This window comes from Cupriavidus sp. SIMBA_020, assembly GCF_046535395.1.
Lineage (GTDB): Bacteria > Pseudomonadota > Gammaproteobacteria > Burkholderiales > Burkholderiaceae > Cupriavidus > Cupriavidus campinensis.
In genome coordinates this window covers 114435-170913 of record NZ_JAWRWU010000010.1, presented here as the reverse complement: position 1 = coordinate 170913, position 56479 = coordinate 114435, and the positions used below count along the sequence as shown (strand labels likewise).

Here is a 56479-nt window from a genome sequence, read left to right as displayed (position 1 = left end):
ACTGGGTGGTGTGCGCCGCGCCGTCCTACCTGGCGGGCCGCGCGGCGCCGGCGACACTGGGCGACCTGACCGCGCACGCCATCGTGTGCGCCTCCCCGATCGGCCAGAAACTCAAGGCCTCCGGCACGCGCGGCGAGGACAGCGCCCGGGAGCAGGTGGTGCTCGCCCCGACACTAAGTTCCGAGAACTTCGCGTTTCTCAAGGACGCCGTGGTCGGCGGGCTCGGTATTGGCATTTTTCCGATGTACGCCATCGGTGACGAACTGTCGCAGGGCACCCTCGTGCCGCTGCTGGACGGGTACCGCATCAGCGTCTTCGGCAGCAAGCTGTACCTGCTGACCATGCCGAACCGCTACCAGACCATGGCCACGCGCTACCTGCTGACCTTCCTGAAGACCGAACTCCAGGCGATCTGGCCCCGCATGCGCGACGCCAGAGCCTATATTGAAAAGACCTAGAACAACCGGCGCGTGCTGGCGCAGGAGGCAGGCAATCATGGCAATCGCAAACACCCTGGCTGGCCGGCTCAGCCGCATGAACAGCCAGTTCGAAATCATCCGTCACCCCTACAGCCTGAGCAGCATGGCCACTGCGCAGGCCGCCCATGTACCCGGCAACCGACTGGCCAAAACCGTCCTGCTCGAGGATCAGGCCGGCTATGTGGCCGCCGTGATTCCTTCGAACCACCATCTCCGCCTTTCGGAAATCTGCGAGCAAACCGGCCGCGACCTGGTACTGGCCCACGAAGACGAGATCCGCGAGGTTTTCAAGGATTGCGACCTCGGCGCCATCCCGCCGGTGGCCATGTCCTACGGCATGCCGACCTATGTGGACGAATGCCTGATGGAAGAACCCGAAATCTGGTTCGAAGCGGGCGACCACGAGGAACTGGTGCACATGCAGCGCGACCAGTTCATGGCGCTGATGTCGGATGCACAACGGGGCAGGTTCTCGCATCGGATGATGTGAGGGGGTTGGGAACCGGCGTAGCCGCAGGGGGTCGCGCCGGGTCCTGTTCCTCCGGCGTCAGGGAACCCGAATTTGCCAGTTGCAGCCGGCCGGAAATCTCCCCCCCCAGATTCACCGGGAATGGCGCGAACACCGCGCGCATCCGCGAGTGGATATAGGACTGGATGACCTCGACAAGCCGGCACCACAATCGCCGTTCTCCGAAAATCTGTATCGAATGTGCTCAGCGCCGCCAGCTTACGGCGCCGGGAGCAACTCGCCCCCCTCACTGTCATCCTTCAACTCCACCCCCGACCGCCCCAGCGCCACCGCCCCACGCATCAAAAACACCAGCCGGTCTGCCGCTGTTTCGTACAGCAGCCCTTCCGGTCTCACGTTGGAGATGCAGTTCCGCTGCGCATCGGTCCGCCCGGGCTTCGGGTCGTAGGTCAGATAAATCCCAAGGCTGTCCGGCGAGCTGAGGCCGGGCCGTTCGCCGATCAGCATCACGATCTGGCGGGCGCCTAGGAGATCTCCGATTTCGTCGCCGAGGGCCACGCGGGACTGGCGGGCCACCACGACCGGGCCGATGTGCCAGTCGGCCAGCCGGGCCAGCACGGCGCGCAGCAGTGGCACGGCGTGGCGTTGGGCGGCCAGCGCGGAGAGGCCGTCGGCGATCACGAACACGGCGTCAGGGGTCTGGGCGGGCCGCGCGCGGGCCAGCGCTTCGTGGCTTTCGGCGTCCAGCCGGCGCCCGAGGTCGGGGCGGCGCAGATACTGGTCGCGGTCCGGCGCGGCGCTGTGCACGTGCCGTGCGGCTAGTCCGGCTTCCTGCAAGGCAATGTCGATGGCCGTGACGTCGAGCGGCAGGTGCACCGCGTCGCGCGCCTGCGCGTGAGCGAGGCCGAAGGCGAGCACGTCCCCTGTCTTCTGCGCATGGCCGGCACGGCCCAGCGCCACGCGCGCCCGCGTGTACTGGCGCAGCTGGGTCCAGGGGTCAATGTCGGCGGGCGGCTTCGGCATGATCGGCTCCAATTTAGGCTACAGCGTGCGCGCCAGATCCAGCAACGGCGCGCGCGCGGCCGGCTCCAGCACGCGGCCGGCATCGTCGAGGATGCCCATCCGTTGCAGCCATGCCTCGAACTCGGGGGCAGGGCGCAGGCCGAGCACCTCGCGCAGGTACAGCGCATCGTGGAACGACGTGCTCTGGTAATTGAGCATGATGTCGTCCGCGCCCGGCACGCCCATGATGAAGTTGATGCCAGCCACGCCAAACAGCGTCAGCAGCGTGTCCATGTCGTCCTGGTCGGCCTCGGCGTGGTTGGTGTAGCAGACGTCGCAACCCATCGGCACGCCCAGCAGTTTTCCGCAAAAATGGTCCTCCAGCCCGGCGCGGATGATCTGCTTGCCGTCGTACAGATACTCGGGGCCGATAAAGCCGACCACGGTGTTCACCAGCAGCGGCTCGAACGCGCGCGCCACGGCGTAGGCGCGCGCCTCCATGGTCTGCTGGTCCACGCCATGGTGTGCGTTGGCGGACAGCGCGCTGCCCTGGCCGGTCTCGAAGTACATCACGTTGTTACCCACGGTGCCGCGCTGCAGCGCCAGCGCCGCCTGGCGGGCTTCGTCGAGCAGGGCCAGCGAGATGCCGAATGCCTCGTTGGCGCGCTGGCTGCCGGCCACCGACTGGAACACGAGGTCCACCGGCGCGCCCAGTTCCATCGCCCGCAGTGTATTGGTCACGTGGGTCAGCACGCAGGACTGGGTCGGCACGTCGTAGCGCGTGCGGGCGTCGTCGATCAGCCGCAGCAGCTTGACGATGGCGGCGAGGTTGTCGCCAGCCGGGTTCACGCCGATGGTGGCGTCGCCGCAGCCGTAGAGCAGGCCATCGATGATGGAGGCGGCGATGCCGCGCGGGTCGTCGGTCGGATGATTGGGCTGCAGGCGCACGGCCAGCCTGCCTGGCAGGCCGATGGTGCTGCGCAGCCGCGTGACCACGCGGCACTTGCGCGCTACGGCGATCAGGTCCTGGTTGCGCATGAGCTTGCTGACCGCCGCCGCCATCTCGGGCGTGATGCCCGGCGCCACGCGGCGCAGCGTGGCCTCGTCGGTCTCGTGGCGCAGCAGCCAGTCCCGGAAGCCGCCCACGGTCAGGGCGCCGATCTCCGCGAAGGCGGCGGCATCGTGGCGATCGACGATCAACCGCGTGACCTCGTCGTCCTCATAAGGAATCAGCGCTTCGGAGAGGAACTGCGCCAGCGGCACGTCCGCCAGCGCCACGCGCGCGGCCATGCGCTCCTCCTCATCCCCGGCGGCGATGCCAGCCAGCGCGTCGCCCGAGCGCGCCGGGCTGGCCCGCGCCAGCAGCGTGCGCAAGTCGGCAAAGACATGCCGGCGCGTGCCGACGGTGTGGGTGAAGGGCATGGCGTCAGATCTCCGGGAGGAAAGCGTGCGCAACGTGACATCAATATACGCGAGCTGGCACGCAAGTTTCACGCCCGATGTGACTTGCTATTGGCGCGCCGCGCGCCGACAATCGATGCGCCCAACCCCTCAACCCAACGCAAACGCGACAGCCGAGACATGCCGCAGGTGGAACAAGACCGCACGCCAGGCCGCCCCCAGACCGGAGACGGCACGCCCAACCCCGATCCGCTCCACCCCGCCCGGCGCCTGACGCCGGCCAGCTGGTTCAGTGTCACGGCGGCGTCATATGCGCTGACCGGCGGCGCGCTGCTGCTGGTGATGCAAGCCAACCTCGTTGCGGCACTGCTGTCCGGGCTGCTGCTGTATTCACTGGTCGAAGTGCTCGCCCCGCGCCTCACGCGCCATTCCCGGCGGGACGCGCTGGCGGTGCTGATCCTCTCCGCCATCATCCTCTTCGCCCTGAGCGGCGGCATCTGGGCGCTCGTGCGCTTTGTCAGCGGCGATGGCAATACGCTCGAACGGCTGATGGATCACGCCGCCGACATCCTCGACCGCTCGCGCAACCAGTTGCCGGGCTGGCTCAGCGACTACCTGCCACGCGGCGTCGATGAACTCGCGTCCACGCTGATTTCCACCTTGCGCGAACATGCGCAGATGGCCCAGCGCCTCGGCGCGGACATCCTGCGCACGCTGCTCCATATCCTGATCGGCTTCGTCATCGGCGCGATGGTGGCGCTGTACCGGGCTATCTCGCGCCCCAATCGCCGTCCGTTGGCCAGCGCACTGATCGCCCGCGCGACCACGCTGCAAGTGGCGTTCTCGCAGTTCATCTTCGCTCAGATCCAGATCTCGCTGATCAACACCATCCTGACGGCGATCTACCTGCTGGTGGTGCTGCCGCTGTTCGGCCAGCACCTGCCGCTCTCGAAGACGCTGGTGGCCATCACCTTCATTGCGGGGCTGCTGCCGGTGCTCGGCAATCTGATCTCGAACACGGCGATCTTCGTGGCGTCGCTGTCGGTGTCGCTGCCGATTGCCGTGGTGTCACTGGTCTACCTGGTGGTGATCCACAAGCTCGAATATTTCCTAAACGCGCGGATCATCGGCGCGCGTATACAGGCGGCCGCTTGGGAGCTGCTGACGGTGATGCTGGTGATGGAGACGCTCTACGGTATACCCGGCGTGATTGCGGGGCCGATTTTCTATGCCTACGTGAAGCGCGAACTGTCCACGGCGGCGCTGGTGTAAGCCGCTTGTTAACTCGTTGAATGCATTGGCATTCAATGCGCAGCAACGGGTACGCTCCCGTTGCTGCGCGATGGCAGCGCGCCTGATCAGCCCTCGTTCGCGGCCTCGCGCGGCAGGAACTGGTTGCCTTCGGCAAGCGGCGCGTAGCGGTACGTGGCCGGCGTGCGGCTCAGCTTGACCGGCGCGCCGAGGCCCTTGTAGCCGCCGGGCATCTCCACCACCATCTCGCGGTGCGCGGTGTGCGGATGCTGGAGGGCATCCGGCACGGACAGCACCGGCGCGCACGGCACCCCGGCCGCCGCCAGGGCATCGGCCAGCGCCTTGCCGTCATGCGTGCCCATGCGGGCTTCCAGTTCCACTTTCAGAGAATTCCGATTGACAGAGCGTGCGCCGGCGGTGGCGTAGCGTTCGTCATCGGCCAGCACGGGCATGCCAAGGTGCTCGCACAGGATGCGGAACTGGCGATCGTTGCCCACGGCCAGGAAGATCGGGGCCGTGGCCGTGGCCACCGTGTCGTACGGGTAGATATTGGGATGGGCGTTGCCGGTGCGTGTGGGCGTCTTGCCGCTCATGAACCAGTTGGCCGCGTGCGGATGCAGCAGCGAGAGCCCCGAGTCGTACAGCGCTGCCTCGACGAACTGGCCGCGCCCGCTGCGCGCGCGCTCCTGCAGCGCCAGCAGCACGCCCAGCGCCGCATTCAGGCCGGTGACCATGTCCACCACCGGCAGGCCGGCGCGCAGCGGGTCGCCATCGGCCTCGCCGTTGATGCTCATGATGCCGGCCATGGCCTGGATGGCGGCGTCGTAGCCGGGCAGGCCGCCCAGCGGGCCATCGGCGCCAAACCCGGACACGCGGCAGTGCACCAGGCGCGGAAAGCGTTGCGACAGCACGTCGTAGCCCAGCCCCCATTTCTCGAGCGTGCCGGTCTTGAAGTTCTCGACCATCACATCGGCCTCGGCCAGCAGCGACAGCAGCACCTCGCGGTCTGCATCGGCGGTGAGGTCCAGCCGCATCACCCGCTTGTTGCGGTTCAGGCCGAAGTAGTACGACGCCACGCCGTCGCGGAACGGCGGGCCCCAGGTGCGCGTGTCGTCGCCCTGCGGGGGCTCGATCTTGAGCACGTCGGCGCCGTGGTCGCCCAGGATCTGGCCGCAGAACGGCCCGCCCAGGATGCGCGACAAGTCAACCACGCGGATGCCGGCCAGCGCGCCGGGAGTGGGGGGCGTCGTCATGATGGTGTCTACCTCGCTATCGTATTTTTTGGATGGCTTGCACGCGTCAGTCGAGCTGCGCACCCGACTTTTGTACCACGGCGCGCCACTTGGTGACTTCCGTCTTCACAAAGCCGCCAAGCTGCTCGGGCGAGGTGGACGGCGCGAACTCCAGCCCCTGCGCCACCAGCGTCTGGCGGACTTCGGGCTGCTTGAGCGCGTCGGCAAAGGCGACGTTGAGCTTGCGGATCACCTCCGGCGGCGTGCCGGCAGGCGCCACCACGCCGAAGAACACCGATACGTCGAAGCCGGGCACGCCCTGCTCGGCCACGGTCGGCACGTCAGGCAGCGCCTGCGAGCGGCCGCGCGTGGTCACGCCCAGCGCGCGCACCTTGCCGCTCTTGATGAACGGCAGCGCGGTCAGCACGTCCGTGAACGTCATGCTGACCTGTCCGCCCAGCAGGTCATTGAGCGCCGGGCCGGTGCCCTTGTACGGAATATGCTGGAAGTCCGTGCCGGCGAGGTTGTTGAACAGCACCCCGGCCAGGTGCGACGACGCGCCATTGCCCGAAGACGCATAGGTCAGCTTGCCCGGATGGGCCTTGCCGTAGGCAATCAGCTCCTGCACGTTCCTGGCGGGCACGTTCGCGTTCACCACCAGCACGTTCGGCAGATGGCCGATCTGGATCACCGGCGCGAAGCTCTTCACCGGGTCGTAGTTGATCTTCCGATACAGGCTCACATTGATCGCCAGCGGCGCCGAGGTGCCGAACATCAGCGTGTAGCCGTCCGGCTCGGCGCGCGCCACCGCCTCCGCGCCAATATTGCCGCCGGCGCCGGCGCGGTTCTCCACCACCACGGGCTGGCCCAGGCTGCTCTTGAGCGCGGCGGCCAGCGTGCGGGCCATCGCATCGGTGGGGCCGCCCGGCGGGTAGGTCACCACCATCATGATTGGCTTGGTCGGAAAGTCCTTCTGGGCGAAGGCAGGCGCGGCGGCAAGGCCGAGCGTGGCGGCGGCGAGCGCCGTGAAGGCCGCCAGGGCCGCGCGGCGGTGCCAATGAAGCTGGGGGGGCATGGTGTTGTCTCCGGATGAGGCTTTTCTTGTCTATTTGGAACAAATCAGAACACGTCAGAACACGTCAGAACACGTTGATTTCGTCGAGTTGGCCGGCGGGGCGCATGGCACCGTCCTCGGGTGGCGCGACGGTCTCGGCCAGCCATGCCGGCTCGGCGCCGCCGGCCAGCGGGTCCTGCGGCAGCACGCGGTGCACGAGCACCAGCTGCGCCAGCCGCATGCGGCGGACCGAGCCAATCCGGCCCGCTTCCCACGCCATCGCCACGGCGCTGGTCACGTGGTACAGCGCGGAGGCGGCCTGCCGGGCCAGCACGTCGCCCTCGGCACCGGCCTCGGCGGCGCGGGCGGCCAGCGCGGCGGCGCGGGCGATGGCCTGCTCGAAGGTGGCGCGCGCCGTGGCATGCATCGGCGTATCGGCCAGCAGGCCGGCCAGATGCGCCTGGAGCACGGGCAGCGAGCCCTCGCGGCGGATGGCGCGCAGCACATCCAGCGCGACGATGTTGCTCGTGCCCTCCCAGATCGACCCCAGGTGCGCATCGCGCACGAGGCGCGGGTCGCTCCATTCCTCGATATAGCCACAGCCGCCGCGGATCTCCATGGCGTCGCCGGTGACCTTGCGCGCGTCACGGCAGGCGCGGAATTTGATCAGCGGCGTCAGCACGCGCATCAGCGGGTAGGCATCGGCCTCGCCGGCGTCGGCGCGGCGCAGCGCCTCGGCGGTCTGGAACACCATGGTGCGGGCCTGCTCGGTGGGCAGCGTGAGCTTGAGCAGCTGGCGGCGCATCAGCGGCATGTCCACCAGCCGCTTGCCGAACGCGCGCCGTTCCCGGGCGATGAACTGCCCCTCGGTGAGCGCGCGGCGCATCAGCCCGGCCGCCCGCACGCCGTTGGAGAGCCGCGAGTTGTTGATCATGTCCGCCATCTGCACGAAACCCCGGCCCGGCTCGCCCACCAGCCACGCGTGCGCGCCTTCGAGCCGGATCTCGCCGCTGGCCATCGAACGCGTGCCGAGCTTGTCCTTGAGACGGATGATCCGATAGTGGTTGGCGCTGCCATCGGCCAGCGTGCGCGGCAGCAGGAACAGCGAGACACCCTTGATGCCCGGTGTGGCCGTGCCGTCCGGCTCCTCCATGCGGGCCAGCACCATGGCCAGCGCGGCGTCGGGGTTGGAGCAGAACCACTTGTCGCCTACCAGCCGCCAGCCGCCCTCCACGCTGTCGTCCCGAATCGCACGCGTGGCGGTGGCCGCCACGTCGGAGCCGGCGCCCTGCTCGGTCATGAACATCGCACCCTGGTACAGGTCGTCGAAAACCTGCGTGGTCAGGTTGGGCAGGTAGCGTTCCACCAGCGCCGGGTCGCCAAACTTGCGCAGCGTGCGGGTCAGCGAGTCCGTCATCGACAACGGGCAGCACAGTCCGAACTCGGCCTGGACGAAGAGGTAAGTCAGTGCGTACTTCGCCGCAGGCGGCATAGGCTTGTCCCAGCCGAGCACGCCGCCGCGATGAGAGGCCGCCGCGAGGCCGAAGTCCGCGAACGCCACTTTCTCCAGTTCTATATAGGCAGGGTGCTTGTGGATCGCCTGGGCATCGAGGCCTGTGCGGGTACGATGAGAAAGCGTCGGAGGTGCGTGATCCGCCACATTGGCGAGTTCATCGAGCACGCCCCCTGCCAGCGCGCCCATGCGCTCGAGGTGCGGCAGCAGGTGATTGAACAGGTCGGCCGGCAGGTAGAGCGGCAGCAGCGCGCGCAGGTCCGGGTCAGCCGTGAACAGGCTCGTGCCGTGCCGGTCGGGCACCGGATGGGCGATGTCTCGGAACGAATCCTGCGCATCGGTCAAAGAAGCGGATGGAATCCGGGCGGCGCTGGTCGGCATGGCTGTCTCCTTGTTTGGGGTCCATTATTCGAACGCCGACGATTCGTGTCTAATTCTAAAATTGGCTTGATCCATACAAAATTCATATCGCCATGGAATTCCGTCACCTGCGCTATTTCCTCGTGCTGGCCGAGGAACTGCACTTCGGCCGCGCCGCGCGGCGGCTGTCGATCTCCCAGCCGCCGCTTTCGCTCAATATCCAGCAGCTGGAGGCATCGGTGGGGGCGCGGCTGTTCGAGCGCGACAGCCGGGGCGTGCGGCTGACGGCGGCGGGGCGGGCGTTCAGGGAGTCGGCCACGGCGCTGCTGGCGCAGGCGGAGTCGGCACGCCAGCTCGCCCGGGAGATCGAGGCGGGCGCGGTGGGCCGGCTGCGCGTGGGCTTTGTCGGGTCGATGCTGTACCGGGGCCTGCCCCAGCGCCTGCACGAGTTCCAGCACCGCTACCCCGGCATCCAGGTGGCGTTGACGGAACTCAACTCGCAGGAGCAGATCGACGCCCTGCTACACGGCGAACTCGACGCGGGCTTCATCCACACCAGCCGGGTGCCTGATGAACTGGCCACCGAGCTGGCCCATCGCGAGCCCTTTGTCTGCTGCATGCCGGAAGGCCACCCGCTGGCCGCGCGGGCCGAGGTGGCGCTGACCGATCTGCGCGGCGAGCCCTTCGTGCTGTTCTCGCGCAAGGCGTCGCCCGACTACTACAACCGGATCTTCGAGATGTGCGCGGCGCAGGGCTTCTATCCGCAGGTGCGGCACGAGATGCGCCACTGGCTGTCCGTGGTGTCGCTGGTGTCGCAGGGGATGGGCGTGGCTGTGGTGCCGGCGGCACTTGCGCACTCGGGCATGGCGGGGGCGACCTTCCGGCCGCTGGCCGATGCCACGGTGCCGTCCGAGGTCTATTGCGTGTGGAAGCGGGCGCCTGATCATCCGGCACGCGACCATTTCGTCGACACCATCCGGCTGGCCGCGGCGCAGGCCGGCGTTTAGAATCCGGTGCGCAATGTGCGCCAAAGAAAAAGCCACCGGTCCAAGGACCAGTGGCGCTGAAGTACGCGTGGAACGGGGTGTTCAGCGTGTTTGAAGCATAGCGCCACCCCTTCCGGCGGACCAATACCACAAATGCGGTATTCGGCCGAATACCGGGGCGGGGCCCCGGGATCGCACCAGGATTGCGCGGCAATCCGGCACGGCATCGGCGCCGAAATCGCGCGAATGCTATACAATCGAGAACGATTTTTATTTACCTACGCGGGGCGGTGATCCTGCCTGCGCACTGGAAACCTATGCGGTTGTCTGAACTGCCCCGGCGCACGGCCGCCGTTGTGAAATCGGTGGACGATGCCACCCAGAACGATCCCATCGCGCGCCGCCTGCGCGATCTCGGTTTTGTGCCGGGCGAAGCGGTGCAGATCATCGCATTCGGCCCCTTCGGCAAAGACCCGCTGGTGGCGCAGGTCGGCTTCACGCGCTTTGCGCTGCGCCGCGCCGAAGCGGCCCGCATTACCGTGGATGTGGTAAGCGCCACCGTCTCAAGCATCGCCCCGGCGGCCCAGCCCGACGCCCCCGCCGCCCAGCGTATCGCCTGAGGGCGTTGCCCCAGGCCGATCAGGACCCCCTGCCAACATGTCCGTCGCACAACCTCCTTCCGCCCTGCGCATTGCGCTGGTGGGCAATCCCAATTGCGGCAAGACCGCACTGTTCAACCGCCTGACCGGCAGCCGCCAGAAGGTGGCCAACTACGCCGGCGTGACCGTCGAGCGCAAGGAAGGCCATTTCGTCTCGCCGGCCGGCCGCAGCGTACGCATCCTCGACCTGCCGGGCGCGTACAGCCTGCACGCGGCCAGCCTGGACGAGGCGATCACGCGCGAGGTCTGCATGGGCCAGCGCCCCGGCGAGCCGCGTCCGGACCTGATCGTCTCGGTGGTAGATGCCACCAACCTGCGCCTGCACCTGCGCTTCGTGCTGGAACTGCGCCGGCTGGGCGTGCCGATGGTGGTGGTGCTCAATATGAGCGATGCCGCGGCGAAACGCGGCATCCTGATCGACCGCGACGCGCTGTCGCAGGCGCTTGGCGTGCCGGTGGTGCAGACCGTGGCCGTGAAGCGCGATGGCGCCGCGGCGCTGATCGACCTGCTCGACGGCGTGCTGCCGCCGGCCCCGCCCGTGCCGCCGCAGTCCGTGGAGGCGATGTCCGAGCTGGACACGCACGCCGAGGTCAAGCGCCTGCTGGACACCGCCGTGACCATGCCGACGCGCACCGCCCGGCTCGATGACGCACTCGACCGCGTGATCCTGCATCCGGTGGCCGGCCTCGTCATCCTGGCCGTGCTGCTGTTCTTCATGTTCCAGGCCGTGTTCTCGTGGGCGGAGCCGCTCATGGACGGCATCGAGGCCGGCGTGCACCTGGCCGGCGAAGTCGTGGGCGGCTGGCTGCCCGCAGGCCTGCTGCACAGCCTGATCGTCGATGGCCTGATCGCCGGCCTGGGCAGCGTGATCGTGTTCCTGCCGCAGATCCTGATCCTGTTCCTCTTCATTCTCACGCTGGAGGAGTCGGGCTACCTGCCGCGCGCCGCGTTCCTGCTGGACCGCCTGATGATGGGCGCGGGGCTCTCGGGGCGCTCGTTCATCCCGCTGCTGTCGAGCTTCGCCTGCGCGATTCCGGGGATCATGGCCACGCGGACCATCCAGGACCCGCGCGACCGGCTGACCACCATCCTGGTGGCGCCGCTGATGACCTGCTCGGCGCGGCTACCCGTGTATGCGCTGCTGATCGGCGCATTCATCCCCGAACGCACCGTGGCGGGCCTGTTCAACCTGCAGGGCCTGGTGCTTTTCGCGCTGTACGTGGCGGGCATCGTCAGCGCGCTGGTGGTGGCCTATGTGCTCAAGTTCTTCCGCCGTGACCGCACCGACCATCCGCTGCTGATGGAACTGCCGTCGTACCGGATTCCGAATCCGCGCGACATCGCCATTGGCCTGTGGGAGCGTGCCCGGATCTTCCTGTCGCGCGTGGGCAAGGTGATCCTGACGCTGACCGTGTTGCTGTGGTTCCTGGCCACGTTCCCGTCGCCGCCGGAAGGCGCCACGCTGCCTGCCATTGACTACAGCTTCGCCGGCATGCTGGGGCGCGCGCTGGAGCACGTGTTCGCGCCGATCGGCTTCAACTGGCAGATCTGCATCGCGCTGGTACCGGGTCTGGCCGCACGCGAAGTGGCGGTTGGCGCACTCGCCACGGTCTATGCGCTCTCGGGCAGCGATGACGCGGTAGCCGTGCAGCTGGCGCCGATGATTGCCGCGCAGTGGTCGCTGGCCACGGCGCTGTCCCTGCTGGCGTGGTACGTGTTTGCGCCGCAGTGCATTTCCACGCTGGCGGTGATCCGGCGCGAGACCAATTCCTGGGCGGTGATGGCGGCTTCTGCGGCCTACCTGACCGGGCTGGCCTACCTCGCGTCGTTCGTCACATATCGCGCGGCGTTGGCATTTGGTTGAGACGAGGTTGAAACTGGCGGCACCGACTTGGGTCCAACGGCCATGACGCTCTATCACGCCTTCGAAATCCTGGTGGTCGCGCTGATCGTGACGGCTTGCGCGGTCCACGTGACGGGCCGCTACATGCCGCGCACGCGCGAACGCGTGAAGGCGACCCTGGCCGTGCGCCTGGGCGGCGCCGCCGCAACGGGCTGGCGCGGATGGCTGGCGCGGCGCCTGGCGCCGCAGGCGGCGGCGGGTTGCGCCTCCGGATGCGAGACGAACAGCGGCTGCGGCACGTGCGGGTCGAATACGTCATCTGCGGCCTCGGCCCCGCCGGACAACGAGCAGATCATCCGGTTCGTGCGCAAATCCTGACGGCACGGCGAACATCCCGACAAAGAACGGCGGTCCTGGCGACCGCCGTTTTTGCTTTCCAGGCCCGGATCTCTGCACGCAGAAACGGGTACGCTCGCCCTTCCCAGCCCGCCCGATCCACGCAGAAACGGGTACGCCCACACTCATCCCGCATCGGCAACGGGCAAAGAAAAACCCGCCGCGCGGGAAGCGCGGCGGGTTTCGTCGTCCAGCCGATTTACTGCACCACGCCGGCCAGCGTGATCGACACGGGCATCGCCTCGGGCCCAGCCGTGCAGCGCGCGGTAACCGTGAACGGCCCGTTGGCGAGCGGCGTGATCGATGCCGAGTTCGGCGCGATGACCACCTGGTTCAGGATGATATTGCTGCTGGCGGTGGACCACGCCCAGCTGCCGAAGCACGGCGAGATGCCTTCGTCGATGCCGCGATGGAGCAGATGCACCGCGATCGTCGCCCCGATACCCGGCGGCACCACCAGCGGCTGCGGACCGTTATAGACCAGCGCCCAGGTCGGCTGCTCGGTGACGAGCAGGGTGGCGCGCGGCGTGGCGGCCAGCGTCAGGCTGCTGGCGAACTCGGCGAGCACGCTTTGCAGCGGCGACGCACCATTCGGCCGGCTTGTGCTAACCGTGGTCAGGCGCGTGGCGCCATCCGGCAGCACCGCCAGCGACGGCGAGGTCGTGGTGAAGGTCCAGAGCCCGTTGAAGTCCGGCGTGACATCGCTCTCGTCATTGCGCACCACCTTCGACGCATAGACCTGCGGATAGCCGTTCAGCACGTTCAGCGCATTGATCTGGGCGCCGTTCTGCGACAGCACCAACCGGTAGCTGGCCACGCCGGCCTTGGCCACCGACACCAGGAAGGCGCCGGTCAGCACCGAGTTGTCCGGCGCCGTGACCGAGACCGAGACCACCGATTGCGCGACGGTATCGGACGCATTCACTCCGCGCAGCATGCCCACGTTGACCGCGCCGGTGACCTGCACGGCCGCCGTGCTGCTGCTCCAGTTCCAGCCGCTGCCGGCCGTGGAGCGGTCCGCGCCGTCACTGTCGATCAGGGACGCGGTGACGGGCAGCACCTGGCCGTCAGTCATCGACAACACCGGGTACGGCAGCGCCAGGCTGTAGGTACGCGTGCCGGGCGCGACCACCGTGATGATGGCCGAGACCTGCGGCAACGCCGTGGTGGCGTTGCTGGCGCCGGTAACGGTGGCCAGCAGGCTGATGGTGGCGGTGCCGGTACCCACGCCGGTCACCACGCCGCTGCCCGGCACCGTACCGTTGCCCACGGCCGCTACCGAACTGTTCGACGAGGTCCAGACGAAGCTGGTGTTGCCGGTGACGTCGTTGCCGTTGTTGTCTACCACTGACGCGGTCAGCGAAATCGAGCTGCCCACCGAGACCTGGCCGGACGTCTGGCTCATTACCACCGTGTACGACTTGGCAGCCGTCGCGCCATTCCCACCGCTACCGCCGTTGCCGCCGCTACCGCCATTGCCGGTGGTGCCCGTTGGCGTGGTGCCTCCCCCACTGGACCCGCCGCCGCCGCCGCAGGCTGCCATCAGCGCCACCGTGGCCGCGCAGGCGAGCCAGGAAATCCATCGACCTGTCGTCATGGTTTGTCCCCTTCTGTTGTAATGTCCCGTTCCCGTGCTAGGAGACTAGGCGCGATCCGCCAGCCGATGTACTGGCCAGAGGACTGAGCGGCACCCCACATATCGGGATGAGGTCATCCCCGGTCTACGGCAAGCGGTTGACGCCAAGTGCGGAATTCGACTACGCTGACGGCTTACCCTTTTCGCGCACGATGCACGCTACCGCCCTCCTCCTCCGCCACGCCGCCGATGCTCTGCGCATCGATGCCGCCGTGCGCGCGTGCGTGGCGCGGGCTGGCCGGCTGTCGCGCCGCGGCCTGGCCGCATCCCCCTCCTCGCTGCTACTAGACCTACCGACCGGTTGCCGGGCCTAGCGCCCCGTGGCAGTTCGGCAGCCGTCTATCGCCACCGTTTTTCCGTTTTTTCCCCGATTTTTTGATTTTTGCCTGTCGCATCTTCCCGCGAGGAAGGAGAACACCCATGTTGCGCAATCCCGCCGCCAAGTACCGCCCCGCCACCACCGTCAACCTGCCTGACCGCACCTGGCCGTCGCGCCAGATCACGCGCGCCCCGCGCTGGATGAGCACCGACCTGCGCGACGGCAACCAGGCCCTGATCGAGCCAATGAACCCCGCACGCAAGCTGCGCTTCTTCGAGCAACTCGTGAAGGTGGGGCTGAAGGAGATCGAGGTGGCCTTCCCGTCGGCCTCGCAGACCGATTTCGACTTCGTCCGCATGCTGATCGAGGAAGACCGGATTCCGGCCGACGTGAACATCGTGGTGCTGACCCAGTCGCGCGAGGACCTGATCCGGCGCACCGTGGAGTCGGTACGCGGCGCGCGCCAGGCCACCATCCACCTGTACAACCCGATCGCGCCGGCGTGGCGCCGCATCGTCTTCAATGCCTCGCGCGAGGAGATCCGCGAGGTGGCCGTGAGCGGCACGCGCCTGATCCGCGAACTGACCGATGCGATGCCGGAGACCGCCTGGACCTACGAGTATTCGCCCGAGACCTTCAGCCTGGCCGAACTCGATTTCTCGCTCGAGGTTTCCGACGCGGTCTCGGCCGTGTGGAAGCCGTCCGCCGCGCGCCCGATGGTGCTGAACCTGCCGACCACCGTGGAATGCAGCACGCCCAACGTGTTCGCGGACCAGGTGGAATGGATGCATCGCCATCTGGCGCGGCGCGAGCACATCGCGCTGTCCGTGCATCCGCACAATGATCGTGGCACCGCCGTGGCCGCCGCCGAGCTGGCCGTGATGGCCGGCGCGGACCGCGTGGAAGGCTGCCTGTTCGGCAACGGCGAGCGCACCGGCAACGTCGATCTGGTCACGCTGGCGCTGAACCTCTACACCCAGGGCGTGGCGCCGGAACTCGATTTCTCGGATATTGACGAAGTGCGCCAGTGCGTGGAGCACTGCAACCAGCTGCCCGTGCACCCGCGCCATCCGTACGTTGGCGATCTCGTCTTCACGGCGTTTTCCGGCTCGCACCAGGACGCCATCCGCAAGGGCTTCGCCCAGCAGAAGCCGGACGCGATCTGGGAAGTGCCCTACCTGCCGATCGACCCGGCCGACCTCGGCCGCAGCTATGACGCCGTGATCCGCGTGAACAGCCAGTCCGGCAAGGGCGGCATGGCCTACCTCCTCGAGCAGGCGCACGGCATCTTTATGCCGCGCCGGCTGCAGATCGAATTCAGCCGCGCCGTACAGGCGATGACCGATGAAACCGGCCTGGAAGCGAGCGCCGACGACCTCTACGCGCTGTTCCGGCGCGAGTACCTCGACGTGGACGCGCCGCTGCACTATGTCTCGCATCGCATGGTCTCGACGAGCGAGGCCAGCAACGCCAGCGTGGAGATCGAGGTGGAACTGGTACGCGATGGCCAGCCGGTGCGGGCGCGCGGCGCGGGCAACGGCCCGATCGATGCCGTGGTCGACGCCTTCGTACGCGGCCTGGGCCTGCCGGTGCGAGTGATGGACTACCACGAGCACGCCCTGACCGCCGGCGCCGATGCGCGCGCGGCCTGCTATGTGGAAGTGCGCGTCGGCGACTCGCCCACGGGCTTCGGCGCGGGTGTGGATGCGAACATCGTCACGGCGTCCCTGCGCGCGGTAGTGTGCGGCGTGAACCGGCACATCGGGCGCGCCAGCCAGGAAGCGCAGGCCGCCTGAGGCGGAGCGAGGCCAACTGCGCCCCGCCGCCGTGGAGAAAACCGGTGTGCCCCGCCCCCACGGGGCACACCCGGAAAGACGTCCTTGCGGACGCCCACGACATGCGCGATGCATTCACCACGTGCGCACAGCGTACGGGCCGCGCCACGCGGGCGCCACGAATAAATCCGCATGTAAATAGAACGGGAGCGGGCAGACGCCCGGGATCATCGGCTGTCGCGCGGCCGCCACGCGGGGCCGCGCAACTTGCGCTGGGTCAAGATGGGGATGGGAGGCAAAGGCCACACTGGCCGCACAGTTTTTCCTCGCCTGTGCATACCAACATGACCAACTTCTCCCTCACTCGCAAGACACTCTGCACCACCCTGGCCGCGCTGGCGGCCTCCGCCGCGTTCGCGGCCCCAGCCATGGCTGCCGAGGAAGCCCAGGGCAACTGGATGGTCCGCATGCGCGGCACCTTCCTCGACATGTCCAACAAGTCTGATCCAGTGGGCGGCGTGGGCGCGTCGGACCGCATCCACGTCAACAACAAGTGGATTCCGGAAGTCGACATCACGTACTTCATCGTGCCGCACATCGCCGCCGAACTGGTGCTGACGATTCCGCAGAAGCAGGACGTCTCGCTCGATGGCCAGAAGATCGGCACGTTCAAGCACCTGCCGCCCAGCCTGCTGCTCCAGTACCACTTCATCCCGAACGGCACGTTCCGGCCGTACATCGGCGCGGGCGTGAACGCCACGCGCATCTACGGCGCGGACATCGCCGGCAACACGCTGAACCTGGACCGCTGGAGCGTGGGCCCGGCCCTGCAGATCGGCATGGACTACAAGCTCACCAAGAACTGGTTCCTGAACGTGGACGCCAAGAAGGTGTGGATCTCCAGCAACGTGTATGCCGGCGGCGTGAAGGTTTCCACGGTCAAGCTCGATCCGTGGCTGTTCAGCGCCGGCGTGGGTTACCGGTTCTGATGTTGGACGCCCCGCTCCGCCCGGAGCGGGGTGGCAAGCCTCAGCGGAAGGCCGGCTCGTCGAAGCTGCGCAACTTCCGCGAGTGGAGCTCTTCCACGCCGTTCTCCCGCAGGATACGGATCGCCTCGAGGCCGATCGTCATATGCTGGCTCACGCGCTGCCGATAGAACGTATTGGCCATGCCGCGCAGCTTCAACTCCCCATGCAAGGGCTTGTCGGACACGCATAGCAGCGTGCCGTAGGGCACGCGCAGCCGGAAGCCATTGGCGGCGACCGTCGCGCTTTCCATGTCGATGGCGATCGCGCGCGACTGGTTGAAGCGCGCATAGAGCGATTTCGACTTCAACTCCCAGTTGCGGTCATCGGTCGACACCACCGTCCCGGTCCGCATGCGCGTCTTCATCTCGTTGCCGGACAGGCCAGTGATGCGGGCGACGGCTTCCTGCAGCGCCACCTGGATCTCGGCGATCGGCGGCACGGGCACCCATGGCGGCAGGTCGTGGTCGAGCACGTGGTCATCACGCACATAGGCGTGGGCCAGCACGTAGTCGCCAAGCTGCTGCGAGCGGCGCAGGCCGCCGCAGTGGCCCACCATCAGCCAGCAATGCGGACGCAGCACGGCGAGGTGATCGGTCATCGTCTTCGCGTTCGACGGCCCGACGCCGATATTGACCAGCGTGACGCCGAGCTTGTCCTCGCGCACGAGGTGGTAGGCCGGCATCTGCGGCAGCGCGCGCGGGCGGGTGGCGTCGTCGGGTTCGCTGTCGCCAAGGTTCTGGGTCACGTCGCCCGGTTCGATGAAGCGCACGTAGCCGTCGCCGCCATCGCCGGACATCAGCGAGCGGCCCAGCGCCACGAACTCATCGACATAACGCTGATAGTTCGTGAACAGGACAAAGCGCTGGAAGTGCTGCGGCGCCGTGCCGGTGTAGTGGTAGAGCCGCTGCAGGGCCAGGTCCACGCGCTCCGCGGAGAACAGCGAGAGCGGCCAGGCCTCGCCCGGCGTGGGCTCGTAGGTGCCGTTGGCGATGGAGTCGTCGATGCGGCTCAGCTCGGGCAGCACGAAGGAGGCTTCCAGCTCGCGCGCCTGGGTGTAGCTGATGTCGGTGGTCGAGGCTTCGATCACGAACGGCAACGGGATTGGACGGCGCGACAGGCCAACCACCACCGGCACGCGGTGATAGCGCATCAGGCGCTCGATCTGGTCGCGGTAGTAGTCGCACAGCAGGTCCGGCCGCGTGACCGTGGTGCCGTAGACGCCGGGGTAGGCTACCGTACCCCACGAAGGGCGGCTGTCGGTCACCATGGTTTCGAGGTTGACCGAGATGCCGAGGTACGGGTAGCACGCGTGGGCCGCCGATGGGAGGGGCTTGCCCTGCGCGAAGGCGTCGAAACGCGCGCGCACGGCGGCGACCGAGCCGTCGTAGATCTCGCGAATGCGCGCCAGCGCGCTGTCCGCGTCAGAGAACTCGGCCAACTGATCGGCCGGATGGGCGGAAGAGAAGATCGAGGCGTTCATGGCAACCATCATACCGCGCGGCATCGCGCCGTGGCGGCATTCGATCGCGTTGCGTGGGAATACGAACGCTTGTGCGCATTGCACCGTGCATTGTTTGACGCATCCACATCCGCTTCGCTACACTCTGTCGCCATTCGCGCCGCACATCGCAGCTTCGTGGCGCAAACGCCGCTGCGCTCCCCACTTTGGTTGGGGGTACGGCACGCGACATGGTATCTGGCAGGAGGAGCCGTCGATGGAAATCCGTAACCCGTTGCCCGCAGAGATCGAGGCGGCCAGGCGTCTGTTGGCCGCCAACGGTTGGGAGCAACAGGTCGGCAATGCGGAACGCTTCGCGCAACTGATCGCCAATTCCCAACGCGTGGCCGTGGCCGTGGAGAAAGGCGAGGTGATCGGCTTCGCCCGGGCGCTGTGCGACGACATCGCCAACGGCTACATCTCGATGGTGGCCGTGGCGCCGCAGCACCGCCGGCGCGGCATCGGCCGGGCGCTGGTGCGCCAGGTCATGGGCAATGATCCCGACATCGTCTGGGTGTTGCGCGCGGCACGCTCCTCGGAAGCCGCCTTCTTCGGCCAACTCGGCTTTGCCCCGTCGATGGTCGCCATGGAGTGGCGGCGGCGCTGATTTTCCTCACGCCCTGGCCGTTACTCCACCACTGTCACTCCGCCATCGCGCGCCGGAAAGCGTCCGCCGATCCCATCTGGCGGAACAGCTTGCCACCCGGCGCGAAGCGGTCTGCCGTCGACAGGCCGCCCACCACCACCGGTTCGAACCCTGCCTCGCGCACCAGTTGCGCGGCCACGGCCAGTGCGGCTGCGTCGTCGCCGGCCATCGGCACCGCCATCAGCGCGCCCTGGCGATGGCTCTCGCGGGCGAATTCCCCTGCACCGGTGAAGTTGAACACGCGCACGATCCGCGCGCCGGCCAGGTACTTGGCCGTGGTCGCGCCGATGCCGTTGGCTTTCACCTCCTCCACGATCGCACCGTCACGCGGCGAGACCGCATTGGTGGCATCGAGCACGATCTTGCCCTGCCACTTATTCTGCTGGCCCACCTCGGGCACGGCGCCGTAGGGCACGGCCAGTAGCAGCACATCGGCGAAGGCCACCGCCTGCGCCACCGTGCCGGCCTGCGCCAGCGGGCCGAGCGAATCGGTCAGGCTCTTCAGGGACTCCGGGTGGCGCGAGGAGAACATCACGGGGTGCCCGGCCTTGACGAACAGGCCGCCCACGGTGCCGCCGATGCGCCCCGAGCCAATCACGCCGATCTTCGATTTGGCCGCCTGCTGCTGCGCCATCGCCGGTAGCGCGCCTGCCACGGCCACCAGCCCCATCACCCCCAGCACCCTGCGCCGGCCCCGGTGCATGCCTGTCGATTCGTAGCCCATCGCATCGCTCCAGCGGTTCCGATCTAGCCACTCTAGGCGAAATCCACGCCACCGGCGCTGTCATGGGAGTGTCACAGCCGCTGCCTAGACTGGCGCGCGACTACGTGCCGCCCTCGGCACTTATCGACAACAACAACGAACAGGGGAAATCATGGGAAAGAGGACCAGGCAGGCAGCCTTTGCCGTGCTGATCTCGGCCACGCTGGCGCTGGGCGCCTGCGGCGGCGACGATGACAACGGCAGCGCCGCGAATGGCGGCAATGGTGGCAACGGCGGAAATGGCGGCACCACGCAGCCGGCGTCGGTGCAGCCGCTGTCGGGCGGATCGCTGTATGTCGGCGCGGTCAGCTTTGGTGACACGGTGTCCGTCGAACTCGACAAACCCGCCGCCGGCCAGCTCACCCTGCGCTTCCTCGATTCCCGCTTCGGCCTGGCCGGGGCGCTGGTGGGCCAGTACGTGCTGGAAGACGGCACCTACCGCGTGACCGGCCTCGCCGCCAGCGGCACCGACGTGCCGGCAGCACTGGCTGCCGCCGCCGCCTCCATCACCTTCCGCTTCACGCTCGACGACGGCGTGCTCTCCGGCGCGCTGGGCCAGGTGCCCAACGTCAAGGCCGGCAACGGCGCCCTGCTGCAGGGCTATATCTCGGCCGGCAACCGTGGCGCGCAGCTGGCCGACATCGCCGGCACCTACAGCTACCTGCGCCAGACCGGCGATGCCGCCAGCGCGGGCCAGCTCAATATCGGCGCGGATGGCAGCGTGCGCGTCTGCGCCGGGCTGGGCTATAGCGCCGACTGCGCCGGTGGCCAGTCGGGCAAGCTGGCGGCCGATACCGACCAGTCGCGCTATCCCGGCGCCTTCGCGCTGACGCTGGGCGGCAGCACGGTCGGCCGCCTGTTCGTAGGCCGCCAGCAGGGTCAGGTGGCGCTGTTCGTCGATGAAACCGGCGCCAGCGCCACGGCGCCCACCGGTAGCTGGGTCATGCGCACGGCCGCGGCCGTCGCCGCCAATGGCATCGATGGCGACTGGGTCTGCGCCGAGCCGGAACTCGACGACAGCAACGCCGCCACGGGCCGTACGCGCCGCAACATCGTCTCGGTGGCCGGTACCACGCTCGCCGCGGACAACATCCCCGTGGACGTGACGCTGGCCTACAACCGCGCCGGCGGGGCCGCCGCCAACGGGCTGGTCTCGGGCACGTGGCAGGCCACCGTGGCCGGCCAGTCCCAATCGCTCGGCCTGACCTGGCTGCCGGTGAGCAAGAACCTCGCGTACCAGCTCCGGCAGGTGCCGGGCAGCACGCGACAGCTTCCCGCCGTGTGCGCGCCGATGGCCACGCCGACGCCGGTCTCGACCTATCTGTCGGCCACTGCAGGGCAGAACATCCTCGTCACGCTGGCCGATCTGCGCCCCACGCAGCCGGCCATCGGCCGCGACCAGATCTACTACAAGCTCGGGCGCTACGCCGCGGACCCGATCAAGAAGTTCGACGACGCCTGCGAGACCAACGGCCAGAGCAAGACCAGCACCTGGGATGCGGCCACGTCCCGCCTCAGCGACCTCGCCTCCTTCACCTGCACCAAGGCGGTCGGCAACAAGCCGGCCGACATGAAGACGCTGGTGGTGGGGCCGTACGGCGAGCCGTACCTGACCGACGGGCACCACTCGTTCACGTCGATCTGGGACGCCGACACGGGCGGCGCGCAGTCGAAGATGTGGATCCGCGTGCAGGACAACCTGTCCACGCTGAACCGCGCCACGTTCTTCCGCACCCTGCGCGAGCGCAAGCTGATCTGGTCGAAGGACGGCGCCAACCTGCCGACCTACCCGGCTGACCTGCCGCGCGCGCTGGGCCTCAAGAACGGCCTCGGCAACGACCCGTATCGCGCGCTGGTCTACTTCACGCGCGACATCGGCTACAGCCAGCCGACCGACGCCACCGAGTTCACCGAGTTCTACTGGGGGGATTGGCTGCGCGGCGTGGTGGGCCTGAAGACAGTCAACCTGGACGACACCGCGAGCTACCTCGACGCCGTGCACCGCGCCTCGGCCGCCATGGTGGCGCTGGCGCCGGACGCCGTGGTCAGCAACGGCAAGACCGCCGCGCAACTGGGCGGCCTGACCACGCTGAACGAAACCGAGTTCACCGCGCTCTCGCAGCCGGTGGGTTCGACCAAGCCCGGCAAGCTGCCGTACGCGGTGGCGTACCGGCAGGGGCTGGGGCAGGGGCTGGGGCTGAAGCCGTAAGGCAAAAAAAGACGCCCGCTGCGATGGCGGGCGTCTTTTTTAACATCGGGCGTACCCGTTTCTGCGTGAGCCGATTACTCCGGCTGGATGTTCGCCGACTTGATGATCCGGCCCCATTTGGCCGATTCCTGGCCCTGGAACTTGGCCAGTTCGGCCGGCGTGCTCGTGAATACCTCGGTGCCGGTTGACTGATAGAACGTGGACGCAGTGTCGCTCTTCGCCGCCTTCACCAGCAGCTGGTTGAGCTTGGTCACCACCGCCGGCGGCGTGCCGGCCGGTGCGTAGGCCGCGAACCAGTAGCTCATCTCGTAGCCCTTCACCCCCGCCTCGTCGATGGTCGGCACGTCCGGCGCCAGCGGCGAGCGCGCCTTGCCCGACACGCCCAGCGCGCGCAGCTTGCCCGACTTCACCTGCGGCAGGCCGGTGGCGGTGTCCGTGATCATCATCTGAATCTGGTTGCCGAGCAGGTCCGTAATCGCCAGCGGATTGCTCTTGTACGGCACGTGCAGCAGCTGCACGTTGGCCATCTGCTGGAACAGCTCCCCCGCGATGCGCGACGACGAACTGCCGCTGCCGAAACTCAGCTTGCCCGGCTCCTTCTTGGCCAGCGCGATGAACTCGCCCACGGTCTTGGCCGGCACCTGCGGGTTCACCACCATGATCTGGCCGCCCCGGCCCAGCGCCGTCACGGGCACGTAGTCCTTCACGGGGTCGTAGGGCAGCTTCTTGAACAGGTGCTCGTTGGCGGCGTGGGTGGTGTTGGTGGTGATCAGCACCGTGTAGCCGTCCGGGCTGGCCTTGGCCACGTCACTGGCGGCGATGAAGCCGTTGGCGCCGGGCTTGTTGTCCACCACCACGGTGACCTTGCTGTCCACGGTAACGGCCTGGCCCACGGCGCGCGCGAGCTGGTCCGTGGCGCTGCCGGCCGCGAACGGCACGACGAAGCGGATCGGCTTGTCGGGGTAGTCGGCCCAGGCGCTGCCGGCCGGCAGGGCCAGGCAGGCAAGCGCGACCAGGGTAAGCGGGGTGAGCGGGCTGCGGAATCCGTACATCGTTGTCTCCTCGATTTGTTGTAAGAGGTCGCTGGATCAGGAAGGAAGCGAAAAATCGATCAGGAAGTGCCAACGCAAAGGCGCGGCGGCACGGGAATCGGCAGGCCCAGCAGCAGGAACGCGAGCGCCTTGCCGTGCGTGTCGAGATTCAGGGCGTCGTTGACGCCGCCGTCGAGCACGCCATCGATGACGAAATTCATCGCCTGGATGGACGGCACGACGTAGCGCATCACCGCCGTGGGCTGGCGGTGGGCGAACAGGGCCCGCACGGCGTCTTCGGTCACATGGGTCACGAGGTGATCGAAGTCACGCGCGTCGTAGGCGATGACGCTGATGTTGGAGCGGTCGCCCTTGTCGCCGGTGCGGCCGTGGGCAAACTGGTAGAGCGGGGCGGTAGCGGTGGCAGTCATGGCGGTCTCCGGTCAGGCAACGAGGACGTGGGTGGGCGACACCGCATCGCGCGGCACCAGGCACGACATCGCATTGAGCCGCGCCCGCAGCGCGGTGCGCACGCCGCCGCCGCCGGCCGGGCCGCAGGTGTAGAGCGCGTTGACCTCGCGCAGCAGCGTCTGGGCCACCGCCTTGTCCTCGTGGGCAAGCGCGGCGCGCAGGCGCACGTCCTGCGCGGCGGCCTCGCCCGGCTGGGGCGCCGCCAGCATGGCGCCGCCATCGTCGGCAAACACGCTCAGCACGCCAATCAGGTCGAAGCGAATCGGCACATCGTGGCCGAGGCCCTGCATCCGCTTGCGCAGGATGTCGGCCGCCAGCCGGGCGCGCGCCGCCGCGTTGGGCCCCGCGTAGGAAATCTCGCCTTCGGCGAACCATCCGCCCTGATAGAACAGGTTGGCCTTGAGCTGCTCGGGCCGGGGGTGGCCGTGGATGTTGCGCACCGCCACGCAGTCCGGGCCGATCTGGGACACGGTCACGGCGCCGATGTCGGCCACCACGTCCGGCGTCAGGTAGGCGCTCGGATCGTGGACTTCGTACAGCAGTTGCTCCTTCACCGTGCGGAGGTCCACGCAGCCGCCAGTGTTGGCCGCCTTGAAGATCTCGATGCCGCCGTCGGCGTCGAGCTGGGCGATGGGAAAGCCTACCGCGTGCACGTCCGGCACGTCCTTCATGCCCGGATCGGCAAAGTAGCCGCCGCTGACCTGGGCGCCGCATTCGAGCAGGTGGCCGGCCATGGTGGCGGCGGCCAGGCGGTCCCAGTCGTCCCAGGCCCAGCCGAAGTGCGCCATGGCCGGCCCCACGGCCAGGGCGGGGTCGGCCACGCGGCCGCAGACCACGACCTGCGCGCCGTCGCGCAGGGCATCGGCAATGCCGCGCGCGCCGATATAGGCGTTGGCGCAGACAAAGCGCGCTTCCGGGAAGGACGGGCCCACGATGCCGCGCAGCACGGCGCGGCCGGCGTCGTGCGAGAGGTCGTCCCCCTCCACCACGGCCACGCGGGGCGCTTCGAGCCCAAGCTGCGCCGCCAGCGTGCCGATGCGCCGCGCCGCCGCGCGCGGGTTGGCCGCGCCAAAGTTGCCGACGATGGGGATGCCGTTGGCCAGGCACAGGCCGAGTACGGGCGTCAGGAGCTGGTCGAGCAGCGGCTCGTAGCCGTGCTCGGGATCGCTGCGCCGCGCCAGTTGCGCCAGCGCCAGCGTGCGTTCGGCCAGCGTCTCGAAAATCAGCGCCGCCGGGCCACCGGCGGCAATCAGCGTGCGCACCACGGGCAGGGCGGCATCGGTGCGGTCGCCGGAGAAGCCGGCGCCGGAGCCGATCAGCAGGGGAGCAGTCATGGGCGATCGCGGAAAGAGGGGAGAAGGCGATCCGATTCTAGGCCCCGCCAGTCCCACCATCAAACAGATCATTTGGATTAATCTATCGGTTCTGTGGATAAATCCAGCCCGCCATGATCCCGAACCTGTCGGTCAAGCACCTGCGCGCCTTCGTGGCGCTGGCCACGCACCGCAATTTCACGCGCGCGGCGCAGGCGTGCCACCTCTCCCAGTCCGCCTTCAGCACGCTGGTGCAGACGCTGGAGGAGCAGGCCGGCAGCCGGCTGTTCGAGCGCACCACGCGCCATGTGGAGTTGAGCGCGGACGGCCGCCGCTTCGAGGAAGTGGCGCGCCGGCTGCTGGCCGATTTCGAGACGGCGTTCGAGGACCTGCGCGACCACGCCGAGCGCCGCAAGGGCCGCGTGGCCATCGCCGCGCTGCCCTCGCTGGCGGGCGGCGACCTCCCGCCGCTGCTCGCCGACTTCCATCGCCGCTACCCGGGCATCTCGCTGGAACTGCACGACCAGCTGGCCGATGGCTGCATCGACCTCGTGCGGCGCGGCCAGGCGGATTTCGCGCTGGCCCCGGCGCCGGCCCAGGATGCCGACCTGCGCATCGAGCCGCTGGTGCACGACAACTTCCATCTGGTCTGCCCCGCCGACCATCCGCTCGCGGCCAAGCGGCGCATCGCGCCGCAGGCGCTGGCCGGGCTGCCGTTCATCCAGCTGTCACGCACGAGCAGCGTGCGCCAGCATCTGGATGCGGCGCTGCACCCGCTGCGCGTCAATGGCGTGATGGAGGTGGAGCACCTGGCCACCGTGGCGGCGCTGGTGGAGGCGGGGCTGGGGGTGTCGGTGGTACCGGCGCTGGCGCTGTTCCAGTTCCGGAGGGAGGGACTGGCGGTGCGGCCGTTACAGATGCCGTCGCTGGTGCGCGACATCTGCCTGGTGCGGCTCAAGGAGCGGGGCGATTCAGCCGCCGCGGCGGCGATGATCGACTGCCTGCGTCAGAAGTGGCCGAGGTAGCCGCCATCGACGGCCAGCACCTGCCCGCTGACGTACGACGCGGCCGGTGAGGCGAGGAAGACCGCCGCGCCGGCCACTTCGTCCGGCTGGCCCCAGCGGCCCAGCGAGGTCCGGTTGCGCAGCCATTCGGCGACCGTGCCGTCGGCCACCATCGACTGGTTCGGCTCGGTGGCGAAATAGCCGGGCGCGATGGCGTTGACGGTGATGCCGTGGCGGCCCAGATCCGCCGCCATGGCGCGCGTGAGGGCGTCCAGCCCGCCCTTGGTGGCCGGGTAGAGCACGTCGTTGGCGCGCGCCACCTGTCCGGCGATCGACGAGACATTGACGATGCGCCCGTACTGCCCGCGCTGCATCAGTTGCGCGGCGTGGCGGCACAGCGTGTAGGGGGCGACGAGGTTGGTCTCGAGCATGGCGCGCAGGTCGCCGGCGTCGAGGTCGGCCATCGAGGCGCGGTTGCGGGTGCCGGCGTTGTTGACCAGGATGTCGAGCCGGCCCGGCCGGGTAGCGAGGGCCGCGAAGGCGGCGGCGACGGCTGCTTCGTCGGTGATGTCGAGCGGCAGGGCCTCGGCGCTGCCGCCGCTGGCCTGCAACTGCGCCACGGTGTCCGCCACGCGGTCGGCGCTGCGGGCGCAGACCAGCACGTGGGCGCCGGCGGCGGCGAGGCCGGCGGCAATCGCGCGGCCAAGGCCCTGCGCGCCGCCGGTGACCAGCGCGACGCGGCCATCGAGCGAAAATGGGGACGGAGAGACTGCGGAGGAAATCGGCATGCGGCGACTATACCGCAGCGCAGCAGCCCGAAAAACACCCCGGCCTGGCGCCGGGGTTCCCTGATACGTCAGCGAATCAGCTTGCCCGTGGACGAGACGATCGACATCTCCACGAACGACGAGCCGGTGTGGCGCGTGGGGCTGTAGCTGATCAGGATGCCGCCGAGGTCGTAGTCACGCAGCCCTTCCAGCGCGGTCACCAGCTTCTCGCGCGTGGGCTCCGGCCCGGCGCGGCGCAGCCCTTCCACGAGCACCTTGGCCGACATGAAGCCTTCCATGCCCGCGTTGCTCGGCTCCACGTTCTGGGCCTTGGCCATGCTGCGGTACTCGCTGGCGATGCTCATCTGGCTGGAGTTCATGCCCGGCACCACCTGCGTGATGATCAGCCCGCGCCCGTCATCGCCCAGTTCCTTGATGAAGGAGTCGGCGGCATTGTTGGAGAGCGTGACGAACTGCGACTCGCTGCCGGCGCGCTTCAGCTCCTTGATGATGCGCGCGGCTTCCGAGCCCGAGCCGATCACCATCACGGCCTGCGGATTGGCCTTGTGGACGTTGGCCACGCCCTGGCCGATATCGCCCATCGGCCGGTTGAACGAGGCCGACGCCGCCGGCTGCACGCCGCGCGCCTGGAGCGCGGTGGTGAAGCCTTCGAACACATCCTGCCCGAAGCCGTCGTTGGCGTAGAAGATGGCGATCCGGCTCATGCCGGACGTGGCAAGGTGGTTGATGGCGCGGGCCACCTCGTCCTGGTACTTGGCGCGCACGTTGAACACGTAGCGGTTGACGGGGCGGTGCAGCGTGATGGCGCCGGTCAGCGGGGCCACCAGGGGCACCTTTTCCGCGCCGATGATCGGCAGGATGCTTTCGTTCTGCGGCGTGCCGCGCACCATGAACAGCGCGAAGACCTTGTCCTCGGCAATCAGCTTGCGTACGTTGTCAGGGGTGCGCTTGGCGTCGAAGCCATCGTCGTAGGTCACCAGCTCGATGCGGCGCCCGGCCACGCCGCCGTTGGCGTTGATGGTCTTCAGGTAGACCTGCGCCCCGGCGATCTGCTCCTTGACCGAGCCGGCCACCGGGCCGGTCACGCCGGCCGACTGGCCGATGCGGATGGTGCCCTTGCTGATCCCCGGTTCCGCGTGCGCGGTGTGCACCGCCACGGGCGCGACCAACCCCAGCGTGGCGGCAAGCATGCCGCACGCAAAGCTCCTTGCGTTCATTGTGACCCCTCCAAAAGCTGCTGGCTGACTAGTAATTTTTTGCCGCTGCGGCACGCGGCGCATCCCGTGAGGACGGCCGCGCGATGCCCGCAACTTACCTCAACGGGGGTAAATGTTCAAACATTCAGGCGGGGAGGGTCGGGAGGGGTGTTGCTGCGGCAGCACACCGTTTGCCGGGAATGCTCCGGGTGCCGGCGCGGGTGTGGCCGCAGCATGGCGCACGACAAGCCGTGCGCCGTGGCGCGCCACGGCGGCGCGCAGGCTAAGCATTGCAATGCAGCGAAGGGGCCCTGGTGCGCTCAGGGGAACGCCGGCACTGCGGGGTCCATCCCGGCGAAGCGGGCTTCCGGATGGGCGCGCTGGAGCAGCATCTCGATTTCCTCGATGCGGCCACGCGGCACGTCCACCATCAGCAGGAGCTTGCCCGCCTCGATGTCCTTCTCGAAGGCACGCAGCCGGCTGTTGGGGGCCGAGCTGCCGATCATGCTCGAGGCCCAGGCCCCGAACACGGCGCCCAGCACGGCCAGCACGCCGACCAGGCCCCACTGCGGCGTGTCGCTGACGATGGGGAACATCGCCACCACCACGCCGGCCACGATCCCCACGCCACCGCCCACCATCAGCCCCATCTCGGCGGCGTGGACGATGTCGGAGGTCTGGAACAGGTTCGCCTCGTGCAATCCGGTCATGTCGGAACCATCGCGCGCCACGAAATGGATGTGGCGGTTCTCGATGCGGGCCAGCAGCAAGTCGTCCATGGTGCGGCGGGCGCTTGGCAGGTCGGGCAACAACCAGAAGATGCGTTTGCGCATGGCTTGTCTCCTCTTCAGGCTCAGGCCGCCCCGGCTTGGGTATCCGTCGGCGGGACGGGATAGGTTCGTTCTACTCCGTTCGCGGATCGAGTGCAAGGCGCGCTGCGGCACGCTCCGTGGTGACGCGCGCTTGAAACATCGCGCATGCGCGCCGCGCGTCACTCACGGTATTTGCCTGCGTCAGAATGTGATCGGCAGGCGCAGCGTAACAGTCAGGTCGGGGGTGTCGCGGGTCAGGCCGGCGCCCACCGACAGGTTCAGCGTGTAGCGTTGGTTGAAGCGGTACGAGTAGCCCACCAGCAGCGTGCCCTGCGTGATGCGCACCGAGCCCGGAATGGTCTGCCCGTTCTGCTTGGTCGGCCAGATGATGCTCTGGTCATAGCCGATACTGAACGACGCATGCTCGTTCAGCGAGAGGCCCATGCCGAAGTTGAACTGGAAGATATCGCCCGGGGCGATCTTGCCGAGCGACTCGGTCTCGCCGTTCAGCACGGTGCGGCTGACGTTGTCCCGCGCGAAGTTGTGCAGGTAGCTGAAGGTGCCGAAGAACACCGCCGGATCGGTCGGCAGCAGCCAGGTCACGCCCGGCTGGATCGCCTGGAAGCCGGTGCCCGTCGGCATGCCCAGCGGCAGGCCGGTGCCGGTGGTATTGCTGACGCAGCGCGTCACGCAATCGGTCACCACTTCGAACGGATCCCGCCCGGTGTTCGACTTGTAGCGCAGCCAGCCGATGAAGTACGGCATCTTCTCGTTGCCGTAGTTGAGCTGGTAGCGCAGCGTCGCCTCCACGTCGCCCAGGCCGCTGCCGCTGGAGTTGAACACGTTGTCGAACGCGCTGCCGGTGAAGACTTCCCGGCTCACGGTCTGCGACTTCGAGCTGACGTAAGGGATCTTGGCTTCGATCTCGAGCCGCTTGGTCAGGCCGTAGCGGAACGCCACGGCGCTGAGGTAGGTGGTGGTCTTCACCTCGCGCACATCGATCAGGCCGATCAGCACGGCCGGGATCACCGTGTAGCCGACCAGCGCCACGCGGTTGTTCGACGAATAGCCGTACTGGAAGCTCGGCTCCACCACCAGGCTGCCTTGGGCCGTCAGCACGCCAGGCTGGTCGAAGATCGGGGCGATCTCGGGCGGACGGCCGTCCGACACCGGCGCGCGGCCCACCGGCTCCTCGGCGCCGGCGAGGGACTCGCCCTGCTGGGCGCCCTGCGCCACGTTGTTTGGCGGGGCCTGGTTCTGCGGGTCGCCCGGCCCCGCAGGCGGCTGCTGGGCCTGCTGCTGCATGCCCTGCTGCACCGTGTTGTTGATCTGGGTGGCGCTGCTGCCGGCGGCGGCCGCGGCCGAATTGGTGGACACATCGGCGCCGGTACGCTGGCCGCCGCGCTTGCGCGCGAGGGCGTCCGGGCTGATGGTGTTGCGCAGCTCGCGGATGGTGGCTTCCTGCTCCGCCAGCGCGCGCTTCATCGCTTCGAGCTGCCGGGACTGTTCGGTCAGTTCCTTCTGCAGCGTCTCCAGCCGGGCGGCGGCCGGTGGCCCCGCATCCGGCGGTGTCTGGGCGTGGCTCATGCCGCCCAGCAACAGCATCGTCGAGCAGCCGGCAAAACGGATGCCCTGCAGCGAACGCTTCTTCATGACGTCTTCCTCCCCCGGGGACGGCGGGCTGTCTCGCAGGAGCCCGCAACCTGTACCGCTTTTCCGCGTATTCGCGACTTACCTCATGCTGGCTGTCCTTTGGATGACACTGTTCAGCGCAGTATTTGCCATCTGCGTGCGGAACGCCGCCAGCGTGTTCACGCTGGCGTTGATTGTCATCAGGCTCTGAATGCTCTGGTTGTTAAGCGTATTCTGGATCACGGTGCCCGGCATGTTCGCCATCGCACCAACGTTGGCCATATTGCCCGCACCGTTCTGCACGATGTTCGTCATGCCGTTGGTGACCACCGTGCCGGTGGCCGTGGCCACGGCCTGCGAAGCCATGCCCGCCGCGCCCTGTGCCGTGGCATTGGCGCCCTGCGCGGCTGCGTTGGCCGCCGCCTGGGCCGTGCCTGCCGCCCCCTGGGCGCTGGCCGCCGCGCCATTGGCCGTGGCGGTGGCCGACTGCCCCGCCGTGCCCGCCGCGCCCTGTGCATTGGCGGCTGCGGCATTGGCGGCCGCCACGGCCCCGTTGGCCGCGTTGTTGGCGTTGGCCACGGCAGCCGCCACGCCGCCCAGCGTGGCTTGCAGCTGCTGCGCCTGCGCGGCGGTGATGCGGCTCACATCGGGAATGTTGATGCTGGTGGCCACGGCCAGCGCGCCGTTGACGAAGACTGCACGGTCGATGCCGAAGCTGACCTGCAGGCCGCCGACGTCAAACCCGCCGCGCTGCTTGTCGAGCCGCGCCTGCGCCACCGGTTTCCATTTGGCCATGCCGCCGCGCGCATCGGTCACCGGCGCGTCGGGCTCGCGCGTGGCAACGGTCATGGCCGTTGCCAGCGGATCCTTGGCGGCGCGATGCTTCGCCGCGGGGGCCCTGGCCACCGGCTCGTCTGACGCAGGCGCTTGGGCAACAGGGTTAACAGGGTTGGCAGGGTTAACGGGGGGCGTCGCCACACGCTCGGCGGGTGGCGGCAGCGGGATATCGGCAGCCAGTTCCACTTGCGTGGGCATCGCTGGCAGATCGATGGCATGGGACACGGCCACGGCCGGGAGTTCCGGCGCGGTGGGACCATCGGCGGTCGCGCTCAGCGCGATGTCGATCGCCGTATCGGGCATGGGTACACCCATGCTGGCGTAGGCATTGCCGGCGCAGGCCAGACCCGCGCCCAGCAGGGCCATCGCCGCCACACTGCCGGCTCTGCGCCGGAGTGCGGGTGAAGCGGTTGTCAGGACCATGACTGCTCCTCGACTCAGAAATCGTTCACGCCATGCTTGGGCATGACGGTGAAATACAGGCTGTCGCGGTTGATCCCCGAAGAGTAGGGCCCGGTTGGCGCGACGCGCCAGTCGGACACCAGATTGAATCGCGCGTTTTCGGTGCGGTTGTGGATCACGAACAGCAGCTGGCTGTCCCAGATCCGCTCGAAGTGCTCCCGCTCCAGCGAGCGCGTGCCCCGTGCCGGATCGCCGATCAGCACGCGGTTGCCCCTCACGCCCTTCACCACGACGAAGTGGTGATAGCCGTTCTCGACGATCAGCACGATCGCCGGTACCTGCGTTTCCTCCAGCTTGGAGAGCGGCAGCTCATAGCCATCGGCCAGGAACCCGCGTGACTCCAGAAAGCGCTTCATGTCGAGCAGCGAGAACCCTTCGGCCCGAATCTTGGCCTGGTCGCCGTTGACATACATGTTGGCGAAAACCGTCTGCTCCGTGACCGGGTAGCCGTACTGGTAGGTCAGCAGCGTCGCCACGGCGGCCGAGCCGCAGCTGAAGTCGAACTGCTGGCGGATGGTGCTGCGATACCGGGCCTCGCGGAGGCTGGTGACCGGCACGTTGTAGCTCTTGCCGCCGTCGGCGGGCACGTTGATGTAGTCGGCGCGGGCAGCGGAGAAGCTCCCCAGCGTCGCCGCCACGGTAGCGGCGGCCAGCAACAGGCGGCGCATGATCATTTGAACTGGACGTTGAGGATGGTCGCGTTCTGGATCAGCACGTTATTGCCGGAGTTCTGGATCACGGTGGGCAGGCCCGCCGCGTTCGAGAACGCGCCATCGGAGACGATGTTGCTGCCAGACAGCGTGTTGATGGCGGCGTTTTCCGCCACGGTACCGTGCAGGCGCATGTCGTTGACGACAACTTCGGAGCCACCGCGTACGCCGTCCAGCTTGTCGCTGCCAACCGCGCGTGCCGTGGTGCCGAACAGATTGTTCCTGGGTGCCGCGTCCGGCTGGGCCGCCGTGACGCTTGCCGCTGCGCCGGCCACCGCGGTGGCTGCGCCCGATTCACTGCCGGCCACCGCCACGGCCGTTGCCTCGGCGGTCGGTGGTCCTGCCACAGCCTGGGCGAACGGCCAGGCCAGGAGAGCTGTCGTGACTGCCATGACAGCTGAGCGATGCGAACACATGGTGCGTCTCCCTCTTGTTCCGACTCCGCGGCTCCCATCCGGGCCGCGCCGCCGGACCTCCCAGGCACCTCGACAGACAAGCATCCCGGCCCTTGCAGGTGCCGGGATACCGTCATCCCGAATGCCAACCGTGCAAGCCTCCGGCCGAAGCCGGAGGACTCACTCGGACTTAGCGACCGGCATTCACGTTTGCCTGGACGTTGACGCTTTGCTGCACCAGCGACGCCATGCCGCTGTTCTGGCTGGCGATCATGACGCCCGCGGCGGATTGCCCGACGCTGGTCATGGTGTTGGACATGTTGAAGGTGCCGGCATCGACGATGTTGTAGCCACCGTTGCCGCCAGCGCCACCGACTGCACCGTTGCCGGCGCCGCCCGTGCCACCATTGCCCACACCACCTGCGCCGCCTGCGCCGCCCGTGCCCGATGCGGCACCCACTGCGCCGTTGCCGGCCGTGGCGCTACCGTTCGTGGCGACGGTGGTGGCGCTGCCATTGGTGGCCGCACCGCCTGCACCGCCGTTACCGGCCGTGCTGGTTTGCGTGCCGCCCGCGCCGCCCGTGGCCGTTGCCGCGCCAGCCGTGGCCGTTGCCGCACCGCCCGTGCCTGCGCCGCCGGCGCCGCCCGAGCCCGTGGAGGTTCCGCCCACTGCCGTCGAGGTGCCCGAGCCGCCTGCTGCGCCTGCACCGCCCGTGGCCGTGCCGGAGCCGCCCGTGCCGGAGCCCGAGCCGCCCGTGCCGCTGCCGGCACCGCCGCTCGCCGTTACGGCACCGGCAGAGCCTGCGCCGCCAGCGCCGGCCGTGGCCGAGCTGGTGCTGCCTGCGCCGCCACCCTTCTCGTTACCCGAGCTGGAGCCCGCACCGCTGCTGCCGCCCAGGGCTGCGCTGCCGCCGAGTGCACTGCCGCCAGCGCCCAGCGCCTTGCCACCGGCGCCCAGTGCACTGCCGCCAGCGCCCAGTGCGCCACCGCCACGGCCGCCGTCGCCGCCAATCGCGCCGCTGTAGCCGCCGCCGGCACCCGCAAGGGCCGAGCCGCCACGGCCGCCCACGCCAAGGCTGGCGCTGAGGGAGCTGCCGCCACTCGCGCGGGCGTTGCCGCCATCACCGGCCCAGCCGCTGGCGTTGCCGCCGCGGCCGCCGTTGCCGGCGGTTGCGCTGCCGTTGCTGGCATCACCAGCCGAGGCGCTGCCGTTGGTGGCCGAGCCGCCCGAACCGCCCGAGCCGCCATTGCCGCTGTTGCCGCCGTTGCCGCCATTGCCGCCGCTGCCGCCTTCACCCGTGCCGCCATAGCCACGGCCGCCCGCACCGCCCGCAGCGCCATTGGCATTGCCGCTGTTGGTGGCATAGTTGCCGATGTTGCTGATGGTATTGCCGGACACCGTGCCGCTGAGCCGGCTGACGGCGATGGCCTTGGTCGAGTTGAAGGAATTGGCGATCGACGACGTGGCCGTGCCGCCGTTGGCCGCCGCTGCGTTACCGTAGCCATCCACGCTCTGGCGAACGCGGGTGCTGACGCGGGTGGACGTCTTGTTGAGCGTCAGCGTGGCCGTCTTGTTGGAAGTCTTGTTCGTGGTAGTGGTGCTGTTGTCCTGAGTCGCAGAGGAATATTCGTTGGCATTTGCGCCGTCGCCTTGCGTGGCGGTTGCGGTGGCGGTCTGCGTGTTGTCGCCCTCGCCCGAGTCATTGTTGGTTGTCGGGTTCGCATAGGCCTGGCTACCAAAGAAGGCCAGTGTGATCGCCGACGCCAGTAAAGTCTTTTTCATACGATGCTCCCAGGAAGTTTGTGCTGCGGCTCAGCCTCCGGCCGGCGCTCTCGAGAACATCGGCTGGAGGTTCAGGTCCGGCACGGGACCAGACCAGCCTCCCCTTGCGCACAAACAGTGCCAGCGGGCGCGCCGTGCCGTGTAATCCTTTGAAATACAAGGGCTACAACCCGGTGACCGGGAACTTTTCGCGCGGCAACCCATCGCCGGTGATGCTGCGATGCTGTGAACCGCAGTAGACATGTCACAGCGTTGAGACAACGCTAGCCGCATGGCGGCGTGGGCGCTCCGTGCGAATCGGAAAAAACCGTGAGTTTTCAGCAGCTTGGCGTGGCGCCTAGGGGAACCCCGCAGTGCCGCGGCCCGTTGCGGTGGTGAAACAGCCCACGCGAGGTGACCGCTACGCAATCACATGGCCTGTGCGAAGTGTCGGATATGTCAAGAATTGCAATCCCTGATAGGAATCCCGCCCCAACTGGCCGTGTCAGTGCGACGTGAGCACCGGCTTTCAGAGGGAATCCCGCCCGGCGGCACGTCTTTCTTGCGCGCGCCGCGCCGACGATGCGGGACCGCAACAAATGCGGGGGCGCGGAGTGCGCAGAGCGCCGCCGGCCTGTTTCATGCTAGGCTCTATGTCTGATTTAACGTACATTAGTCTCGTCTAGGACTTGTCAGCGCATCCGCAAGGGAAACCATGAGTGAAGCCGTCGTTCCCCTGTATCACCAGATTTACGTAGTCCTCCGCCAGCAGATCGTGGAAGGCCGTTTCGGGCAGGGCCCGCTGCCGGGCGAGATCGACCTCGCCAAGCAGTTCCACGCCTCCCGCGTGACCATGCGCCGCGTGTTCGACCGCCTGGTGCAGGAAGGTCTCGTGCGGCGTCACCGTGGCCTGGGTACCTTCGTGAACCCGCATCCGGTGAAGCCGGCCGCCACCGAGGAGCGCACCACCAGCCTGCTCGGTAACATCATCGACATGGGCGAGAAGACCGCCGTCAAGGTGATCTCGATCGACGAAGTGCACGCCACCCCCGATGTGGCCGAGGCGCTCAAGCTCGAGCCGGGCGACCCCGTGGTGAAGATCGTGCGCGTGCGCCACTACCGCGACCGTCCGCTCTCGCATATCACCGTCTATTTGCCCGTGGACCTGGGCCGCCCGCTGCAGCGCAAGGATCTGGAAGGCACGCCGATCCTGCGCCTGCTGGAGGCCGCCGGCGTGGAGCTTGGCCGCGCCAGCCAGGTGCTGACCGCGCGCCTGGCCGACGTGGTGGTGGCCCCGCTGCTGGACGTACCCGTGGGTGGCGCGCTGCTGGCCGTGCGCCGCGTGGTGCTGGACAAGGCCGGCCGCCCGGTGCAGCTGCTGCTGGGCCAGTACCGGCCCGACCGCTATGAGTACCGCATGGACCTGTCGCCAATGGGCGGAGACAGCGCCAACGTGTGGGTGGAAAACGAGACCCGCACCGGCCTGCGCGACTGACCCCCCTCTTGTCCACTGCCGCGCGCGGCAGATTCCGGGCGATACTGCGCACTCCTGATCACACTGTCGAGGAGCTACCGTCATGCCAGTCGTCCGCCCGCGCGCGCACCAGCCCGCCTGCCAGCCTGCCTGCCAGCCTGCCTGTCCGCCCGCCCGCGCTGCTGTTCTTCGCCCTGTCCACCGCCTGTTTTCCCGCATCCCCGCCGCGCTGATGGCTTCGGCCTCGGCGGCGCTGTGCGTGGCGCTCGCCCTGCCCGCCGGGGCGCACGCCGCGGTGGCCGGCGGCAAGCCGATCCGCATCCTCGTGGGTGCGCCGGCCGGCGGCACCACGGACACCCTGGCGCGCACCATCGCCCAGGAAATGTCGCAGTCGCTGGACCAGCCGGTGGTGGTGGAGAACCGCCCCGGCGCCGGCGGCAATATCGCGGCGGACATGGTGGCCAAGAGCGCGGCCGATGGCAGCACGCTGCTGATGAGCTTCACCAGCCATACCATCAACGCCACGCTCTACAAGAAGCTGCCGTTCGATCCGATCCAGGACTTCACGCCGATCACGCTGGTGGCCACGGTGCCGAGCGTGCTGGTGGCCACGCCGAAACTGCCCGCCAACAACATCCCCGAGCTGATCCGGCTGGCCAGGTCCGAGCCGGGCAAGCTCAATTTCGGCATCGGCTCGGTCGGCTCGTCGGTGCATCTGGCCGGTGACATGTTCAAGATGATGACCGGCACCTACATCGTCAACATCCCCTACAAGGGCACCACGCCGGCCATCACGGACCTGCTGGCCGGGCAGGTGGACCTGATGTTCGCCAGCACGCTCAACGTCGCCCAGCACGTGAAGGCGGGCAAGCTCAAGGTGCTGGGCGTGACCAGCCCCGGCCCGCTGCCCCAGTTCCCGGGCGTGCAGCCGATTGGCGCGACGGTGAAGGGCTTCGAGTCCAGCGCGTGGTTCGGCCTGTTCGGGCCGGCCAACCTGCCGCCGGAGGTGACCCAGGCGCTGTATCAGGCCGCGCGCCACGGGCTGGAGTCGCCAGCGGTACGCAAGCGGCTCGAGAACGACGGCGCCCAGCCGAGCGCGATGGCGCCGGACGCCTTCGCCACCTTCGTCAAGCAGGACGTGAAGCGCTGGGCCAGCGTGGTGAAGTATTCGGGAGCCCAGCCGGAATGACGCGCCCGAGCGACCACGCCGAGCCTCCCGCGCCCCCGCCGGCCACGCTGGCGCAGAAGCTCGTCGCCCGCGCTGCTGGCGTGGCGCACGTCACGCCGGGCACGGTGGTGATGTGCCAGGTCGACCTGGCGATGGCGCACGACTCCAGCGGCCCGCGCCGCGTGGCGCCGCTGCTGCGCGAGCTGGGCGTCAAGGTGTGGGACCCCTCGCGCTTCGTGGTGGTGACCGACCACTACGTGCCGGCCGCCGACCCCGACGCGGAGGCCATCGTCCGCTTCACGCGCGACTGGGTCCGCGAGGCCGGTATTTCGAACTTTATCGATGGCCAGGGCATCTGCCACGTGGTACTGCCCGAGCGGGGCCACGTGCTGCCGGGCCGCTTCATCGTCGGCGGCGACAGCCACACGCCCACCGGCGGCGCGTTCGGCGCCTACATGTTCGGCATCGGCGCCACCGAGATGGCCGGCGTGCTGGCCACCGGCGAGATCTGGCTGCGCGTGCCGCAGACCATCCGCATCGACTGGCGCGGCGCGCTGGGCACCGGCGTCTGCGCCAAGGACATGATGCTGTTCCTGTGCGCCCGGCTCGGCATGGCCGGCGGCCACTACGAGGCCATCGAGTACACCGGCGCCGCCGTCACCGCCCTGCCGATGCAGGAGCGCATGACCCTCTGCAATATGAGTACCGAACTGGGCGCGCAGACCGGGCTGGTCGCGCCGGACGCCACCACCCTGGCATGGCTGGCCGAAGCCGGCGTAGATGCCGCCACGCTGGCCGCCATCGACATTCGCTATTTGCGCAGCGATGCCGGCGCGCCGGTACGGGCCACCCATCGGTTCGATGCCAGCACGCTCGCGCCCCAGGTGGCCGCGCCGCATTCGCCGGCCAACAGCGCGCCGGTGGAAGCCTGCGCCGGGCAGCCGGTGGAGATTGCCTACCTGGGCGCCTGCACCGGCGCCAAGCTCGAAGACCTGCGCCTGGCCGCCAGCGTGCTGCGCGGGCGCAAGGTGGCGCCAGGCGTGTCGCTGCGCGTGGCCCCGGCCTCCCTGCGAGACCAGCAGCAGGCCGCGCGCGAGGGCACGCTGCAGGTGCTGACCGATGCCGGCGCGGCCCTGCTGCCCAACGCCTGCAACGCCTGCGCCGGCTATGGCGCGAGCCGCTTCCCGGCCGGCAGCCACGCCATCGCCTCCACCGCGCGCAACTTCGCGGGACGCATGGGCGATGCCGGCAGCGAAGTCTGGCTGGGCTCCCCCTTGACCGTGGCGGCCAGCGCGGTGACCGGGCGCATTACCGACCCACGCACGCTGCTCGCCTGAACACGCCGTTTCCGTCGTTTCCGTCGTCCCCAAAAAGAACCAGAAAACCGAAGACAGACCACGATTCACATGCCCCCTGCCCCCGAATTCTCCCTGCCGCAGGCTGGCCGGATCTGGCGCTTTGGCGATGATGTCGATACTGACGCCATGGCGCCCGGCAGCTATATGAAGGCCGGCATCGATGTGCTCGCCCAGCATTGCCTGGCCGCGCTGCGGCCGGAGTTTCCGGCGTCCGTGCGCCCCGGCGACCTCGTCGTGGCCGGCAACAACTTCGGCATGGGATCTTCGCGCGAGCAGGCCCCGCAGGCGCTGCGCCACCTGGGCGTGGCGGCCGTCATCGCGCCGTCCTTCGCGGGGCTGTTCTATCGCAACGCGCTCAATCTCGGCCTGCCGGTGATGGTGTGCGCGCAGGCGGCGTTGCTGGCCGATGGCACGCGCGCCACGCTGGACCTGGACGGCGCGCGCATCCGGCTGGAGGACGGCACGCACCTGGCGTGCGAGCCGATGCCGGACTTCCTGCGCGCGCTGCTACGGGCGGGTGGGCTGGTGCCGCACCTGAAGGCCCGGCTGGCTGCCCGTGCCGGGAATGGCTGACATCTGCGCCTGGCGCAGCAGCGTCAGCGCCTCCTCGTCGCTGGTCTGCGTGAAGTCGAGGTAGAAGGCGCCCACGGCGCCGAAACTGTCCGGGGTCTTCAGGCATACCACCTCGTCGGCCACTTCGCGCAGCGTATCGAGCCCGTCCGCCGCCCCGACCGGGATCGCCGCGACGACCCGCGCCGCGCCGGCGGCCCGCACCGCGAGCAGGGCCGCGCGCATGGTGGCGCCGGTAGCCACGCCATCATCGACGACGATCACCTGGCGCCCCTGCATCGGCGTGACGGCTTGCCCGCCGCGGTAGCGCTGCTGGCGCCGGCAGATCTCGTTGAGCTGGCGGCCGCGCTCGGCGTCGAAGGCGCCGGACTCCACCGAGCGGCGCGCCCACGGATCGTCATTGACCACGGTATGCGGCTCGCCGCCGCTGGCATCGCCCTCCACCACCGCGCCCAGCGCCAGTTCCGGATAGCCGGCGGCGCCGATCTTGCGCACCAGCAGCACGTCGAGCTTGCCATCCAGCGCGCGCGCCACCTCGAAAGCCACGGGTACGCCACCGCGCGGCAGCGCCAGCACGAGCACCGGCTGGCCATCATCGGTATGGCCCATCCCGTGTTCCGCGAGGTGACGGCCCAGATAGGTGCCCGCCTCGCGGCGGTCGGCATAGCACGGCGGTAGTGTCATGGCGTGCTCCCGCAGGCGTTGGCGGTGAGGGGAAGGGAACAGAAGGGGATGGGCGCCGCGACGGTGCGGCTCCCCAGCCCACTATAGACCCGTCACGGGAAGGCGGCGGCGCTTTCTGGGGGAAGGGTGGACCCTATCGCCCCGATAGCCCACGACGATTGATGGCGATCGTGAAATAGTGTTTTGAGGCGCGCGCCGATGATCCGCACGCATGGCTTGGGTAGGATGCAATCCGTGGCGGCGATCCCGCCCACCGAACTTCCAGACATCCCGGCGCCCAGAACGCGCCATCGACTTGAGCGAGCGTTACCGTGAATCCGCAACAGACCTCCCGTACCGACGACCAGACCGCCCATCCCGACCTGGACCTGGACATCCCCTTCGGCTCGCTCGACGCAGCCGCCATGGCGGAACTGCCCTACACCTTCCGGCAATCCGGCCACTGCACCCGCTATTACAACGAGTTCTTCGGCTGAGATTGAGCCGGAGCTTGTGGATCAAGCCTCGCGTGGCCGGCAGATCATGAAGTATTGCGAGCTGAGCCACCACGGCAGCTGACGCAGCGGGCTGGTGGATTCGGCTTCCACGTCAAAGCGTGTGCTCACCTGCGCACGCAGCTTGCGGAAGTCGAAACCCTTGTGGGTATGGCGGGGATTGTCCGGCCGCGTGACCGGCAGTCCCACCAGCGCCCGCAGCGCCTCGCCCGGCGTGTGATCCATGCGTAACGTACGCTCGCTGACCATGCCGTTGAGCAGCTTCGGCACGATGGCAACGCCGTACATCACCGGCACCGAGATGATCAGCGTACCGCTGGGGCGCAGGATGCGCAGGGCGTCGTCGAGGAAGGTGTCCACCTCGTCCGCATAGAGGTGCTCGCACACTTCGAAGGCGGTCAGCATATCCACCGAGTCACTGGGCTGGGCGTCCATCTCCGCCAGATAGCGGATCTCGGGGTAGTCCGGGGTCTTGTAGGGGTCGAGTCCGGCCAGCGACAGGTCAGGCCGCGCCTGCCCGAGCCGGTGCAGGAACAGCCCCGGCCCCGCGCCAAAGTCCACCACCGTGCCGCCGTGCGGGCAGCGGGCGGACACCATGCCGAGACCCAGCGCGATCCGGCTCCGGTGCGCGAAGCGCGCCAGCGGGTTGGACGCGTTGATGGTCTGCTTGTCGTAGGTAATCTGCATGGCCTGTGTCTCCCCAGCATTGCCGCATGGCAGTTTCCTGCATTCTGGCGAGGGGAGGCGCGCGGCCTCTGTGCGATCCGACACACGGAAATGCCGGGGCGGCCTGCCCGCCCCGGCGCCCTTCAATACGTCTTGTAGGGCAGGAACTTGCCGGACATCTCGATGCGGACGCGGTCCCCGTTGGGGTCCGCTTCGCGCTGAAGGTCCATGCGGAAGTCGATGGCGCTCATGATGCCGTCGCCAAATTCCTCATGGATCAGCGCCTTGAAGGTGGTGCCGTACACGCTGACCAGCTCGTAGAAGCGGTAGATCAGCGGATCGGTGGGGACCTGGGTGGGCAGCGAGCCCTTGTACGGCACGGTGCGCAGCCAGGGCTCGGCTTCGGCGGGGAGGTCGAAGATCTCCATCACGGCACGGGCGCCGGCTTCGTCGAACACCATCTGGCCCAGGCACGCGGCCGTTGTCCATTCCTTGCTCTTGCCCACGCGCTCGGCCACCTGCGCCCAGGAAATCCCGCGCCTGACCTTGGCTTCGATGATCAGATCGGTCACGTCACTGCGATTCATGTTCCCTCCGTTGGTCGTTGGAATTCGCCCCGGAGAGAACGGCGGATGGGGTCACGGCATGCTCGAGCGCTCCATGACCGCGACGGCATCGCCCCTGTCTTCGAACTGCATCCGCGCGAAACGCGGCACCGACAGCGGGCTCAGGCCTTCGAGCGCCTGCAGGATCAGCACGATGAACATGACCGGCATGACGTCCTCCCTCGGGAATACGGCAAACAGACTGGCGCAAGCTTCGTGCCACGCGCGCGGCCCCCGGATGGCCCGCCGATGACGCACCGTGGGGCGTTTTCGGAGACCGCCGAGGGCGTCGGCGCGGGGTGCGCACCGTTGCGGGGAAGCCCGCCGCGCGGGGCGCACAGGTTGAAGCGTACCCGTTTCTGCGCCAAACGTGGCGGCCTCGATCAAGGACGACAGCCTCGATCGAGGCCCGGCGCACCCCGCTGCCATGGCAAATCTTTGCAGCAGACATTTCCGATGTAACGCCACATTACCCTGGGCCTGCCCGCAGACTGCGGCGCGGGCGTAGGCGTCACTTCGCCGCCAGGCCTTGCCAGACAAGGGCTGGCGGGCGATGGGCGAAGCCCTTCGGGAGGCGTTTTCGCCGCATCCGGCGCGAAGACAGCCTTACAAGTGCAACCGCGCGGAGCGGGGGTGCGTCGCTACAGTGAAGCCGTGTTCAACGCGAACCGCCACCGAGCGAATCGCATACGGAGTCCCCAACATGAAACGCGCCATCGCCCTGACCCTCTTGCTGGCCACCACGAGCGCCCTGCTTTCGGCCTGCATCGTCGTGCCGCCGCGCGGCGGCCATTACCACTACCACGACCGCGGCCGCTATTGATCGGCCGATCGGCCACGGCGTCGGACTTCATCGCACAACCCCACATCCACAGCCTGCTTTGCCCGACCGGATGATCCGGTAGAAGGAGAACCACCATGAAACGCCAACTGATGCTTGCCGCCGCCGTCCTTGCCGCCGGGAGTGCCTTCGGGCTGATGTCGCCCGCCCAGGCCCATGGCTATGACGACCGCCCGCCCCCGCCGCGCCATGAAGTGCGCCCGGCGCCGCGGCCCGGCAAGGTCTGGGTGCCCGGCCACTATGACCGCGTGCAGGGCAACTACGCCTGGCGCGGCGGCTACTACCAGACGGCGCGCCCCGGCTACCGCTACGTGCCGGACCGCTGGGTGCATGGCCCGCACGGCTGGGTCAGGCGTCCCGGGCATTGGGCGCGCTGAGGCGCACGCCGAGCGTAGCGACTGACTGACGGCAACGGGCCGGACCATGGGCATGTGGTCCGGCCCGTTTCCGTTTCCGTTTCCGTTTCCGCTTCCGCTTCCCTTCCTTTTCCGATTCGGCCCAAAGTCCATTTGGCCATTAGGCTTTCAGCCCTCCCCCGGGAGGTGGGGTGTATCCCCACGAAGGTGGGTGGCAAGCCGGGCGCCGCCCCCTTAACACCCCTGATTACTTTCCTCCGGAGGTGGGATTTCACTCTCATCCTTTTGCACTAGGCCACGAGACTCCCCACGAAAGGAGAACTGCCCATGCCGCCATCCGCCAGTGATTTTGTAATGGTTTCAAAATTGGCGCATAAAGCAGCCATCCGTTAATGCCGCACCCCCCAGTCGGGTGAGCTTTCTCCATTTATCGTGCGCCTTTTATTCAATATGGTTGCAGTGGTGAAACATATTGGGGACCCCCTGTTTCAGGCCTGCAACGGACCGGCCAGCCCGTTCCAGATGGCGCTTGGCGAACATCGCCGCCCAAACGCATGAGGCATGGCTCGGTTTAGCCATGGATTATGAGTTCGTTTTCATTCCACCTCAGCAGACGCTGAATTCCACCCTCTTGCTTTCAGATGAACCAGCCCATAAGATGAATTTAAGCCGAATTTAGGAGCGATTTTTTTTCGGGTTAGGGTTCGGGTCAACCTTCCGGTCGCGCGGGAAGTCCAATCTAACAACTGGACATCGACTGACACGGAAGCACGGGGTTCAAGCGGTTTTCGCGGCACCTGTCACGGGTGGCCGCCCTGCCGGTGACATTCCCTTAAGCAAAGCGCCCGCATCTCACCCGCCAAACGGGGAGTGAAGAATAATGAACGCCTTGCTGATCGAGGAGCATCCGCTGCTCCGCCTCGGGCTGTTGCAGATGCTCGAAACCATCCAGGAATCCGGACACGTACTGGCGCTTGCGCCGGCCGACATCGGCAAACTGGATACCCCTTACCGCAACGCCGACCTGCTGGTCTTCGGCATGCCCGCCGACGAGTTCGCCGGCTGGACGCAGCTGGAGCTGGCCCGCGAACGGCTTGCGCCACAACGCATCCTGGTGCTGTCCGACCAGCTGCCGCTGCATGCGCCCACGGCGGATGCAGCGCGGGGCATCTGCGGCTGCCTGCCGAAATCGGCCTCGCTGGCCGTGATCGAAGCCGCCATCCGGCTGGCCGTCTCCAGCGTGCAGGGCCTGATGTTCGCGGGCGATGCCGTGCCGGCCGCCATGGCAACCGCCCCGGCCGCCTCGCGCTCGGCACTGCCGGCCACGACGTCCCTGGCTTCGGCCGCGCCGCTGCCGCTGACCGCCACGGTACAGACCGATCCGCACGCGCTGGCCGCCTGCGCCGTCACGCCCCGCGCCGCGATGGGCGCCCTGCGTGCCACGGCCCAGCCGCTGACCGAGGACGAGCCGAGCTACGACGAAGCCGAGATGCTCAAGATCACGCCGCGCCAGTACGAGGTGCTGGTGCTGCTGGCGCGCGGCTATCCGATCAAGACGGTCAGCCGCATGCTCAATATCTCGGTGGCCACGGTGAAGAGCCACGCCTGCACGCTGTACCAGCGCCTGAAGGTCAAGAACAAGGGCGAAGCGGTCTACGCCGCGCTGCAGCGCGGCGCCACGCTGGACTGGGTCAGCGGCGACGAGCGCGCCACGCGTGCGGCGCCGGCGGTACGCCGCGACGCATCGTTCCCCACGCAGCCCAGCCTCTGAGCCGCGTTCGCCCCCCCTCCCGGAGCCCCCGCGCGCAGGCGCGGGCACCCCGGGAGCAGGGAGTGGGTGAGCGAGCGTACAGACCCCGCCAGCCGCGCCTCCCAGACTGACGCAGACAGCCGCACAGGCTGCAAACGACGATACGGGCACCAGCCCGACGGGAGAAATCACCATGTCAGCCAGCTTCCTGCCGACGTTCTCGCTGTGCATCTGCACGCGAAACCGGCCCGACGACCTGCGCCGCGCGCTGCAATCGGTCCAGGCCTCCACCACGCCCGTGCACCAGCTGATCGTCTCCGACGACAGCACCGACTACCGCACGCGCGACATGATGCTGGGCGAGTTCCCGGCCATCACCTACGTCGAAGGGCCGCGCCGCGGCCTCTGCGCCAACCGCAACCGCGCCCTGGCCGCCGCCACGGGCACGCACGTGCTGTTTATCGACGATGACGCCACGCTGGGCGAGACCTTCCTCCAGCAGATGGCCGAACGGCTGCTCGACGACCAGGTGCACCACGTGGCCGCTGGCGGGCCGGCCAACCGGCTGATCCTGACCGGCACCGAGGTCTGCCACGGCGAGCGCGTGCGCCCGCACAAGGGCGCCTTCCTCGGCTTCCAGCAGCACAACTACCGCTGCGGCGAGCGCATGTACTCGATCGTCATCAACAGCACCGTGTTTCCGCGCGAACTGTTCGACCACGTGGCCTTCGACGAGCAGCTGGTCTATGGCTACGACGAGATCGACCTGGCCAGCCGGGCGGTGTTCAAGCACGGCTTCCGCATCGAATGGCTGGCCAGCGCGGCCAATCACCATTTCCCGTCGCCGGCCAACCGCGACTACTACCGGCCGTTCCTGCACGCCTCGCGCATCTACACCACGTTCAAGCGCTATGGCTGGAGCGAGCGCCGCCCGGCCAAGGCCGCGGTGTTCCTGATGGTGGCCGTGTCCCACAACCTGGCCCACAACGTGCGCCAGCAGGGGCTGCGCGGCGTGGCCGAGGCGTGGCGCACCACGCGGCTGGCCTGCGGCTATATCCACCGGCATGCGCGTGGTGCGGGCACGACCGGCGGCGTGACGCCGATCGCCGCCGAATCGGCGACTGTCACGCCACGCTGATATCCAGATAATCAGGAAAGGGAGGTCAGACGGCGGGCGCGTCCTGCGCCACACCGTCGCGGCGTGCCACGTCGGCCACGATGCGGTCCACGGCCGTGAGCATGGCCAGCGGGGAGAAGCGCGCCACCGCTGCCGCGCGCGCGCGGACACCCATCCGGTCGCGCTCGGCCTCGTCGGCCAGCCGGGTCAGGGCGCTGGCCAGTGCCGGCGCGTCATCGGGCGAGACCAGGATGCCGGTCTCGCCGTCATCGACGATCTCTTTCACGCCGCCCGCCGCCGTGGCCACCACGGGACGCGCCGCCAGCATGCCCTCCACCACCACGCGCCCGAACGGCTCGGCCCAGACCGAGGCATGCACCACCACGTCCATGCAGTGCATGAGTTCGGCCACATCGGCACGGAAGCCCAGGAAGTGCACGCGCCCGGCCAGATCCGGCTCGGCGGCGCGCGCGCGCAGCGCTGCCTCGTAAGTGTGTTCGCCAAACAGCGGGGCGCCCACCAGCACCATGGTTGCGCCCGGCATGCGCGCGACGGCCTCCATCAGCACGCGCTGGCCCTTCCACGGCGTCAGCCGGCCGAACAGGCCGACCAGCAGCCCGGTGGACGGCAGGCCGTTGGCCACGCGCAGCGCCAGGCGGTCGCGCAGCAGTGCGGCGTCGAACGGCGCGGGGTCGATGCCGTTGTGCACCACCTCGATGGGCACGCCGTTGCCGGCCAGCGCGCGGAACGCATCCGCGCTGGCCTGCGAGTTGGCGATCACCCGGGTCAGCCCGCGCGACAGCAGGCGAATGGCGATGCGCTGGGTGCGGCCGAAGAAGCTGTCATCGACGATATCGCGCAGGTGCCAGACCACCGGGCGCCGGTGCAGCCACTTGCCGAGCACGCAAACCGCCATGGCGCGCTGCGTGTTGGCGTAGACCACGTCCGCGCACGCCGCGCGCCGGGCCACGCGCCGCACCAGCGAGGGCAGCGCCAGCAGGCCGCGCAGCGCGCCCGTGCCAAACCCGCGCTGGCGCAGCGCGCCTACGGCGCCGCCGGCTTCCACGTGCACGCGTACGCCCTGCGCCGCCAGCCGCTCACGGAACGGGCCGTCATCGAGCAGCACCACTTCGCTGTCATGGCTACGATGCCGCGCGATATCGAGCAGGCTGAGCTGTGCGCCGCCGATCTGGCCGCTCTGGTCGACGAAGAGCACCCGCTGGCGGGCCGATTGCGCCGGGCGGGTGGCCTCGGTGCCGTGCGCCAGCAGGTTGACGTGGAGCATGCGTGGGGGGTCCTGTTCAGCCATGGCGCGCCAGCTCCTTGGTGGGCTCGGTCACGCCGGCAACGGGAAGCGGGGTGGATTGGGTGGATTGGGTGGGCGAGGTGTGCTGGGGCTGGCGCACCGCGGCCAGCAATTCTGTATAGATCGCGCCGTAGTCGCGCTCCACGCGGTCCACGCGCAGCCAGTCGATGTCCTGCGCGGCGCGCGCGCGCCAGCCGTCGAGCGTGGCGCGGTCGCGCAGCAGGTTGGACAGCGCCTCGCCCAGCAGGCGGGGCCGCTGGGCCGGCACGATCAGGCCCGCCGCGCCGTAGCCGAGCGCCTCTGGCACGCCGCCCACCGCCGTGGCGACGATGGCGCAGCCGGCCTCGCGGGCTTCGCTCAGCACCAGCGGGAACGATTCCGAGTGCGAGGCCAGCACGAACACGTCGGCGGCCCGCATCCATGGCCGGGGGTCGCGCGCGAAGCCGGGCAGGTGCACGGCGTCGCTGACGCCCAGGTCTTCCGCCAGCCGCACGCAGGCGGCGCGGTCCGGGCCGTTGCCGACCAGATAGAGCTGCGCACCCGGCACGGCGCGGTGCACATCGGCGAAGGCATCGATCAGGTCGAGCACGCCCTTGCGCGCATAGAGGCCGGATACCGTGACGATCGACGGGCCGGCCAGCGCCTTCATCGCATTCGGGGCCGCCGGCAGCCGCGCCAGCCGCGCCGAGCCGATGGTGCCGTTGCGTACCACGCGGATCTTGTCCCTCGGAATGCCGCGCCCGATCATCGACGCCGCCACGGCGCCGCTGACGGCCACCACGCGGTCGCCCAGGCGCATCAGGTCGGAACTGCGCTGGAATTCGTTGTGGACCGTGGTCACCAGCGCGTAGGGCCCGCCGCCCGCGCGGCGCGCCAGCGCGCCGACCAGGGCGCCGGACACCATATGCGCATGGACGATCTCGGGCGCCATCTCGCGCGTCAGCCGGCGCAGCTCGCGCACCGCCAGCGGCAGGGCGAGCGGCTTGCGCTGCGCCAGCGTCACGTGCCGCACGCCCGAGCCGGCCAGCAGCTCGCCAAACCCGCATTCGGCGGAAGCGATGGTGACCGAGTGCCCGGCCGCGGCCTGCGCCACCGCCAGATCCACCATGACGTTCACGATGCCGTTGCCGACATCGCGGGCGTGGTTGGCCAGGTGAAGGATCCTCATGTCTTCCCTTCGTGGTTAGCGGGCGCGGCGACATCCGGTGCCGCGCTGTCAGGCGTGGGGCGCGGCGACACGCGCCGCCAGGCCGATTTCGCCACATCCCGGAACGTGGCCGAGCTGTGCAGCGACCATCCCATGTTGCAGAGGGCGAGCGCCGTGCCCGCCGCCAGGCAAGGGAGCCAGCCGTTCACGTGCGATGCCAGCAGCAGCGCCAGCGCCACGAACACCAGATGCGGCGCCATCTCGTGCACCAGCGGCCGTGCGCGCATGCCGCAGAGCCGCAGCAGCGCCGCATACTCGGCCACGCCGCGCACCAGCACCGCCATCACCGCGCCCTGGATGCCGAACAGGTAGACCCCGCCCCACAGCAGCAGCGCAAACGCCGGCAGCAGCAGCAGCGACACGTGCGCCACACCCGCCTCCTTGCCTTGGGCCAGCATGAGGTTGCGCGCCACGGTCGTCTGTCCGCCAAGCCACACACCCAGCACCATGATCCGGCCGATCTCCCCCGAGCTGGACGACAGCTCCTGCCCCACCCACGAGCGCAGGAACGGCTCCAGCACGAACAGCGCGCCAATCGTCACCGGCGTGAGCAGCGTCTGGAGGAAGCCGAGCGCGTGATGGGCGATCTCCACCGCCTCCTCGCGCCGCGCGGCGGCCAGGCGCGGGAACAGCGTGCGCGAGAGCGCACCCGAGAGCAGGTTCAGCCGCGAGACCAGGTTCTGCGGCACCGCGTAGTAGGTGACGAAGCGCGGCGGCTGCAGCGCGCCCACCACCACGCGGTCCAGCGACTCGCCGATCATGTTGGCCGCCACGGTCAGCTGCAGCCAGCGGCCGTAGCCGAACAGGGCGCGCACGCAGGCGCGCTGGGCCCGCTGCACCGTGTCGATCTCCAGCACGCGCACCGCCGCCACGCCCAGCATCAGCGCGCTCACGGCCCGGGCGATGACCGCCGTGCACAGCGCCACCTGCAGGGTCGGCGCCAGCACGAACGCCGCCGTCACGGGCAGCACCTGGAACATCACCGTGCCGATGGTCTGGTTGATGTTGAAGACCGAAAAGCGCTCCGCCGCGCTGATCGCCCCGGCAAAGACCAGCGCCACGTTGCCGACCGGGATCGACAGCGCGATCCACGGCAGCGCCCGCGTCACCTCGTTCAGCAGCGCCTCGGGCGCGTGCGTGGCCCAATGGAAATAGGCGCCGGCCACGCCCCAGAGGATCACCGCGCCGATCAGCCCGGTCACCAGGCTGGTCCAGAGCGCGCTCCAGAACGTCAGGGCGATGTCGGCGCGGTCGGCGCTGGCCAGCGCGCGGGCGATGCGCTTCTCGCTGGCCAGGCTGATGCCGAAGTCGCACAGCGTGAAATAGCCCACCAGTACCCAGACCAGCGTCATCACGCCGAAGCGGTCCACGCCCAGCACCTTGATATAGAGCGGCACGGTGACCAGCGACACCAGCGTCGGCAAGGCGAGCCCGGTCAGGTTGATCAGCAGGTTGCGCCGCAGCGTCACGTCCATCATGGGCGCTTTGCCTCCCCGGCCGGTGCCGGTGTCGGCGCCGGTGCCGGGCGCCAGCGGTACATCAGGTTCTTGCCACGCGCGTCTTCCTCGACGAAGACCACGTACTCGCCGTTGGCGCGGCGCAGCGCGGTGATGCCCATCGGCACATCGACCCAGCCGCTCTCGCCGCCCACCTCGCCGCCGGGCGTCATCACGCCGATTTGCCGTCCGGTTCGGTTCTCCAGCACCCGCACGTGGGCCTTTTCCGCCTCGACCAGGAACATGTAGTCGCCGGCCACGGCGATGCCCTCGATGCCCTGCGTGGGGCGCCGGCCCGGCAGGCTGTCCACCTCCACCACGTAGCGCGGCTTGCGCACGGTGTTGCGGCTGGTGCCGCGCCAGTTGTCGTAGCGCGCCACCACACGCCCGATCGAGTCCCACTGGCCGGGGTCATAGGGCTTGGCGGCCGTGGCGCCGGTCAGGTACATGGTGTCGGTCTCCGGGAAATATTGCAGGCGCTGCACCTTGGTGAACGGCGCCGGCATCGGCTCGCGCTCCACGGTGTCGAAGCTGTAGTCGGGGTTGCCCTGGCGATCCAGCCCGCGCAGGCGGAAGCGGCGGATGCCCTGGTCGTAGGAGCCGGCCCAGACGTCGCCCCGGTCGTCCACCCACCAGGCCTGCATCGCCGGAGCGTCGCGGCCGCCGTTACGCTCGAACTCGTTGGCCTGGAAGCGGGAATCGCCGTTGTCGTCGTGCCAGATCCATTCGCCGGACGGCGGCTGGAACGGCGGCCAGTTGCCCTCGATGCGCCGGGTCGAGATGAACCCGGCCGGCACGGCCAGCTCCGAGCGGGCCGGGTCGAAGCGATAGATCTTCAGGTACTTGGCGTGGCGGTCCGTGAAGAAGCCGAACAGCCGGCCCTGGATGCGCCGCATCAGCGGAAAGCCGCGCCCCTCGGGGCCCGCCGCGAAGGCGGCGTCCTGCGGGTAGCGGAACGGGTCCTGCGTGATGCCGGTGTAGCGCCACTCGCTGCCGGGGTCCATGTGGTCGAAGTCGAGCCGGAAGCGCCGGGTGCCGGTATAGGCCCAGCCGGGGTCGGCGGGATCGACGTGCACGGTGTCGAGGAACAGCAGGCCCTCCAGCCGCCAGCGCGGCTTGGCATCCGGCGTGTAGCTCTCGATCACGGCGCCGTAGTGGTACGGGCGGTGCCCCACCGGGCGCGGACCCATGCCGCTCATCGCCACGTAGATATTGCCCTTGCGATCCAGGCCCACGCTGGTCAGGCCCTGGAAGCGCAGCGGCCCCACGCTGCCCGCGCGCGCCCCGTTGCGGGTGCTGTAGGCGCCGCCGCGCTCGCCCAGCTCACCCGCCGGGGTCACGGTGTTGCCGTCCACCTGGAACCAGAGCAGGTTCTGGTTCGGACCGTTGTCGGCGATCAGCAGGCGGCCGTCCACGCCCACCGCCACGTCCACCGGCAGGGTACCGGCCGGCAGCGGCACCTGCGCGGTGCGCTTGCCGTCGGCGTCGAAGCGCACCACCTGCCGGCCCTGCGTGCCCGTCGTGCGCAGGATCACCCACAGGTTGCCGGCGCCATCCGGCGTCATCTTGCCCGGCTGCTCGGCCTCCCAGGCGCCCAGCCGGCGCATGGTGCGGGTGTCGAAGCGGTCGATGCGGTTGCGCAGCGGCGTGGCCGCGTACAGCACGTTGTTCTGCACAGCCAGGCCGCGCACCGCGGCGTCCTCGCCCTCGCGCACGGCGGTGATGCGCAGGAAGCTGTTCAGCACCGGGCTCGGGTTCACGTCGTCCGAATTGCCCACGCCGCCCTCGAACGGCGCGCCGCGCTGCAGGCGGTCGAGTTCGCGCCGCATCAGGCCGAACCAGACCGTGTTCTTCTCCGGATAGCCGGGCCGGTTGGCCAGCTTGCCGCCGGCATTCTCGATGCGCGCCGCCGTGAAGGCATAGCCGTCGCCCACGGCAATCGCGTCGCCGCCGAAGTTGCCCCAGCCGTGCGTGTGGTCGCCCACGCCCTCGACCTTGCCGTCGCGGATCAGCGTGATTTCGCCGCCGGCCTCGTCCCACTCCGTATTGGTCACCACCACGCCTTCCGGCGTGACGGCGATGTCCTCCACGGCGTTGGGCACCCAGCGGCCATTGCCAAACCCCAGCGTATTGCCGACCCAGGACGTGCGGTAGTCGAGCCCCGCCGCCCCGGCCGGTGCCACGGGTGCGCACAGCAGCAGGAGGGCGATCAGCCCCAGCGTGGCGAGGAAGGAACCCAAACGTGTCTGGCCTGGCCGGGGCACGCACGCGGGCGGCACCCGGTGCGCATCAGCCATCGCGCCACCCCGCAAAGCCGTCGAGCTGGTCGTCACGCACGGGCCGGGACGCACCGTCGCCCCCGCCGGACGACTTCCCCCCGGCGGCCATGGCCTGCGCCCGCGCCACGAAGCCCAGCAGCGCCTCGCGGAACTGGTCGGCCGAGAACTGCTCGGCGTTGAGCCGGCAATACTCGGGGCGGAAGAGTTCGGGCTGGCGCTCGAAGCGCTCCACGGCGTCGATGATCGCCGGCACGCTCTGTTCGGCAAAGAACAGGCCGGTGGGCATGGCGCTTTGCTCGTCACGCACCGTCTCGAGCGCGCCGCCCCGGCCATAGGCGATGACCGGCGTGCCACAGGCCTGCGCCTCCACTACCGAGATGCCGAAGTCCTCCTCGGCCGCGAACAGGAAGGCGCGCGCCTGCTGCATGGTGCGGCGCATGGCCTCGAACGGCAGGTGGCCCATCACCTGCACATTGGGCCCCGCCGCCTGGCGCACCTTGTCCAGCTCCGGCCCGGTGCCAACGATGACCAGCTTGCGGTCCGGCATCCTGGCGAAGGCCTCGGCAATCAGCGGCACGCGCTTGTAGGGCACCAGCCGGGACACCGTGACGTAGTAGTCCTCGCGCGGGCCGCCCGGCACGAAGGCTTCCACGTCCACGGGCGGATGGATCACGCTGGCATGGCGGCCGTAGATCTTGCGGATGCGCCGCCCCACGAACGCCGAGTTGGCGATGTAATGGTCCACGCCATCGCGCGTGCGGGCGTCCCAGTTGCGGATGTAGTGCAGCAGCATCCGCGCCAGCACCGAGCGCAGCCCGTATTGCAGGTTGCTCTCGCGCAGGTACTGGTGCTGGAGGTCCCACGCATAGCGGATCGGCGTGTGGACGTAGCTGATATGGAGCTGGTCCGGGCCGGTCAGCACGCCTTTGGCCACCGCGTGGGAGCTGGAGATCACCAGGTCGTAGCCGGATACATCGAGCTGCTCGATGGCGAGCGGCATCAGCGGCAGGTAGCCGCGATAGCGCGTGCGCGCAAACGGCAGCCGCTGGATGAACGAGGTGGTGACTGGGCGGCCCTGCAGGAAGGCGCGCTCCTCGGCGAAGTCGATCAGGCTGAACACGTCCGCCCCGGGAAAGCAGCGCAGGATCTGCTCGAGCACCCGCTCGGCGCCGGCGTACGCCACCAGCCAGTCATGGACCACTGCGACTTTCATCTTGGCTCCCTCGATCCTGCTCGCTGGTTCATTCGCATCGATTGACCGCCTCGCGGTACACCTGGGCCACCTTCGCGGCGATGACCGGCACGTCGAAGCGCTCACGCGCGTACTGGCGGCACGCTTCGGCGTCGGGCAGGCGCAGGGTGCCGCGCAGCGCGTCGGTCACGCCAGCCGCCAGCGCGGTGGGCCCGCTGGCCGGCAGCACCAGCGCTTCGGACAGCTCGCGCACCGCCTCGGGCAGCCCGCCCACCGGCGTCACCAGCACCGGCGTGCCGGCGGCGAGCGACTCCACCGTAGTCAGGCCAAAGCCCTCCAGCGTCAGCGTGGGCACCACGCTCAGGTCTGCCGCGCGGTAGACCAGCGGCAACTGGGCATCCGGCAGCGCGCCGAGCAGCCGCACATGATCCTGGAGGCCGATCGCCGCGATGCGCTCGCGCAGCTCCGCGTCCAGCGTGCCGCGCCCGACGATCAGCAGCAGCGCATCCGGCACGCTGCGGCGCACGGTCGCCATGGCATCGACCAGGTCTTCCAGCCCCATGCGCCGCACCAGCCGCCGCAGCGTCAGCACGATCGGCCGGTCGGTGGGCAGGTTCAGCGCCTGGCGCGCGGTGCGGCGGTCCATCGGCACGCCAAAGCGCCCCGCATCGACACAGCCCGGCACGATGCGGATGCGCGCCGGGTCCACGCCATAGCGCGTTTGCAGCACCCGGCCGAAGGCCATCGACAGCACGATATGCAGCTGGCAGCGCGTGTAGACCGCTGCCTCCACGTGATGCTGGATGCGGCTGGCGAGGTCGGCCACGCCCTCGGCGGTGTTCTCGGCGGCCCAGGGGCCGTGGAAGTGCATCACCTTGGGGTAGTCGCGGATCAGGTCCAGCCCGGGCAGCGTGTAGAGCGCGAAGTGCGAGGCGATGACGTCGGGCTTCTCGCGGGCGAGCCGGTCCCGCAGCATGCGGCGCGCGCGCAGCAGCCGGGCCGGCACGCTGGCCCCCGGCTGGGCGAAGGCGGCGATGGCGCCGTGGGTGTCCGCCGCCGCCGCGCCGGTGCCGGCCACCATGCCGCGCACGGCCACGCCGGCATCGGGCAGGGCGCCGGCCAGCGCGTAGTACATGCGGTCCAGCCCGCCGGCGCGCTCGGGGAACCAGTGCATGCCGATCTGGAACGCGGTCAGCGGCGCGCGTGCGGCCTCGGCCATCTGCACCGCCAGTGACTCGGGTCCGGCATCGTTCGCACCCGGCTGCGTGCGCAGCGCCCCGGGGGGCTGCAACGCCGTCGTGTCGCCCATCGCCCAGGGTGCGGTCATTGGGTCTCTCCCTTCAGCGTCATGTCGGTTTCCTGCGATCGGGTGGGTACGGGCCGCACGGCCAGGCGGCGATAGAGCTGGAGATAGTGCTGGCCCATCGCGTCCCAGCCCTGCGCCAGCATGGCGGCGCGGCCGACCTGCCCCATGCGCCGCAGCGCACCGGGGTCGGCCGTGAAGCGGCGGATCGCGGCGGCCAGCGCCACGGCGTCGTCGGGGTCGTCGAGCACGATGCCGGCGCCGTCCGGCACCAGCCCGGCGGCACCCGTGGAGCGCGCGGTCAGCACGGCCATGCCGCTGGCCATGGCCTCCAGCACCACGAGGCCCATCGGCTCATAGCGCGACGGAAACACCAGCGCGTCGCAACTGCGCATCAGCGTGGGCATGTCGGCCACGTGGCCGAGAAAATGCACGCGGTCAGCCAGCCCGAGTTCCCGGGCGCGCTGCGGATAGGGGCTGCCTTCGGCGCTGCCGGCCACGGCCAGCGCCACGGGCTCCGGCACCTGGGCCAGCGCCGCCAGCACGGTGTCCAGGTTCTTGCGCGGCGTGCGCAGGTCGCCCGCGAACAGCAGCAGCGGCACGCCCACCGGCAGCCGGAAGCGCGCGCGGCAGACCTTGCCCGGGGCGAACTCGGCGGTGTCCACCCCGTTCGGGATCACCTCGATGCCATCCACCGGCACGCCGGTCGCCCGCAGCTCCGCGACGATGCGCGGCGACACCGCCACCACGGCCCGCGCGCGGCGGAACGCCATGCGCTCCAGCCGGGCGTTGAGCCGCGTATAGACCCATTGATAGAGCGCGTGCGCGCCACCGCTCAGGCGGTACGGGTAGTAACCGGAATGGAGCCAGCCGTGGTGCACGAAGTGCGCCGTGTTCACATCGGCATGGGCCCAGGTGATGAAGCCGTTCACGTGAACGATGTCGAACTGGCGGCGGTGCCGCGCCAGCCACCAGCCACTCGCCACGGCGAAAGCCTGGTAGCGCAGCAGCGCCGATGGCAGCCGCGCCTCGGGCACGGCGTGCCAGCGCACGCGCGGATGCTCGCGCCACATCGCCGCCACCTGGCTGGCCACGAGCGTCACCTCGCAGCCCGCCGCCAGCGCCGCCGCCACGATCTCGTGGTTCACGCGGCCCTGCCCGTCGTTGCGGTCCACCACGTGCGTGACGATGGCGACACGCAGCGGCGGCACGGCCGGCGCCGCGTCGGCGGATGCGGGCGTCATGGCGTGGCCCCGCCCGACGCCGCCAGCATGCGCGCATAGCGATGGCCGATCACGGGCAGCGTCACGCCGAGCTGGAACAGGATGCCGTCGAACGCGTTCAGCGTATTGCTGAACACCAGCATCGAGACCAGCGCGATGGCGGTGCCCACGGCGGCGGCAAGCAGCCGGTTGGACTTCATCGCCAGCCCGCGCTTCATCGCGCGGCCAATCATCCACAGCAGCCCGGTGAGGTAGAGCAGCGTGCCGGGCCAGCCCATCACGAACGGAATCTCCATCAGCCCGCTGTCGAACACGCCGAACTTGCCCAGCTGGCTGGTGGCGGAGTCGAGCTTGGTGCCGATGCCAACCGCGCCCATGCCCTGCCCGGCGATGTCGCTGGTCGCCACGGCCAGGAACGATTCGTAGAAGCGCATGCGGATCTGGAAGCTGCGGTCGTC

Annotated in this window: 50 protein-coding genes and 1 pseudogene (2 of these 51 only partly in view); 20 read left to right on the top strand and 31 right to left on the bottom strand. The window is 69.0% G+C overall.

Features of this window, described 5'->3' with window-relative positions; translation table 11 throughout:
• Together SB751_RS19630 and SB751_RS19625 are read left to right on the top strand one after the other, a co-directional pair.
• A protein-coding gene (locus tag SB751_RS19630; protein ID WP_144203241.1) for a LysR family transcriptional regulator crosses the window boundary here: on the top strand, nt 1–458 show its final stretch. 481 nt of this gene lie to the left of the window's left edge; only the last 458 of its 939 coding nucleotides appear in the window; its start codon lies beyond the left edge, outside the window; the stop codon is at nt 456–458.
• Between the two features lie 37 nt (nt 459–495).
• Nucleotides 496–969, top strand: coding sequence for an aminoacyl-tRNA deacylase (locus SB751_RS19625; protein WP_144203239.1), 474 nt, complete (start codon nt 496–498; stop codon nt 967–969).
• Between the two features lie 237 nt (nt 970–1206).
• Here SB751_RS19625 and eutC read toward each other — a convergent pair whose 3' ends face one another.
• Together eutC and SB751_RS19615 are read right to left on the bottom strand one after the other, a co-directional pair.
• A complete protein-coding gene (gene eutC, locus SB751_RS19620) occupies nt 1207–1971 on the bottom strand; it encodes an ethanolamine ammonia-lyase subunit EutC (protein WP_313819027.1) in 765 nt (254 codons plus the stop codon).
• Nucleotides 1972–1989: 18 nt separating this feature from the next.
• Nucleotides 1990–3372 (bottom strand): ethanolamine ammonia-lyase subunit EutB, encoded by a 1383-nt coding sequence (locus SB751_RS19615; protein ID WP_144201180.1) that lies wholly within the window; start codon nt 3370–3372, stop codon nt 1990–1992.
• A 159-nt stretch (nt 3373–3531) separates the two neighbouring features.
• Here SB751_RS19615 and SB751_RS19610 point away from each other — a divergent pair, with 159 nt between their 5' ends.
• Nucleotides 3532–4623 (top strand): AI-2E family transporter, encoded by a 1092-nt coding sequence (locus tag SB751_RS19610; RefSeq protein ID WP_144201178.1) that lies wholly within the window; start codon nt 3532–3534, stop codon nt 4621–4623.
• A gap of 86 nt (nt 4624–4709) precedes the next feature.
• On the opposite strand, the gene SB751_RS19605 is transcribed toward SB751_RS19610, so the two are convergent.
• The 3 genes from SB751_RS19605 to SB751_RS19595 all read right to left on the bottom strand — a co-directional run bounded on the left by SB751_RS19605 (nt 4710) and on the right by SB751_RS19595 (nt 8782).
• Nucleotides 4710–5855 carry a CaiB/BaiF CoA transferase family protein gene (locus SB751_RS19605; RefSeq protein ID WP_144201176.1) on the bottom strand — a complete coding sequence of 382 codons (1146 nt, stop codon included), beginning with the start codon at nt 5853–5855 and terminating at the stop codon, nt 4710–4712.
• Nucleotides 5856–5901: 46 nt separating this feature from the next.
• On the bottom strand, nt 5902–6909 hold the full coding sequence (locus SB751_RS19600) for a Bug family tripartite tricarboxylate transporter substrate binding protein (RefSeq protein ID WP_144201174.1): 1008 nt from the start codon (nt 6907–6909) through the stop codon (nt 5902–5904).
• A 64-nt stretch (nt 6910–6973) separates the two neighbouring features.
• Nucleotides 6974–8782 (bottom strand): acyl-CoA dehydrogenase family protein, encoded by a 1809-nt coding sequence (locus tag SB751_RS19595; protein WP_410748305.1) that lies wholly within the window; start codon nt 8780–8782, stop codon nt 6974–6976.
• A gap of 92 nt (nt 8783–8874) precedes the next feature.
• Here SB751_RS19595 and SB751_RS19590 point away from each other — a divergent pair, with 92 nt between their 5' ends.
• The 4 genes from SB751_RS19590 to SB751_RS19575 all read left to right on the top strand — a co-directional run bounded on the left by SB751_RS19590 (nt 8875) and on the right by SB751_RS19575 (nt 12627).
• Nucleotides 8875–9768: a LysR substrate-binding domain-containing protein gene (locus SB751_RS19590; protein ID WP_144201169.1), complete on the top strand. Its 894-nt coding sequence runs from the start codon at nt 8875–8877 to the stop codon at nt 9766–9768.
• Nucleotides 9769–10064: 296 nt separating this feature from the next.
• Entirely contained in the window at nt 10065–10367 is a 303-nt protein-coding gene (locus SB751_RS19585) for a ferrous iron transport protein A (protein WP_144201167.1), read from the top strand.
• A 37-nt stretch (nt 10368–10404) separates the two neighbouring features.
• Nucleotides 10405–12270: a ferrous iron transport protein B gene (gene feoB / locus SB751_RS19580; protein ID WP_211943586.1), complete on the top strand. Its 1866-nt coding sequence runs from the start codon at nt 10405–10407 to the stop codon at nt 12268–12270.
• 42 nt (nt 12271–12312) lie between these two features.
• On the top strand, nt 12313–12627 hold the full coding sequence (locus SB751_RS19575; protein ID WP_144201163.1) for a DUF6587 family protein: 315 nt from the start codon (nt 12313–12315) through the stop codon (nt 12625–12627).
• 217 nt (nt 12628–12844) lie between these two features.
• Here SB751_RS19575 and SB751_RS19570 read toward each other — a convergent pair whose 3' ends face one another.
• On the bottom strand, nt 12845–14242 hold the full coding sequence (locus SB751_RS19570) for a hypothetical protein (protein WP_144201161.1): 1398 nt from the start codon (nt 14240–14242) through the stop codon (nt 12845–12847).
• A gap of 459 nt (nt 14243–14701) precedes the next feature.
• Between SB751_RS19570 and leuA the strand changes: the two genes are divergently transcribed.
• Together leuA and SB751_RS19560 are read left to right on the top strand one after the other, a co-directional pair.
• On the top strand, nt 14702–16396 hold the full coding sequence (leuA, locus tag SB751_RS19565; protein ID WP_410748304.1) for a 2-isopropylmalate synthase: 1695 nt from the start codon (nt 14702–14704) through the stop codon (nt 16394–16396).
• 323 nt (nt 16397–16719) lie between these two features.
• Nucleotides 16720–17364 (top strand): OmpW/AlkL family protein, encoded by a 645-nt coding sequence (locus tag SB751_RS19560; protein ID WP_211943588.1) that lies wholly within the window; start codon nt 16720–16722, stop codon nt 17362–17364.
• A gap of 40 nt (nt 17365–17404) precedes the next feature.
• Here SB751_RS19560 and SB751_RS19555 read toward each other — a convergent pair whose 3' ends face one another.
• Nucleotides 17405–18895, bottom strand: a complete 1491-nt coding sequence (locus tag SB751_RS19555; protein ID WP_144201153.1) for an AMP nucleosidase — start codon at nt 18893–18895, stop codon at nt 17405–17407.
• A gap of 223 nt (nt 18896–19118) precedes the next feature.
• On the opposite strand from SB751_RS19555, the gene SB751_RS19550 reads away from it, so the two are divergent.
• A complete protein-coding gene (locus tag SB751_RS19550; RefSeq protein WP_092294295.1) occupies nt 19119–19508 on the top strand; it encodes a GNAT family N-acetyltransferase in 390 nt (129 codons plus the stop codon).
• Between the two features lie 34 nt (nt 19509–19542).
• Here the strand turns inward: SB751_RS19550 and SB751_RS19545 are convergent, their stop codons facing one another.
• A complete protein-coding gene (locus SB751_RS19545; RefSeq protein ID WP_144201151.1) occupies nt 19543–20271 on the bottom strand; it encodes an NADPH-dependent F420 reductase in 729 nt (242 codons plus the stop codon).
• A 151-nt stretch (nt 20272–20422) separates the two neighbouring features.
• On the opposite strand from SB751_RS19545, the gene SB751_RS19540 reads away from it, so the two are divergent.
• Nucleotides 20423–22519: a ParB/Srx family N-terminal domain-containing protein gene (locus SB751_RS19540; protein ID WP_313819024.1), complete on the top strand. Its 2097-nt coding sequence runs from the start codon at nt 20423–20425 to the stop codon at nt 22517–22519.
• A 74-nt stretch (nt 22520–22593) separates the two neighbouring features.
• On the opposite strand, the gene SB751_RS19535 is transcribed toward SB751_RS19540, so the two are convergent.
• From SB751_RS19535 to SB751_RS19525, 3 genes are read right to left on the bottom strand one after another with little or no spacing between them, the layout of a single operon-like run.
• Nucleotides 22594–23571, bottom strand: a complete 978-nt coding sequence (locus SB751_RS19535; RefSeq protein WP_250025713.1) for a Bug family tripartite tricarboxylate transporter substrate binding protein — start codon at nt 23569–23571, stop codon at nt 22594–22596.
• 59 nt (nt 23572–23630) lie between these two features.
• A complete protein-coding gene (locus SB751_RS19530; protein WP_144201147.1) occupies nt 23631–23981 on the bottom strand; it encodes a hypothetical protein in 351 nt (116 codons plus the stop codon).
• 12 nt (nt 23982–23993) lie between these two features.
• Nucleotides 23994–25355: an acyclic terpene utilization AtuA family protein gene (locus SB751_RS19525; protein ID WP_410748303.1), complete on the bottom strand. Its 1362-nt coding sequence runs from the start codon at nt 25353–25355 to the stop codon at nt 23994–23996.
• A gap of 113 nt (nt 25356–25468) precedes the next feature.
• On the opposite strand from SB751_RS19525, the gene SB751_RS19520 reads away from it, so the two are divergent.
• Entirely contained in the window at nt 25469–26359 is an 891-nt protein-coding gene (locus SB751_RS19520; RefSeq protein ID WP_092294283.1) for a LysR family transcriptional regulator, read from the top strand.
• Here SB751_RS19520 and SB751_RS19515 read toward each other — a convergent pair.
• From SB751_RS19515 to SB751_RS19480, 8 genes are all read right to left on the bottom strand, one after another.
• Complete coding sequence (locus SB751_RS19515) at nt 26341–27126, bottom strand: SDR family oxidoreductase (RefSeq protein ID WP_144201143.1); 786 nt, start codon at nt 27124–27126, stop codon at nt 26341–26343. The two genes, SB751_RS19520 and SB751_RS19515, sit on opposite strands and share 19 nt — an antisense overlap.
• Nucleotides 27127–27194: 68 nt before the next feature.
• Nucleotides 27195–28343 carry an ABC transporter substrate-binding protein gene (locus tag SB751_RS19510; protein ID WP_144201141.1) on the bottom strand — a complete coding sequence of 383 codons (1149 nt, stop codon included), beginning with the start codon at nt 28341–28343 and terminating at the stop codon, nt 27195–27197.
• Between the two features lie 299 nt (nt 28344–28642).
• Complete coding sequence (locus SB751_RS19505; protein WP_144201139.1) at nt 28643–29155, bottom strand: DUF1269 domain-containing protein; 513 nt, start codon at nt 29153–29155, stop codon at nt 28643–28645.
• A gap of 180 nt (nt 29156–29335) precedes the next feature.
• Nucleotides 29336–30787: an acetate kinase gene (locus SB751_RS19500; protein ID WP_144201137.1), complete on the bottom strand. Its 1452-nt coding sequence runs from the start codon at nt 30785–30787 to the stop codon at nt 29336–29338.
• A gap of 78 nt (nt 30788–30865) precedes the next feature.
• Complete coding sequence (locus SB751_RS19495) at nt 30866–32026, bottom strand: hypothetical protein (protein ID WP_144201135.1); 1161 nt, start codon at nt 32024–32026, stop codon at nt 30866–30868.
• Nucleotides 32027–32040: 14 nt separating this feature from the next.
• Nucleotides 32041–32739, bottom strand: coding sequence for a C39 family peptidase (locus SB751_RS19490; RefSeq protein ID WP_144201133.1), 699 nt, complete (start codon nt 32737–32739; stop codon nt 32041–32043).
• The gene (locus SB751_RS19485) at nt 32736–33191 is read right to left on the bottom strand and encodes a hypothetical protein (RefSeq protein ID WP_144201131.1); all 456 of its coding nucleotides are present in this window, start codon (nt 33189–33191) and stop codon (nt 32736–32738) included. The genes SB751_RS19490 and SB751_RS19485 overlap by 4 nt, the downstream gene beginning before the upstream one ends.
• Before the next feature lie 169 nt (nt 33192–33360).
• Nucleotides 33361–34953, bottom strand: coding sequence for a hypothetical protein (locus SB751_RS19480; protein ID WP_144201129.1), 1593 nt, complete (start codon nt 34951–34953; stop codon nt 33361–33363).
• A 694-nt stretch (nt 34954–35647) separates the two neighbouring features.
• Here SB751_RS19480 and SB751_RS19475 point away from each other — a divergent pair.
• The 4 genes from SB751_RS19475 (at nt 35648) to SB751_RS19460 (ending at nt 39505) form a co-directional block, all read left to right on the top strand.
• The gene (locus tag SB751_RS19475) at nt 35648–36427 is read left to right on the top strand and encodes a GntR family transcriptional regulator (RefSeq protein WP_144201126.1); all 780 of its coding nucleotides are present in this window, start codon (nt 35648–35650) and stop codon (nt 36425–36427) included.
• 82 nt (nt 36428–36509) lie between these two features.
• Nucleotides 36510–37595 (top strand): tripartite tricarboxylate transporter substrate binding protein, encoded by a 1086-nt coding sequence (locus SB751_RS19470; RefSeq protein WP_410748302.1) that lies wholly within the window; start codon nt 36510–36512, stop codon nt 37593–37595.
• On the top strand, nt 37592–38911 hold the full coding sequence (locus SB751_RS19465) for a 3-isopropylmalate dehydratase large subunit (protein ID WP_144201122.1): 1320 nt from the start codon (nt 37592–37594) through the stop codon (nt 38909–38911). The genes SB751_RS19470 and SB751_RS19465 overlap by 4 nt, the downstream gene beginning before the upstream one ends.
• A 69-nt stretch (nt 38912–38980) precedes the next feature.
• Nucleotides 38981–39505: a 3-isopropylmalate dehydratase gene (locus SB751_RS19460; protein WP_144201120.1), complete on the top strand. Its 525-nt coding sequence runs from the start codon at nt 38981–38983 to the stop codon at nt 39503–39505.
• On the opposite strand, the gene SB751_RS19455 is transcribed toward SB751_RS19460, so the two are convergent.
• On the bottom strand, nt 39440–40186 hold the full coding sequence (locus SB751_RS19455; RefSeq protein WP_144201118.1) for a phosphoribosyltransferase: 747 nt from the start codon (nt 40184–40186) through the stop codon (nt 39440–39442). The two genes, SB751_RS19460 and SB751_RS19455, sit on opposite strands and share 66 nt — an antisense overlap.
• 311 nt (nt 40187–40497) lie before the next feature.
• On the opposite strand from SB751_RS19455, the gene SB751_RS19450 reads away from it, so the two are divergent.
• Nucleotides 40498–40662: a hypothetical protein gene (locus tag SB751_RS19450; RefSeq protein ID WP_186296947.1), complete on the top strand. Its 165-nt coding sequence runs from the start codon at nt 40498–40500 to the stop codon at nt 40660–40662.
• A gap of 21 nt (nt 40663–40683) precedes the next feature.
• Here SB751_RS19450 and SB751_RS19445 read toward each other — a convergent pair whose 3' ends face one another.
• The 3 genes from SB751_RS19445 to SB751_RS19435 all read right to left on the bottom strand — a co-directional run bounded on the left by SB751_RS19445 (nt 40684) and on the right by SB751_RS19435 (nt 42122).
• On the bottom strand, nt 40684–41367 hold the full coding sequence (locus tag SB751_RS19445; protein WP_244845123.1) for a class I SAM-dependent methyltransferase: 684 nt from the start codon (nt 41365–41367) through the stop codon (nt 40684–40686).
• Nucleotides 41368–41489: 122 nt separating this feature from the next.
• On the bottom strand, nt 41490–41933 hold the full coding sequence (cynS, locus tag SB751_RS19440) for a cyanase (protein ID WP_092294258.1): 444 nt from the start codon (nt 41931–41933) through the stop codon (nt 41490–41492).
• A gap of 51 nt (nt 41934–41984) precedes the next feature.
• A complete protein-coding gene (locus SB751_RS19435; RefSeq protein WP_186296946.1) occupies nt 41985–42122 on the bottom strand; it encodes a hypothetical protein in 138 nt (45 codons plus the stop codon).
• A gap of 747 nt (nt 42123–42869) precedes the next feature.
• Between SB751_RS19435 and SB751_RS19430 the strand changes: the two genes are divergently transcribed.
• From SB751_RS19430 to SB751_RS19420, 3 genes are all read left to right on the top strand, one after another.
• Nucleotides 42870–43169 carry a YXWGXW repeat-containing protein gene (locus SB751_RS19430; protein WP_144201116.1) on the top strand — a complete coding sequence of 100 codons (300 nt, stop codon included), beginning with the start codon at nt 42870–42872 and terminating at the stop codon, nt 43167–43169.
• Between the two features lie 859 nt (nt 43170–44028).
• The gene (locus SB751_RS19425; RefSeq protein ID WP_144201112.1) at nt 44029–44919 is read left to right on the top strand and encodes a helix-turn-helix transcriptional regulator; all 891 of its coding nucleotides are present in this window, start codon (nt 44029–44031) and stop codon (nt 44917–44919) included.
• A gap of 172 nt (nt 44920–45091) precedes the next feature.
• The gene (locus tag SB751_RS19420; protein WP_144201110.1) at nt 45092–46036 is read left to right on the top strand and encodes a glycosyltransferase family 2 protein; all 945 of its coding nucleotides are present in this window, start codon (nt 45092–45094) and stop codon (nt 46034–46036) included.
• 25 nt (nt 46037–46061) lie between these two features.
• Here the strand turns inward: SB751_RS19420 and SB751_RS19415 are convergent, their stop codons facing one another.
• The 8 genes and pseudogenes from SB751_RS19415 to SB751_RS19380 form a co-directional block, all read right to left on the bottom strand.
• On the bottom strand, nt 46062–47324 hold the full coding sequence (locus SB751_RS19415; RefSeq protein ID WP_250025711.1) for a glycosyltransferase family 4 protein: 1263 nt from the start codon (nt 47322–47324) through the stop codon (nt 46062–46064).
• Nucleotides 47317–48489, bottom strand: coding sequence for a glycosyltransferase (locus SB751_RS19410; RefSeq protein ID WP_144201106.1), 1173 nt, complete (start codon nt 48487–48489; stop codon nt 47317–47319). Before SB751_RS19410 ends, SB751_RS19415 begins: the two co-directional genes overlap by 8 nt.
• Nucleotides 48486–50006, bottom strand: coding sequence for an oligosaccharide flippase family protein (locus SB751_RS19405; RefSeq protein ID WP_144201104.1), 1521 nt, complete (start codon nt 50004–50006; stop codon nt 48486–48488). Before SB751_RS19405 ends, SB751_RS19410 begins: the two co-directional genes overlap by 4 nt.
• On the bottom strand, nt 50003–52264 hold the full coding sequence (locus SB751_RS19400; RefSeq protein WP_144201102.1) for a hypothetical protein: 2262 nt from the start codon (nt 52262–52264) through the stop codon (nt 50003–50005). Before SB751_RS19400 ends, SB751_RS19405 begins: the two co-directional genes overlap by 4 nt.
• 154 nt (nt 52265–52418) lie before the next feature.
• Nucleotides 52419–53516: pseudogene (locus tag SB751_RS19395) on the bottom strand (glycosyltransferase family 4 protein); the annotation flags it as partial.
• A 28-nt stretch (nt 53517–53544) separates the two neighbouring features.
• A complete protein-coding gene (locus tag SB751_RS19390) occupies nt 53545–54714 on the bottom strand; it encodes a glycosyltransferase family 4 protein (RefSeq protein WP_144201202.1) in 1170 nt (389 codons plus the stop codon).
• Nucleotides 54715–54818: 104 nt separating this feature from the next.
• A complete protein-coding gene (locus tag SB751_RS19385; protein ID WP_211944277.1) occupies nt 54819–56042 on the bottom strand; it encodes a glycosyltransferase family 4 protein in 1224 nt (407 codons plus the stop codon).
• Nucleotides 56039–56479, bottom strand: the end of a protein-coding gene (locus tag SB751_RS19380) for a hypothetical protein (protein WP_331491834.1). 996 nt of this gene lie beyond the right edge of the window; the window shows 441 of its 1437 coding nt (coding positions 997–1437); the start codon falls outside the window, past its right edge — the gene reads right to left on this strand; its stop codon occupies nt 56039–56041. The genes SB751_RS19385 and SB751_RS19380 overlap by 4 nt, the downstream gene beginning before the upstream one ends.

Excerpts from the sequence above, each read along its gene's own strand:
- SB751_RS19570 (WP_144201161.1), bottom strand. The coding sequence starts at position 14,242 with ATGACGACAGGTCGATGGATTTCCTGGCTCGCCTGCGCGGCCACGGTG.
- SB751_RS19625 (WP_144203239.1), top strand. The coding sequence starts at position 496 with ATGGCAATCGCAAACACCCTGGCTGGCCGGCTCAGCCGCATGAACAGC.
- SB751_RS19560 (WP_211943588.1), top strand. The coding sequence starts at position 16,720 with ATGACCAACTTCTCCCTCACTCGCAAGACACTCTGCACCACCCTGGCC.
- leuA (WP_410748304.1), top strand. The coding sequence starts at position 14,702 with ATGTTGCGCAATCCCGCCGCCAAGTACCGCCCCGCCACCACCGTCAAC.
- SB751_RS19500 (WP_144201137.1), bottom strand. The coding sequence starts at position 30,787 with ATGAAGAAGCGTTCGCTGCAGGGCATCCGTTTTGCCGGCTGCTCGACG.
- SB751_RS19585 (WP_144201167.1), top strand. The coding sequence starts at position 10,065 with ATGCGGTTGTCTGAACTGCCCCGGCGCACGGCCGCCGTTGTGAAATCG.
- eutC (WP_313819027.1), bottom strand. The coding sequence starts at position 1,971 with ATGCCGAAGCCGCCCGCCGACATTGACCCCTGGACCCAGCTGCGCCAG.
- SB751_RS19540 (WP_313819024.1), top strand. The coding sequence starts at position 20,423 with ATGGGAAAGAGGACCAGGCAGGCAGCCTTTGCCGTGCTGATCTCGGCC.
- SB751_RS19610 (WP_144201178.1), top strand. The coding sequence starts at position 3,532 with ATGCCGCAGGTGGAACAAGACCGCACGCCAGGCCGCCCCCAGACCGGA.
- SB751_RS19505 (WP_144201139.1), bottom strand. The coding sequence starts at position 29,155 with ATGCGCAAACGCATCTTCTGGTTGTTGCCCGACCTGCCAAGCGCCCGC.
- SB751_RS19515 (WP_144201143.1), bottom strand. The coding sequence starts at position 27,126 with ATGCCGATTTCCTCCGCAGTCTCTCCGTCCCCATTTTCGCTCGATGGC.
- SB751_RS19490 (WP_144201133.1), bottom strand. The coding sequence starts at position 32,739 with ATGATCATGCGCCGCCTGTTGCTGGCCGCCGCTACCGTGGCGGCGACG.
- SB751_RS19405 (WP_144201104.1), bottom strand. The coding sequence starts at position 50,006 with ATGATGGACGTGACGCTGCGGCGCAACCTGCTGATCAACCTGACCGGG.
- SB751_RS19485 (WP_144201131.1), bottom strand. The coding sequence starts at position 33,191 with ATGTGTTCGCATCGCTCAGCTGTCATGGCAGTCACGACAGCTCTCCTG.
- SB751_RS19525 (WP_410748303.1), bottom strand. The coding sequence starts at position 25,355 with ATGACTGCTCCCCTGCTGATCGGCTCCGGCGCCGGCTTCTCCGGCGAC.
- SB751_RS19445 (WP_244845123.1), bottom strand. The coding sequence starts at position 41,367 with ATGCAGATTACCTACGACAAGCAGACCATCAACGCGTCCAACCCGCTG.
- cynS (WP_092294258.1), bottom strand. The coding sequence starts at position 41,933 with ATGAATCGCAGTGACGTGACCGATCTGATCATCGAAGCCAAGGTCAGG.
- SB751_RS19415 (WP_250025711.1), bottom strand. The coding sequence starts at position 47,324 with ATGGCTGAACAGGACCCCCCACGCATGCTCCACGTCAACCTGCTGGCG.
- SB751_RS19465 (WP_144201122.1), top strand. The coding sequence starts at position 37,592 with ATGACGCGCCCGAGCGACCACGCCGAGCCTCCCGCGCCCCCGCCGGCC.
- SB751_RS19430 (WP_144201116.1), top strand. The coding sequence starts at position 42,870 with ATGAAACGCCAACTGATGCTTGCCGCCGCCGTCCTTGCCGCCGGGAGT.
- feoB (WP_211943586.1), top strand. The coding sequence starts at position 10,405 with ATGTCCGTCGCACAACCTCCTTCCGCCCTGCGCATTGCGCTGGTGGGC.
- SB751_RS19535 (WP_250025713.1), bottom strand. The coding sequence starts at position 23,571 with ATGTACGGATTCCGCAGCCCGCTCACCCCGCTTACCCTGGTCGCGCTT.
- SB751_RS19600 (WP_144201174.1), bottom strand. The coding sequence starts at position 6,909 with ATGCCCCCCCAGCTTCATTGGCACCGCCGCGCGGCCCTGGCGGCCTTC.
- SB751_RS19390 (WP_144201202.1), bottom strand. The coding sequence starts at position 54,714 with ATGGCCGAGGCCGCACGCGCGCCGCTGACCGCGTTCCAGATCGGCATG.
- SB751_RS19605 (WP_144201176.1), bottom strand. The coding sequence starts at position 5,855 with ATGACGACGCCCCCCACTCCCGGCGCGCTGGCCGGCATCCGCGTGGTT.
- SB751_RS19590 (WP_144201169.1), top strand. The coding sequence starts at position 8,875 with ATGGAATTCCGTCACCTGCGCTATTTCCTCGTGCTGGCCGAGGAACTG.
- SB751_RS19615 (WP_144201180.1), bottom strand. The coding sequence starts at position 3,372 with ATGCCCTTCACCCACACCGTCGGCACGCGCCGGCATGTCTTTGCCGAC.
- SB751_RS19480 (WP_144201129.1), bottom strand. The coding sequence starts at position 34,953 with ATGAAAAAGACTTTACTGGCGTCGGCGATCACACTGGCCTTCTTTGGT.
- SB751_RS19385 (WP_211944277.1), bottom strand. The coding sequence starts at position 56,042 with ATGACGCCCGCATCCGCCGACGCGGCGCCGGCCGTGCCGCCGCTGCGT.
- SB751_RS19510 (WP_144201141.1), bottom strand. The coding sequence starts at position 28,343 with ATGAACGCAAGGAGCTTTGCGTGCGGCATGCTTGCCGCCACGCTGGGG.
- SB751_RS19425 (WP_144201112.1), top strand. The coding sequence starts at position 44,029 with ATGAACGCCTTGCTGATCGAGGAGCATCCGCTGCTCCGCCTCGGGCTG.
- SB751_RS19495 (WP_144201135.1), bottom strand. The coding sequence starts at position 32,026 with ATGGTCCTGACAACCGCTTCACCCGCACTCCGGCGCAGAGCCGGCAGT.
- SB751_RS19410 (WP_144201106.1), bottom strand. The coding sequence starts at position 48,489 with ATGAGGATCCTTCACCTGGCCAACCACGCCCGCGATGTCGGCAACGGC.
- SB751_RS19455 (WP_144201118.1), bottom strand. The coding sequence starts at position 40,186 with ATGACACTACCGCCGTGCTATGCCGACCGCCGCGAGGCGGGCACCTAT.
- SB751_RS19550 (WP_092294295.1), top strand. The coding sequence starts at position 19,119 with ATGGAAATCCGTAACCCGTTGCCCGCAGAGATCGAGGCGGCCAGGCGT.
- SB751_RS19420 (WP_144201110.1), top strand. The coding sequence starts at position 45,092 with ATGTCAGCCAGCTTCCTGCCGACGTTCTCGCTGTGCATCTGCACGCGA.
- SB751_RS19530 (WP_144201147.1), bottom strand. The coding sequence starts at position 23,981 with ATGACTGCCACCGCTACCGCCCCGCTCTACCAGTTTGCCCACGGCCGC.
- SB751_RS19460 (WP_144201120.1), top strand. The coding sequence starts at position 38,981 with ATGCCCCCTGCCCCCGAATTCTCCCTGCCGCAGGCTGGCCGGATCTGG.
- SB751_RS19520 (WP_092294283.1), top strand. The coding sequence starts at position 25,469 with ATGATCCCGAACCTGTCGGTCAAGCACCTGCGCGCCTTCGTGGCGCTG.
- SB751_RS19575 (WP_144201163.1), top strand. The coding sequence starts at position 12,313 with ATGACGCTCTATCACGCCTTCGAAATCCTGGTGGTCGCGCTGATCGTG.
- SB751_RS19435 (WP_186296946.1), bottom strand. The coding sequence starts at position 42,122 with ATGCCGGTCATGTTCATCGTGCTGATCCTGCAGGCGCTCGAAGGCCTG.
- SB751_RS19595 (WP_410748305.1), bottom strand. The coding sequence starts at position 8,782 with ATGCCGACCAGCGCCGCCCGGATTCCATCCGCTTCTTTGACCGATGCG.
- SB751_RS19545 (WP_144201151.1), bottom strand. The coding sequence starts at position 20,271 with ATGGGCTACGAATCGACAGGCATGCACCGGGGCCGGCGCAGGGTGCTG.
- SB751_RS19475 (WP_144201126.1), top strand. The coding sequence starts at position 35,648 with ATGAGTGAAGCCGTCGTTCCCCTGTATCACCAGATTTACGTAGTCCTC.
- SB751_RS19555 (WP_144201153.1), bottom strand. The coding sequence starts at position 18,895 with ATGATGGTTGCCATGAACGCCTCGATCTTCTCTTCCGCCCATCCGGCC.
- SB751_RS19470 (WP_410748302.1), top strand. The coding sequence starts at position 36,510 with ATGCCAGTCGTCCGCCCGCGCGCGCACCAGCCCGCCTGCCAGCCTGCC.